The organism is Paenibacillus sp. Y930 (genome assembly GCF_056786375.1).
Map to the genome: position 1 here is coordinate 1 of NZ_JBXCIX010000001.1, position 57671 is coordinate 57671.

Genomic DNA, 57671 nt, shown 5'->3' on the forward strand with positions numbered 1-57671 from the left:
TATCTGAGATATTTGAACATACTATCGGAATCCGTGAAACTGTATAACATCAATATTTTTACTTGCTTCACTAACGGGGAACGATAGTTCAATGCCATCAAGGCAGCCTTTTCTCAACTAACAGACCAAAAAATGAAGCACTAGGAGAGTGACGAAAAATGAACAGTAAAGAACGTTTTTCGGACCGGGTCGATTCATATGTAATGTACCGCCCGAGCTATCCGAAAGAGGCTATTAATTATTTGTACGACATCATCGGTTTGCGTTCGAACAGTAAAATAGCAGACATCGGTTCCGGAACAGGGATCTTTTCAAAGCTACTTCTGGAACGCGGAAGCAATGTGATTGCGGTCGAGCCGAATCAGGCAATGCGGGTAGCAGCCGAGCAAATGTTAGGAAGCAATCCGAACTTTCAGACTATATCGGGTTCTGCAGAATCTACTGGATTACCTGATCAGTCGGTTGAGTTTATTGTCTGCGCACAAGCGTTTCACTGGTTTGATCGCTTAGCTGCCCAAACCGAGTTCCGTAGAATTCTACAGCCAGGTGGGAGAGTAATACTAATCTGGAATTCCCGTCTTACTAACGGTACGGCATTTCGCGAAGAATACGATCAGCTGCTTCATACATACGGAACTGACTACGAAAAAATCAATCATAAAAATATTTCACAGACGATGCTTCTCTCTTTTTTTAAGGAAGGTACGATGCAAGTAGGGAGATTCGGAATGAGTCAGGAGTTCGATTTCGAGGGCTTGAGAGGCCGTTTGCTATCCTCTTCCTACAGTCCTGTACCTGGGCATCCGAATTACGATCCGATGATGACGGAACTTCGAAATCTATTTGATAGGAATAAGCAGGATGGTATTGTTCTATTCGATTATGAAACTGAGATATTTTGGGGGAAAGTATAGCTCAAGCTTCGATTATAGAGAATCATTGTACTAACAGGGAACTATACCGCAATAATCAACATGGAATAAATATACAGATTTAACGTTTGGTTTATGCTTCCGAAGTAACTTTTTGTTTCACAGAAGTTATATCAGGTAGCTACAAAAAGTTTTTGGGAGGTCGTGAAATGGCGTTTCCGACACATATTGTATCGGCAGGCGGAATTGTAGAAGATGGAACTGGAAATATCCTATTAGTAAAAGTACATGACGATGGTTGGGTGTATCCTGGTGGGATAACTGAAGTTGGAGAAAACCTGATTGATGGCGTGATTCGTGAAATCAAAGAGGAAAGTGGAATAGACACCACTGTTAGCCATTTAATTAGTGTTGTTTCGAATACAGCGATCCATAAGTGGTACGACGGTGTGACTGATGTACCTACGAAGGTCATGTTTGATTTCGTGTGCAAAGTAGTAGGAGGAGAGTTAGCTACTTCTGATGAAACGAGCGAGTGCAGGTGGGTTCCAAAGGAAAATGTTCTCGATTTGATCACTTTACCCGCAATACGAATGCGTTATGAGGCTTATTTGAACTTTAACGGCTCTGTGAATTACATGGAGTACGTCACTGCGACAACGTCAGAATGTAATGTTAAGCTTCAAAGGCATGTTTAGTTGTATGGGGGCTCGTGTTTAAGAATCTTTGCACTAACGGGACATGCTAGCTAGAAACAAGTGGAGAAGTTTAACGGCTGAAAAGATATTTAATGGCATTAACTTATATGAAGTTCGATCAGCTGGAACAGAAGAGAATGATACGACTAGATATTCCAGATGAATATGAATACATGGATGAAGAACTAATTGATTTGTTACAATCAAGAGTGTCAGAATATATATAAAGGAATAGAGGGAAATCACTTGCCACATATTATAGGTAGCCGAATTATATTAAGAGAATATAGATCAGAAGATTTAGAATACATTAGAAGCTGGTGTAATAATCCAGCCATTACGAACTTCTTGTCGGATACCTTCTTATACCCACATACTGTCAACGGAACTGAATCATATCTTAATTCAATACTAGAAGGGAAAACCGGGCAGAAAGGATTTATTATTGCCGATAAAGACTCAGAACAATACATTGGTCAGATTGATTTGTCGCATATTGATTGGAAAAATAGAAGTACTGAAATGGGAATGGTAATTGGAGATACTCAATTTCACAATCAAGGGATTGGGACAGAAGCTATACAATTATTACAGCAATTTGTCTTTCAACAATTAAATTTACATAGATTACAACTTGAAGTATTTGATTATAATGAACGAGCGATTGCCTGCTATAAGAAATGTGGATTTAAAGAAGAAGGTAGACTGCGACAGAGGTATTTCTCTAAAGGCATTTATTCAGATGTAATAATTATGGGAATTCTGAAAAATGAATATTTAGACAATCTACTACCCACTTAATGCATAAAACGCAGAAGCAGCATACCAACTCAGACGCCCACCTAAGATAAAAGCTATCTAGAGTGGGCGTTTATCATATTCATTAGCCTTTATTAATACCTGCAAAAGGAGTAATAGTCATGATAAATGAGCTTAATAGGAAGTAGTATACGTCGACTAACAAATTAATAACAACAATAAAATACAATGAATTTTAAAGGAGCTAACGTAATGACTCTTTGTAAAAATCAACGAGGAGATATTTTTGAGACAGTTTTACCGATAACGGAGGAAGAAGCAGCTACGATTAAATTAGATTATCCGATAACACACGCACTCGTAGTAGCTAAAAATAGTGATGGATTTTTACTTATTCTTAATCACTGGAAACAGAATTGGGAATTAGTCGGAGGGATTAAAGAAGAAGGAGAAACTTTAAGAGAGTGTGCATTAAGAGAAATGGAAGAAGAATCCAATCAAAGACCAGCTACGATAAAGTTCATGGGATTGATGAAATTCAAATTACATAATGGAAAGACAGAATACGCTGGTTTATTCACGGCATGGATCCAGGAGACAAGACCATTTATTCCAAATACAGAAGCAGATAAGATTGTATTTTGGAATGGACAAGATGATTTAGGGCGAATTGATGAAATTGATCAATACCTGCTAAGTTATTATGAAGATTAAAAAGGAATGATTAATATAGACGCACAAACATTGGCTATTATGGCTTGCCAGAGATCAAAACAATACGTCGTTGAATTAATCTTCGCTTATCCGCTCGATACGAAGGAACGAGTACAAGACCACATGCTGGCGATTGATCTTGGTGTCGTCAATCTTGCAACCATCGTCACGACGACCGGAGCGAAACCGATCCTCGTGAAGGGCAAGATCGTGAAAGCGATCAATCAGTATTACAACAAGATGAAAACGTATTATACTAGCATTCTTCGTCAGGGTAAAGAACCTCGTGAGGGTGCGTATACAACGGCTCCATCTGAAACGCCATCGGAGGATCAAAGACTTGTTCCACAAGACAAGCTATCATATTGTTCGGTTAGCCGTGGAATACAATATCGGTACGATCGCCACTTTTACATAACGATGTATGGAAACAATCGCACGGAATCGGACGGCGAAACAATCAGTCCTTCCATCATATTCCCCATCACATGCTCATCAAGATGATCGAGTATAAGGTAGCTGAGCAGGGAATCATCGTGATCCTGACCGAAGAGGCGTATACTTCGAAAGCCAGTTTTGTGGATCAAGATCCGTTACCGAGTTATGGTGAAGAAGGGACATGGAACTTCTCAGGCAAACGGATGTCTCGTGGTCTGTATCAGAACACGAAGGGTTTGATTCATGCCGATGTCAACGGTGCAGCCAATATTATGCGAAAAGTATTCCCAAACGTATCTGTCAAAGGAGCGAATGGGATAGAGGGGTTGGATGGTAACCAGACCATCAACGAGTCAACTCCACTGGTGTTAAGCATCCTGAAATAAATGGGATGAACCATCAGAAACCCCCACTTCAATCGAAGCGACAGCTTTGGTAAGTGGCGGGAGTATTCATTAATATTCAAAAAAGTAAGGTAATTTCCTTTAACAACTAGGAGGTTGACGTTATTGCTGCAACAAATTGTACCAATTCTACGTATATTTGATATAACGAAAGCTCAAGAGTTTTATATCCATTACTTAGGATTCAAGTTAGATTGGGAACATCGCTTTGATTCGGATTTACCATTATATATGCAAGTCTCAAGGAACAATATTAAGATTCACTTAAGCGAACATCACGGGGATTGTAGCCCTGGAGCTGCCATTAGAATTGAAGTCGATGGAATTAAAGATTTCCATCGCGAGCTTATTAATAAAGACTATAACTATTCAAGACCTGGATTAGAATTAACCCCTTGGGGAAACGAAGAATGTTGTGTAACGGATCCTTTTGGTAATCGAATCATCTTTTATGCTGAACTAAACTCAGACAAGTAAAAGACATACAAATGATAGGGATACTGAATGGGAGGCCAATTTCTATGGGGTATTTATTTTTATTTGTAGTTTTTATCGTCGTTAATATCGTTATCTATATGAATGCTGGAATTGCAGGGTTTCTAATTTATAATTTTGCGGTTATTTCAATATTTTTAGTCATGATATATGACAAAATTGGTAAAAGGTCATATGATATCAATAGAATGAAAGAGATTTTTGAAGATCAAAAATTAAAGCAGCCAATACATGCATCTGAGGAAGGAAATACACCTTATCAAAAAGAAGATGTCTAAACAAGGACTCTTCGCACTCATTAAATATCAAATTCCATCATATTCGACAACAGAGAACCCTACCTAGAGAAAGCGAAAGCTGCAATAGGTAGGGTTCTGTCGTAATTAAATGTAAGGATGTTACAAATAATGAAAAAGATTTATTTTATAGGAGGCAATGTATGAGTAGAATTATAATGATAAGTGACATTCATGGATGTATAGATCAATTTGATCAATTAATCACTGCGTTGGAGTTAAGTTCAGCTTCGGATAAGTTAATATTACTTGGTGATTATGTCGACAGAGGCCCTAATAGTAAAGAGGTGGTTGATAAAGTCATATTGCTAGTTAAAGAATATGGCGCGATTGCATTACGAGGTAACCACGATCAACGATTAGTAGATTTAATTAGAAAACCAGATAAAACTATTGAGTCGAAATTCATCGAGCACGGTGGTATTGAAACGATGAATAGTTATTGTGGCTATAAGTTTGGAAATTCAGATATAGACTTGAATACCGCGATCTCTATCATTAAGGATAATTACAGTCATCATATTGAATTTCTTAGTAAACTAGCTCTATATTACGAAGACGATCATCATCTCTATGTGCATGCAGGCATTAACCCTAATTATAGTAATTGGAAGGAACAATCCGATTATGATTTTATGTATATTAAGGATGAATTTATCTCGCAACCAACAGTCATAGATAAGAAGGTAGTATTCGGTCATACGAAGGTTATTGATATACATGGCAAAGCAGATGTTTGGTTTGGTGAAGATAAGATAGGGATTGATGGTGGATGTGCATACGGTCTACAGTTAAACGGTTTAATCTTTCAGGATGGGCAATACAACACTATCACGATATCTAGTGGTACTAATCGTATGGAAAGGTTGAACAAATAACGAATGATCTTATCAGTGATACGAAGTACACTCGCGATGAACTAGAAATATTCGAAGCCATCGCTTGCCTAAGATTTATTTTACTCAGTAGAATAGCAGCAGTTCCAAAAAGAGCTAATACGATCTCGAAAGTCAAAAAAATTTTAATGAGTAACAAATACTTGAATGAAGCATTACTTTATTAGATGAATTCCGCAATTATGTTAACTAAATTTCAAATCCGATTGAAGGAAGGTCTATGCTCAACCACTAATCTAAACTAGGAGTGAAATCTAGTGAAAAGATACAAATCTAGCGAAGGGCAGCATCTTATCTACGAATCCTATAATAGATTATTGGTACAATGGGATGTCATATACGAAGAGAAAGACATTGTGACATCGTATGGAAGTACACATCTTATTCTAGCAGGTGCACCAACTAATCCTCCTTTAATACTGTTACATGGGACGGCAGACAACTCGGCGATGATGTGGATCTATAATATACAACAGCTATCTGAACGATTTTATGTTATTGCTGTAGATGCGATTGGAGGGTCTGGTAAGAGTGAACCAATTGATAACTATTATCAAAATTTTGACCAGACAATTTGGCTTGATGAACTACTAGAATCATTGAGTATAGAAACAACGCATATTGCTGGTGTGTCCTATGGTGCCTACCTAGCTTATCATTATGCAATCATGAGACCTTCTAAAGTTACTAAAATTGTTTGTATGGCAGGGAGAATCGCAAGTAGCCAGTTTGAAGTGATGAGCAAAATGATGAAAGCATTTCTTCCAGAAGCATTATTTCCTACAGAGAAAAATTGTAAAAAATTACTGAGAAAGCTAAGTGGATCGAATTACTCCGTATTTGAAAATAATGGTGAGTTGATGAACCATTGGTTTTATCTACTTAAATATTTCAATAATAAGTCGATGATGCAGCATAAAATAACTATATTTACTACTGAGCAAATTAGATTAGTTAGAGAAAAATCATTATTTCTAATCGGCGATAAAGATATGCTAAGTAACTATCCAAAAGCAATAAAAAGGCTTAATGAGAATCAATTCAACTATAAGATCATTCAAAATGCGGGCCATGCGATCAATCACGAGCAAGCAGAGCAAATTAATGCAGAAATCATTAATTATCTTTCCGATTCGTTACATAGATCTGATTAACTATAATTCATTTTGAATAGGAGTACATTATGCCGTTTACATTATCACATGCAATGTTCGCAGTACCCTTAAAGTATATTAAGCCAAAGTATTTCAGTACGACAGGATTGATATTAGGAAGTATGTCTCCTGACTTTGAATATTTCATTAGGCTAGAGCCATTTAGAAGTATTGGCCATTCATTAGCAGGCTTATTTCTTCAAGCTATACCTATTTCAATGATAATTGCTTATCTCGTTCATCATCTAATAAAAATGCCATTGTCTCTTCATGTAACGTCACATTATAATCTTAGTTCAAGACTCTATCAATTTTTACATCAGGAGAACTTAAATACAGTGAGATCATGGTTAGTACTCATCATGTCAATAATAATAGGATTTGGAACTCATATTATTATTGATGGTTTTACTCATGCACATGGTTTTTTCGTCGACTTACTGCCTGCATTGAATGAGGTGCTTATTATGAATATACCAACGTATAAAGCACTACAATATACATCATCTATTGTAGGACTTGTATTTATTGTATGTATGGTTGGCTATTACCTGTTCAGTAGTCATCCTTCTCAAAAAGCAGGAACAGCTGTTACGAAAAAACAGAAAAGAATATATTGGCTGATCGTTCTTGTAACCGCGTTCGTTGTCACAATATCGAAATTATTGCTATCAGCAAGTCATAACGTCCTTGGAATAATGTTTGTTGCACCAATTAGTGGAACTTTTCTTGGCGTGATAGTAGCTTCAATCATTTGGAAAATACGAATGAGTATGATTAAAATCGAGGACAAGGGGAGGAATCATTCATCATGAATATTCGTGAATTTGTAGAGAGTAAAGACTTTGATAATTGTATTACTCTCTTTTTGAACGTATTTAATCGTGAACCATGGAATGACAATTGGTCGATCGAAGGTGCTGCGCAGTATTTAACAGACTATGTATGTACTCCTGGGTTTAAAGGATATATTGCGGAGGAAGACGGAGTTGTCCAAGGATTTATATTGGGATTTCGAAAAAGATGGTGGGAAGGCGATGAATTTTACATTAATGAAATGTGTGTTCAAGTTGATGGGCAAAGAAGAGGCATAGGAACACAATTAATGAAACATGTAGAGCAAAATTTAATATCTAATGGTATACGAAATATAACGTTATTGACAAACAGGGGGATTCCAGCAGAAAAATTTTATACAAAGAACGGATTTCAAGTGATTGAAAGACTTATTTTTCTGCATAAGCGAATTGAGTAGTGACTATTAATAACTCGAGAATTTAATTTGTTTATAGATCATCCGAATATTGTTGATCATTTAATAGATAGGATGTGCTGATATGATAGAATGCCCTTGGTGTCAAAATGAGATAGAAATCAAGAACGGTAAATGTCCAGAATGTCATCGTAAGTTACACGACGTATCTGAGCGTGATTTTGCTATATCAGATTCATCAGACTCAGAACCTTTACATTATTCAGATGAAGAATATGGATATGATCTTTCTATAGAAGATTTGATCAGAGGCAATTTTAAGTGTGCAAAGTGTAAATGCGATGATTGTCGAGTGAAGGAAGTTGCGATGACGGGTAATGGGTTAAGTAAATTATTTGATATTCAGCATAATCATTTCCTATTTGTTTCATGTAACAACTGTGGCTACGTTGAAATCTATGATCCTAGTGTCTTGAATGGAAAGAAGGCAGGAACACTAGGTTCTGTCATGGATATTCTCTTTGGATAACATTTAAAATGGAGGTCACCATCGTGTTTATCGTAATCGTTTTGTTGGTTATAATTCTTATCTGTGTAGTTAGTATCGAATTAACATTGAAAAGCCAATTGAGTTATTCTAAAGAAATCGATAAATCTCTGAAGCAATTAATTTCTTTACAGAGAAAACAATCGTCATCTCAGCAGACAGATCATTCAACTTGGGTATAGTTAGTCTTATAAAGATAGAAAGCATTTATTATTAACATCAGGGGGATTCATTCATGAAACCATGGGAAATAGCTCTCGAACAGTTTTTAGCAACTTGGGAGCATAACGAAGATGTCGTTGGCGCATTGGTTTGCGGTAGCTATATTACCGGCGAACCATCTAATAGATCAGATATCGATGTTCATATTATATTGTCAGATGAAGTTGAGTGGAGGGAAAGAGGGAATTGCATCATTAACGGATTGTTAATCGAGTATTTCGCTAATCCACCTCAACAAATCCGAAGCTACTTCCAGGAAGATTATAATGAACATCGTACGATGGCGATGGTTCAATTTATTACTGGCAAAGTTATCTTTGATCATACTGGAGTTATCGAGCTGCTAAAGCAGGAAGCGCTAAGCTGGAAATCCAAAAGCTACGAGAGCCTGCCCGCTTCACTGATTGAAGTGAAGAAATACACTTTATGGGATGCATACGATAATCTACTGGATTGTTATGAGCAAAAACGATCTGATTTCAAATTTGTTTATTATAACTCCATGTGTCAATTGTTCGATACATATTGCTCTATACTTCACATAGAGCAAATTCCTCATTATCAGATTAGTCGTTACTTAACGGAAGCAGCCTACTTGAAGATGTATATGAAACAAGCCTTTCCAGACCAACTATTCAGTAATATGTACATCGAAGCAATGATAGTAGAAACTGCAGATCAGATGCTTCAATACTACAGCAGGCTGACAGAATATGTGTTACAAGAAGCGGGTGGCTTTCATATCGATGGATGGAAATTACGGAGTAATCTACAATTAAGCTAGATGCTCATATACTCATCGTTCATCATGAGAGAATAAATGGGATGCGAAGCTATTACAGGAAATTCAGCAATATTCAAAGACAACGATATCGATGGAACAGTTTGAACTAGAGTCTAGTCCTCTTCTTGGCGTTGATGATGCGAGTGTACTAATTATTACAGATCGTTCATTAGAGAAGCTGCAGGAGCTTTATGGCAAACGAATTGATCATCGAAGATTTAGAGCGAATTTCTATATTACACTTGAAGAAGATATTAATGAAGTTGATCTTATTGGTCGACGCCTTATGATCGGAAATAGTAAGCTTACGATTAAGTATCCTTGTGAGCGCTGTGCAATGATTACAATCGATCCAGATACGTTAGAGAAGGATGTTAGTCTGCTTAAACTCATAAAAGTTGGAACGGTAAAGACAAATGATCCTATCTACGTAGTTCAGGAATAACATTTACAAAATATATTATTACATCATTAGTTAGGAGGTTTTATCTAATGAACTATAGACACATCATTCAGCAAGCAGAGCTTTATGTGAGAGATGAACTTGAAAATGATACAACAGGGCATGACTGGTGGCATATTGAAAGAGTTCGAAGAATGGCGCTCACTCTTGCTGCTTCTGAAGAGAACGCTGATTTATTTATATGTGAACTAGCAGCTTTATTGCATGATGTCGCTGACGAAAAATTGAATGAAAGTAAGCTTGCTGGAATGAGTAAAGTAGACAACTGGCTTCGCCATCATATTGATGATGAAACGATTATTAATCATTTACTAGAAATCATTTCTACAATGTCTTATAACGGCGGCTCGAATCCACCTATGAACACATTAGAGGGGGAAATTGTACAAGATGCTGATCGTTTAGATGCTTTAGGAGCAATTGGAATAGCACGAACATTTATTTATTCAGGTCGCAAAGGACAATTGCTGCATGATCCTGACCAAGTTATTAGTAGTTCAGATTATAGGTCATCAAACAAGACAGCTATCATGCATTTTTATGATAAATTGTTACTTGTGAAAGATTTGATGAATACAACATATGCAAAGCAACTTGCTGAAGAAAGACATCAGTTTATAGAAAACTTTTTACAACAATTTTATGATGAGTGGAATTTCAATAGTGAAGAGACGGCCAAATATTTAATCAATTGAGCATTGGGAGGATAATATGATCAACACACAATCATTACGAGAAGAAATTGTTACCTATGTAACAGAACAACATAATCATTCACAATTTTATGGTAGTATTCTAGCTGCGAATAGCGATGGGATTATTGTTAATGAATCATTTGGATTCTCCAACATCGAGATGAATGTTCCTAATCATTCTCGAACGAAATATAGAATAGGTTCACTAACGAAAGCCTTTACTGCTGTTGCAATTCTTCAACTTATTAGTCAGCATAAAACAACATTAGACTGTACGCTTGATAAATACATAGGTGATTTCCAAGACGGCAATGAAATTACTATTCATCATCTGTTATCACACACTTCTGGTATTTACAATTTTTCTAACCGTGAAGATGTCATGGAGTGGTATAAGGGTAATTCAAGTCTGACAGCTACGATAGATACTTTTAAAAATAAGCCACTTCAATTCAAACCCGGTGAGCGCTTTGAATACTCAAATTCCAATTACATATTACTCACTTATATAATTGAACAGCTCGCTGATACTAGCTATGAACAATACTTACAAGAAAATATTTTTGAGCCACTTGAGATGAACGATACAGGTTACGATCACAATACCCATATTATTACAAATAGAGCTGCTGGTTATTTTTTCGACAATGAAGTTATTAGAAATGTTCCCTATATTAACATGGACATTCCACAAGGTGCTGGGGGACTATATTCTACTGTTGAAGATATGTATAAATGGGATAGGGGATTACGTAGTAATAAACTGCTAGATGCTGACTTGATGAAAAAGATGTTTACACCTAATCTTGAACACTACGGTTATGGTTGGATTATTCAACAATTTGATGGTCGTGAAGTCGTATTCCATACTGGTGGTATCCATGGTTTTAACTCAGTTATGTGTAGACTAATAGAAGAAGAAGTTTGTGTCATCGCATTATGTAACTACTCGATAGATGTTGGGGCTATTGCAGTGCATGTTTCGAAAATGCTGATAGATTAAATATTCTTTATATAAAAATGATCAGTATAGAGGGACGGCCTAATGAAGACAAAACAGCGAGTAAGAGATGTAATCTATATAAATGGTCGGGAATTAGATAATAAATGCTTTTACTCATATGGAATAGAATTTTATGAGTTTATGTCGTGCGTTGAACAAAGACCAGAGAATCTAATTCTATTGAAACATAATTTTGATAACGCACAATTGAACCTAGACTCAAGATTCGAATATGTAACCTCTCAGGAAATTGATGAGTTAATTGCTGATGATGTATACGGATATGGAGATTTTTGTTGGGTAGATTTCAATAAAGAAGACGATCTCGATAATTTGACGGCACTTCAAATCGCTGAGCTACTTTACTTTGGACATCTTGCTAAACCATTACATGTTATTCCCAAACGCAGATTTGCATATTATGCACATGATGATGGTTGGTTTAATAAGCTTTATGTCCGTGAGCTAGAAGACTATGAATTGATATTATCCAGAGCTATTACGTTCAAATTAAGAAAATTCACAAGAAAACAAATAACAAATATACCTAGTGACATTTCAAAAATACTGTTGAACGCGACAAAGGAAGGTTTGTTTATTGATTTTTCAAAGATGCAAACAACCAAACTTGAAATTAGAATACCAATAACTGCGGTAGGACATTACATGGATATGAATGCCGTTTACGAGCTGAAAGATGAAATTACCGAGTACAAAATCTGGTTAGTTCATCGGAATAGAGAATGGAGGGTAATCAATGAATAAAAGAATATTGATAGAATCTATAATTTTCGCAATATTATTAATGGCATTAATTATTGGCTGGCAAGTTTTACAAGGTTATTTGAACACTCAAAACCTATCCAGCGAGTTTCCTAGTGAGTTATCTACTGAAATAACTGTAGACACTGCTTTTCTCAATCATTCTAACGGCACGGTTCACATTGCATATTGGACTAGTCCATCAATATTATTTGGCGTTGATCATCCATTTGGACTAGATGATTTACTAGAATTAGTGGGTGTATTTCTAATATTTTCCGCACCTTATTACTTCATACGGATGTATGTTAATAAACGTAAAACCGCTAGAAACAAATAACGAAATAAATTTAATACGTATGTAAGTACGTGAAAAATGAGAGGGAATATGATATGGAACCTAATAGAGAAGAAAAAATCATAAACTATAGTGCACTGGGAGTATCAGGTTTAGGAGGATGGTTAATTTTAGTTCAAATAGGACTATACATTACGATTATTAGTTTACTCGTGCAGCTTGTTCAGTACTCTTTGCCATCACTAGATCCTGAAGTTTGGTCACAATTCACTTCCATAGATTCAGTATTTTTTCATCCTTTGTGGAGTACTATTATAATCTTTGAAGTCGTTTGGAATATAAGTTTATTAATCTTTTGTTGTTTCTCCTTAATTAATTTATATCTCAAAAAATCTATTTTCCCTAAACTTATGATTATTTTGTATGGTTCAAGTTTATTAGTCGGGATCATTGACGCAGCACTTCTTGCACAAATACCGTTAGTTCAAGAACTTGAGGATGGTAGTACAATCACTGATATTATTCGTTCAGCAATTACTTGCGCGATATGGATACCTTACTTTATAAGATCAGAGCGAGTTGCAAATACATTTGTTAAGTAGTGCTAGCTCCTAGCATATCAATACCTGCTTTGGCAACTTATCTAAGCGTATAACTGCAAATACGTTGTCAAAGTTATATTCTAATGAGGTGATAGATTTGAAAATTAATTTTGGAAAAGTATCTAATGATTATGCTAAGTATCGTGATCGATTACCAGAGGTGTTATTTGAACAACTCGAGGAAAAAGGTATTACTATCAAGAATAGAGAAATCATTGAATTAGGTGCTGGTACAGGGATCGTGAGTAGGCATTTGGTTGAATATGGTGCGAACGTGATTGGGATTGAACCTTCCATTGAATTGATCGAAGAAGCTGTTCAGATGGATCAACAATTAGAAGTTACTAACATAAAGTATATTTTGTCAACAGCAGAGGATTTTGAATATGCACAAGTAGTTCCCATAATAATTGCTGTTCGTGCATGGCATTGGTTCGATCGTTCTGAAGTTTTACGCAACATTGAAAAACATTTAGACAATGACGGTTATTTAATTGTAATCAACTCAATATTCAAACCTGATTCTGAGATTGCTAGAATGACCTTTGAAGTTCTAACGAACAATCAGATTGTCCTCAAACCAGCAGGGTCTAACGCTGATGCTGTTGAACGTAAAATGGGGTTCCCACTTAATTGGTTCGATGAATGGGAGAGTCATTCCTTGCAACTGATTGATGTGTGGCAACAAGACTATATGCTTGAATTCACCCATGAAGAGTGGTGCGGAAAGATTAGATCTGTATCTTGGTTGACTAACGAAAGTGATCAATCCAAAACGATAATAACAAATGAACTAATGGATAGAATATCAACTTTTGACGCTGTCCTCAAAATCCCTCATCAATATTCTATTGCCATATTAAGACATTCGAAGTTATAATAGTCTGAATATTCTAAGTTCATTATAATAAATAGAAGAGGTGCATCAGTGGATTATCAAATAATAAACGATGCAAGACAGTTATGTGAATCTATCATTATTCAAGCTGGCAATATAGCAAAAAGTAAATTCGATAACTTCAAAGGTTTAGAATTGAAAGATGAGTTCGGAGATATAGTAACTGAAGTAGATCATTTGACGGAGCAATTAATTGTCAATGCGATTTTAACGACATTTCCAGACCACCACGTTCATAGTGAGGAAATAGGGGATCTAGGAGTAGAAAGTGACTGGCTTTGGTTAATCGACCCGCTTGACGGAACTAATAATTTCGCGATTGGTCTACCCGTATTTTCTACTTCTATTACACTGATGTATCAGTCTGAACCTGTTCTTGGCGTCATCTATGAGCCGATGACAGAACGTTTATTTATTGCCGAGAAAGGTAATGGCGCGACATGTAATGGATTACCTATGTTAGTCAAAAGTAATACGAATCTATTCAAAGGTAATCTAGGTTGGATTCAAGGCCATAAAGTACAAAACCACACGATTGCGGTAGGATTGAGACAACATATTGATTTGAAATTTAAGAGAATGATGAGACTTTGGGCTCCGACACTGCAATGGTGTATGTTAGCCAAGGGTGATATCGATGGGATTATATTATATAACTCCGAGGGCGACGATCTTTATTCTGGTATTTTAATGGTAAAAGAAGCTGGCGGGATTGTCATCGACTTTGAAGGCAATGAATTTATTGGGATGAATGATGAACCTTACCTAATTGCATGTCATCCTGACCATAAAAACGAACTATTAAGAGTTGTTAGAGAAGGCATGCACTAGAGATTGGCAATGTCACAACTAAACTAGAATGAGGGATCCTATATGCAGCAGACATATCCATTCGATGCTTTTGAAGAGAATCTAAAACGCACTGAAATAGAAAGACTAACTAAAAATGTTGATATTCATTCAAAAACGATTACAGATATATTCCTTAACCATGGTCTTATACATTCAAGTAAAGTGCTTGATGTTGGTTGTGGAACGGGTGCGATGCTAAATTTATTTGCTAATATGCTTCCACAGACCGAATTTATAGGAATAGATAGTAGTCAAGATATATTAAGAAGCTTACAATCCGAACAGTTGAATAACGTTACTGTACTACAAGCTGAAGCGACTAGACTTCCATTCGATGATAATACATTCGACTTTGTATATACTCGCTTAGTACTTATGCATAATCAATATCCTGAAGATATTATTCAGGAGATGAAGCGTGTATGTAAACCTAAAGGAACCATTGTCTGCGTTGATGTTGATGACGAGACAATGATCTTCTACCCCTTTGCCGATGAGTTTTCAGAGCTAATTCGAGCTAATGTACGATATGCAAAGACCAATGGTACAGATCGATTAATTGGTAGGAAGTTATTTTTTCTATATAAATCTGTTGGCATAGACGATGTTAAAGTCATTACCGACACTAGTGATTTCACAGGTTTTTATGATGAAATACCTTTCCCTTTACGATTAGCAATGGGCAGAGAACAAGCTAGACATCTCGTTCAAGCACAATTAATTTCGGAAGAACAGCGAATTGACTTCGTCGAGAAGGTAGAAACATTCTGCCAAGACCCTAATAGATTTTATTCAGGCTCATTCTTTTATTGTATTGGTACCAAATAAATGACTCAATAATTAAGGAGGCTCGCTCGGTATGAAACTAATCATCATATTTGGCCCACAGGCTGTAGGGAAGATGACGGTAGGACAACACCTTGCTGAGATTACTAATCTGAAGCTTTTCCATAATCATATGACGATTGATTTGGTATCTAATTTCTTTGATTACGGAAGTTCATCTGGCAAACGGTTGGTCGGATTATTCAGACAAGAAATATTTGAAGAAGTAGCCAAAAGCGAACTTGAAGGCTTAATCTTCACCTTCGTATGGGGCTTAGATCTTGCTGACGATTGGGAATATGTTAAGAATATTAGTTCTATCTTTGAAAATGAGAATGGAACGGTTTATTTGGTAGAGCTTGAAGCCGACCTCGAAGAGCGACTTGAAAGAAACAAAAGTGACAATAGACTATTACATAAACCAACCAAACGAAATATCGCCAGATCCGAACATGATCTACTAGAGACATTAAAACATCATAGATTGAATTCCCATCCTAATGAGATACAATCAGATAACTACGTGAAGATTAACAATACAAACTTAACACCAATCGAGGTAGCAGCTATAATCCGCGATACATTTAAGTTGTAAAGTATCGCCACTTTGGAAAACTCCCGATGAGCATATCTTTTGGAGAGATGAGGTGACAGTCTAATGAGTTCCGCAGTTACTGTTTATCATTATGATGCCTTTTCCAATCTTGCTAATAAAGGAAATCCAGCAGGTGTAGTCATAGTTGAAGAACATTTAAGCGAAGAACAAATGCAAAAAGTAGCGTACAATGTGGGCTTTAATGAAACAGTATTTATTATCAAATCAGACATAGCAGATGTGAAATTGAAATTTTTCACTCCTGGACATGAAATCAATCTGTGTGGACACGCAACAATGGCATCACTATATTGTCTAAAGACTAGAGGGTTGTTAGAGGGAAAAGATCATATTTCGATTGAAACGAATGTCGGAATACTAGATATTCATTTTTCCACAAAAAATAAGCAGATATATATTGAAATGAATCAAAGCGAACCTATTTTCAGACCTTTTAATGGTGATGTTCATAAATTAGCACAGTCGATAGGATTATCTGTCAGCGATATAGATCATTCCAAACCAATTGTATTCGGAAGTACAGGGACGTGGACATTATTGATTCCTATAGTTCAACTAGATTCCTTCAAAAAAATGATTCCATTCAATAAAGACTTTCCTCAAGTATTATTAGAGAACCCAAGAGCTTCAATACATCCATTTTGTCTGGAAACTGTACATGCTGATGCCTTTATGCATGCAAGACATTTCTCTTCTCCTTATTCGGGTACAATAGAAGATCCAGTAACAGGCACAGCCTCTGGAGTAATGGGGGCTTACTATTTAACCTACATTAACAAAGAGATTAATGAAACTACATTTATCGTTGAACAAGGGCAGGACATCGGAAGAGATGGTAGAGTAATCGTTAATGCTAGCAGAAGCAACGATAAAATAAATGTTTCAATTACTGGTACTGCTGTGTTTGTGAAAGAGATGTATATTCAACTTCAATAGTTAACATGGTTAATTAATTTGGAAGGACTGAACATATGAATTGTCTTGGCTGTGAATTAGCTAATGGCATTACTGACGTACACATCGTTTATGAAAATGAATTCATTACTTGTATTCTAGATATAGCTCCGCTTCATAATGGTCATACACTCATATTACCTAAAAAGCACTATCGCGAACTTGACGAGATAGACGATCTAACACTGCAAGCAATTATGCAAGCTTCGGTTTATATTTCAAAAGCATTAAAGCAAATATACCAACCTAGCGGTATATCTGTTATGCAAAATGGCGGATCTTTTAATGATTTAGATCATTATCATATGCATCTCTTTCCACGATACATTGGAGATGGCTTTGGGTGGCTTGAACCTACCAATGTATCAGTTGATAAATTAGAAATAGTAAAGCAACTAATAATTGATCATTTAAAATGTATATGGTGAAGTCATTGAACGATTCCGAGATATGTTTACTTGAATAATAGTTCAAAAAAGAGAGGTGGAACTTCTAATGAATTCTATTATTAATTATTACAATAAGTTTGATGAATGGGGTCGACTTGATCGTGAACCAATAGAGTTTATGATCAACATGCATCATATACGAGCTCATTTACCGCTGTCAGGCCGAATCCTTGATAATGGAGCAGGACCTGGTAAGTATTCAATTGAATTAGCGAAGCAAGGATATCAAATTACATTAACTGACTTAACCCCTCGACTAGTTGAGATCGCACAACACAAAGTAAAAGAATTCGAACTTCAAGATCACTTTGATGGATTTCATGTTATGGATGCATGCGACTTAGATTCATTTCCAGATGAGCAATTCGATGCCACAATTATGCTTGGTCCAATGTATCATTTACAAAGTGAAGAAGCTAGAATACGGGCTATTCAAGAATTATATCGAGTAACCAAATCAGGCGGTGTTGTCTTCGTTGCATTTATGTCGAGAACAAAGTTTTTACAAACATCTTTACACCATCCACAATTTTGGAAACCTAATCATACTTCGCAAGGGATAACTACATTTCTAGAAACAGGAGTATTCAACCATAGTGATGAAGGAAGATTTACAGAAGCCTACTACTATCCTATTGATGAAATATCTCCGTTTATGGAATCTCAAGGTTTTCAGACGATTAAACTCATTGGCTCTAGTAGTGTAGCAACCAATCTGTCAAAGGAGCAATGGGATTATTGGAAAGATAGAGGAGAGGTAGAATTCAATCAGATCATGAACCTCGTATTAGAACAGTCAGAAAATCCATATATTTTAGGAAGTTCTTCACATATCATGTACATCGGTAGCAAACAATAGATATAGAAGGTGAACCCGGTGAAATTACGATCAGAAATAATACGATCAAAGATAAACATTCACTACTTAGATTCACATGAAGATGCTGATCCGTCGTTAATTCCACTACTAATATGTCCTGGACTATCTGAGACTGCGGAAGAATACGAAGAGCTGCTCCATGAAATATGGCCTAGACGAGGCATTGTATTGTCCTTTAGAGGCAGAGGGCTCAGTGATTCACCAGTTGTTGGCTACAACCTAGAAGATCATGTCAAGGATATTATTAGCGTTGTACAACATGGAGCAATATAGAATATTATTCGCTCATATAGATGAAGTTCAATTTATGCATTCAGGACATGATATTCGAAATACGGAGAAACAAAAGTTGTATGAAACTATTCGCAGTTATATTCATACTTAATCATTACACTTCCTATTCTCGTGGATAGTAAATGTGAACCATTATTATGCATTTATGATATAATTTATAGGTATAAATTAAGAGGATGTAACTCTTTCTTGTATTAGCAAAGTTAAAGAAGCAACTTATTACATTATTGCGAAGGATGATGCAGTGATGGTTATAGGAATACATCATGTACAAATTACTATTCCCCAAAATGCGGAACTAGCAGCTAAAGCTTTTTATTGCGATGTATTGAATTTACCGGAAATAGATAAACCCGCTTCGTTACAGGGTAGAGGTGGGTTTTGGATACAAGTTGGAGATCGCGAGGTGCATATCGGAACGGAAGATGGTGTCCAGCGTAATCTTACCAAAGCACATATCGGCTATGAAGTTAGCGACTTATCAGCAATGCGCAATATAATCATCGAACAAGGTATTTCGATAGTTGAATGTGTGCCTATACCTGGTTATGAACGCTTTGAGTTCCGAGATCCATTCGATAATCGAGTAGAATGCATACAACGAATGACAAAGGAGTTAATCGATTGAAAGAAGATCAGTTAAAAAACATCATGATGACTAAAGATGGTTTGCTCGACGACTTACAATATATTAAGGAATTAGCTCTCCCGCAATGCTATATCGCTGCGGGATACATTCGCAATTACTGTTGGGATTATTTATCTAATTATCAACATCATTTACCGTTAAATGATGTTGATATTATCTTTTACGATGCTCAAAATCTAGCTTTTGACCAAGAAGTAGAAGCAGAGCAGCAATTGAATAAGTGGAAGCCCCAATACAGTTGGTCAGTGAAAAATCAAGCACGAATGCATCTCACGAATGGCACTTTACCCTACACAAGCACACTTGATGCAATGCGATATTGGCCAGAAACTGCTACTGCTGTTGGTATGAGGCTAGATGACACCGGGCGTATTGAAATTATCGCGCCATATGGATTAGACGATCTATTACATATGAAGCTTCGTAAAACAGATTTGTTTACTAATTTAGATTATTATTATACGAGACACCAATCAAAAGGCTGGTTGGATAGATGGCCTAAACTGCGCTTAGTAGACATTCGCTAGACCGATTTATACATCATGATTATTACACAATAATTCCGATTAACTAACGATATGTTACGATTTGGAGGCGTGATCATGAAAAATTTCGCATTACGTTTAATCCCTGCTACTGTGCACTGTATTGCAACTTTGATATGTTTAAGCTTACTACTCAAAGCCGATCATTCGAATCTTTCTGCAGTGCTAACTACTGCTATTATCATGCTAATCTTAACTTCCGCAGTGAGTACATCACTCATTTGCAAAGGCTCTTGGAAAGTGATGCGTACTTCAGTTACATTGTATACTTTGTTTGCTCTTATATTTGGCGGAGCAACAGTGATGAAATTAGAAATTGCACTGGAAACATTGTTTATGCCTAGCTTTGTATTTTGTCTGCTTGTATTATCCTACTCCTTACTTACACTCGTCATTGGAACAATAATCGGTATGATAGCTTATCGAATTACAACTACAATAATTCATAACAGAAGTTCATCACAACCAAACATCGAAATACAGGAGGGAATGTAATGGCTAATATTATAGAAGAAAGATTAATGTCATTAAATATCGAATTACCTATAGCTAGTAATCCAGCAGGAACATATACGAATTTCGTTATTGTCAATGGATTGATGTTCGTCTCAGGGAAAGGCCCCAGCGGTAATCCAAAAGGTAAATTAGGTAGTACATATACGACGGAGGAGGGTTATCAATTTGCGCGTAATACTGGCATCGAGATATTAGCTGTAGTGAAGGATGCGTTAGGTAGCTTGGACAAAGTGAAAAGAGTTGTGAAGATACAAGGGTTTGTTAATGCTGAACCTCATTTTGAAGAGCATCCTAAAGTGCTTGACGGTATTTCTGATCTTCTCTATGATGTTTTCGGCGCGAAGGGCGTACATGCTAGATCCGTATTTGGCGCTGCGAGTGTTCGGGCCAATTTACCGATTATTGTTGATTCAATCTTCGAAGTGGAATAAATAGACTAGGATGTAGATGATGAAAAACAAATCTTTTTTCTTACTATTAATAGCTTATACAGGCTTGCTTATTTACTGGATGCTCTTCGGGTTTGGCAGAAGTCCTCAACTACATTATCAATACAATATAATACCTTTAGCTACTATTATTGAAATGTTTCAGCATTATTCATTGTTCAGTAGAACGCTACTTATCAACATTGTAGGTAATATTATCGTATTTGTGCCGTTCGGCATTTTGCTACCAGCTATCATTCGTAAGAAGCTAATCTTCCTGCTGGCCGTCTTTCTTAGCGGTATTACGATAATGGAGCTCTCACAATTATTATTGCGCAGAGGAAGCTTTGATGTTGATGATTATATACTTAATAGTATTGGTTTTATAATAGGTTACATTATTTATCGTTGTATTTATAAATGGACAAATAGAGCCAGTTAAGTAAGCGAGGTATTGAAATGATTATTTGGATTAATGGAGCATTTGGTGCTGGTAAAACGCAAACCGCACATGAATTGCAAAGAAGAATCGACAACTCTTTTATTTATGATCCTGAAAACGTTGGTTATTTCATTCGTAAGAACATTCCACAAAATATGAAAACGAATGATTTTCAAGATTATCCCTTGTGGCGTGAGTTCAACTATTCCATGCTTCGTAATATGATAGAGCAGTATAAAGGTACCATCATCGTTCCAATGACCATTGTTAATTCACAATACTTTACTGAGATTGTAGAACGACTTCGAGAGGATGGATTCCTTATTCATCACTTTACACTTGGAGCTTCTCGTGAAACGTTACTGAAAAGGCTTGGAAAACGTGGAGAAGGATCACACTCTTGGCCGGCTCAACAAATCGATAGGTGTGTGAAAACCCTCTCAGATCCTATATTTCAAACTTACTTACATACAGATTCGAAAACTATTGATCAAGTTGTAGAGGAGATTGCTACTCAACTTCATCTAACATTACTTCCTGATAACAGAAATAAGCTAAAGAAGAGCTATGATCGTGTTATTACTCAAATTAAACAATTATCTTATTTTCAGTAATATATAAGTTCTAATCTATTGATAAAGGTAGGTATAATAATGAATAGAATTAATCTAATTACACTTATAGTGGATACTTCTCCGATCCAAATGGTTTCTATTGGGAGGTAGCTTATTCTGAGCATTGGAAGTTCGATGAACAGCATATGCAAATTATTGAATAAATCTCATTAAAGAGGTGGACGACTATGCAATTCATCGTTATTTTATTATTGCTTATCATTATTGTGCTGCTGCTCGACATAAGCAGTCGAATTCCAAAACGTGATTATGTAAAGGAAGCTATGCAGCGAGATGAGGATCAAAGGGAACAGCTTAAGAAAAAGTGAGGAGAAACGATCATGCCCGCTTCTATGATATCAAGCTCCTTACTAATGCCTTTATTAATATGATCAGTGCGCCTATTTTCTATCTGTTGTTTCTTTTGGAGGTACAACTGAAGTCCAAGGCGATGATTATACTGTTGGCTTTATAATTATCGTGCAGGTAGCATGCACATTATTTTGTCTCATTAGCGGCACGATATTGGCTGTATGGATTCGAATAATAAGATCAACATAATATAATCTTAATATTTTTCTTCTCGCAATTAACTGTATACTATTGTAAATTTGTATGATGTATTCTATTTCTGTTCAATGCGACGAAGCTGATAGACAGCAGTATAATATCTTTATGTGATCAATTTAAATGCGAAAATTATACTATTAGGAGAGTACCTATGGTTTATATCATTATCATACTTATGTTATTAATCATTATTATCATTGGTATAGGTTGCTGGAACGTATTGAAACTACAGCTTACTCATACCAAGGACCTTGAACTAGCCATTTATCGACTTATCGAGATTACAAAGGAGCAGAAGCATTTATGAAAGAACACCAACTTCCTGACGGACTATCCCAACCTGCCCTTAGAGCATTATTGAGTGCAAATATTTATACACTTGAAGAGGTTAGCCGACATAGTATTACAGAATTATTGAAATTACATGGGTTAGGCCCAAAAACGATTCGAACTCTCGAACCAGCGCTTAAAGCAAAAGGATTGGATTTTGTCTCATCAAATAGGGTTGAGAATAAAGATTGTTGACATTGAAATAGGAGAAATTATTATATGTGGGAAATAGCCATAAGTTTATTAACTTGGTTGGTTGGAATATCCTTAGTTATTATATTAGTTTACTGGATCGTCACGAGTGCACTTGAATCATCAAAGCTAGCTACGGAAGTCAGTGAATTAAAACAGCTTGTCCAGCAATTAATCAATGATAGAGAAAATCCTGCCAGCAACGAAGCTTCTACTAGAAAACTGCAAAGTGAAGTAAATAGAGGTCATTGTCCTGCATGCGGAGCTGATCTCGCACTAGAGATATCGAATTGCCCAGGTTGCGATCTAGCCTTTCTTAATGCGTAAGGTTGATCTGCTAGATAGAGTCGAATATAATGAGTCAGTAATGATTTACCTCTAATACATAATTTATTTTACAGTCAAAGGAGAGTAGATATGGACCGATTGAATTCGTTTCGATTTCTTACATATAGTGCAATCGTAGTAACGATCATTTGCTTTATTTGTTCTGCAATTACTTTTCAAGAAAATAGTACTATGATTGCATTAGGCTTTCTAATCCTTGGGATTGTATTGACCGTTATTAGTACACTATTACTGCTAGATCTGTTCAGTACAAGCAGAACGACAATTCAAGCTGAAGTTATCTCACTTTATAGTAGAGATATGAGAATCAAAATGAGCAACAACAAAGAGCTGACGATTCGTCTAGCTAAGCGAGAATATAAGCTATACAATGTGGATGATTTACTTACAGTAGTGCTCACTCCACGGACGAAACAAGTTATTTTGTTAACGAAAGTAAACTAACTGCACCGATATCTACTTACCTATAAATGGAGAGCGTAATTATTATGAATTTTATTTTTGATTTGGATGGAACGATCTGCTTTAAGGGACAACCTTTATCGGAAGTGATCGTACGTGCGCTACAATCACTTGAACAATATGGGCATTCTATTATATTTGCTTCAGCTAGACCGATTCGTGATTTGCTTCCGATTTTACCTCAATCGATGCAGCATTATCCGATGATCGGAGGCAATGGAGCATTTGTCGCTGTTGACCCGCTACACATTAAGACGACTTTTTTCAAACAAGAGATAGCGCAGTCTATACTACAGCTGATTAAGAAATATAATGCGGATTATTTGATAGATAGTAGCTGGGATTATGCTTATTACGCTAGGAAAGATTACGCGATTCGTAGAAATCTAGATCCGCAGCAAAGAGCATATAACCGACCGGTAGATAGCTTACCTGGCTTTGTTAAAGTAGTCATTTTAGACAGTGACGATAATGAAGCGATGCTAGAGGAGCTTACAAAATTGCCTGTCGTCATTTCGAAGCATGGCAATGAGGATATTATCGATATAAGCCCGCAAAATATTGATAAATGGGCTGGAATTCAAGCGTTAAGTATAGCGCCATATGACTATATAGCATTTGGGAATGATGCAAATGACCTCTCGATGTTTACCTTTGCGAATTACTCGGTATGTGTAGGTAATCATCTTCAGCTTATGCAACTGGCTAATGAAGTTATTGAAAGTGATGAGGAGCTCGTTGCAAGGAAAATTGGAGAAGTAGCAACTAACGAATCTTTGTATACAGTTGAACAAATATAATCGCTACAAACAAAGGACGTTATCCACTAATACATCAATTAAAGGGATAACGTCCTATTCATTACCTACACAATGAATAAGATACTTTTTTGCAAAGGGGTTAACTAGTGGAACTGAAAAAGAGCAATATTACATTAGTTTTGGCAGGCTTATTGCTTGCTATATTCATGTCAGCCATTGACAATACGATTGTTGCAACGGCAATGGGAACGATTGTGTCGCAACTTGGTGGCGTAGAAAAATTTGTCTGGGTAACATCAGCTTATATGGTTACAACGATGGCCGGCATGCCGATTTTCGGTAAATTATCAGATATGTACGGACGGAAAAGATTTTTCGTGTTTGGATTAACGGTATTTCTCATCGGTTCAGCTCTTTGTGGCTTAGCTCAAACGATAGAACAGCTAAGCATTTACCGTGCGATCCAAGGTATTGGTGGCGGTGCGTTAATGCCAATAGCATTTACGATCATTTTCGATATCTTCCCACCGGAGAGACGAGGGAAGATGGTTGGCCTGCTAGGAGCCGTGTTCGGTTTGGCAAGTCTAGTGGGACCTTTACTTGGTGCTTATATTACAGACTCTATCGGCTGGGAGTGGGTATTTTACATCAATGTTCCGCTCGGTATCATTGCATTAATCCTTATTTTGAAAAATTATATCGAAACCCCGATTCATACGAAGCAAAAGATCGATTGGTGGGGGGCATCAACACTTGTTATCGCGGTAGTCAGTCTCATGTTTGCCTTAGAGCTAGGCGGTAATAAATACGACTGGAATTCAACACCGATTATTGCTTTATTTGCGAGCTTTGCGCTCTTCTTTATTGTATTTTTCTTTGTAGAATTACGAGCAGAAGAACCAATTTTACCATTCTTCTTATTTAAGCGTCGTTTATTTGCTTCATCGCAAATATTGGCATTCTTATACGGCGGTACATTTATTATATTGACCGTCTATATTCCGATCTTTATTCAAGCAGTGTTCGGTGGTTCGGCAACGAGTGCTGGACTGTTTCTAACGCCGATGATGCTAGGCTCTGTTGTAGGTAGCTCGATAGGTGGTATATTCTCTACGAAAACAAGCTATCGTAACTTAATGATTCTATCTGTAGTATCTTACCTGGCGGGAATGTCGCTGCTTAGCACGCTTACACCAGACACATCAAGAATGTTATTAACGCTATTTATGGTTATCGTCGGGTTCGGCATGGGCTTCTCCTTCTCATTACTACCAACTGCTTCACAGCATAATTTGGAGCCTCGCTATCGGGGAACGGCCAACTCTACGAATGCTTTCCTTCGTACACTTGGGATGACGATGGGAATTACGATCTTTGGTACGATTCAAAACAAAGTATTCACGAAGCAGCTAACAGAGGGTTTCCAAGATATGGGCGGTAATGCTGATGCAGCAATGTCCAATATTGGTGACACAAGACAAATTTTCGAGCCGAGTGTACGCGAAACGATACCCGCACCTATTCTCGAAAAGATTGTCGATGCGATGTCCAGCTCGATTGCACATATTTTCTTACTCGCTATCATCCCAATCGCCGCAGCAGTTATATTCGTCTTTATGATGGGGAATTCACGTGTCGTTATTACGAAAAAGCAAGATAGCCCACAATAAGAAGTTTTATGAATAGCTAATTGACCAAGCTACAGCCTCTACACTAGTAGAGGTTGTATTTATTTTTCAGTTAATGCGTTATTATTAAATAAGAAATTATTATCAAAGTGACTTGGAGTGCTTAGACTAAACATTAACAAAAACTCCAATCATTAACGATCGACTTATTGGCATAAAGGGAAATTATTTTATCTTTGAACATGCCGTTATCAATATGAGAAAGTTTTCAGGTTATAAAGTGAGCATTACAATAGAAGATACTGTTATACAGTAGATAGGAGTTTTCAATTATGGCAAAGCAAAAATATTATGTCGTGTGGAGCGGGAAAAAGCCTGGAATATATATGAGTTGGCCAGAATGTCAGCAGCAAGTCCTTAAAGTGTACGGTGCGAAATATAAAGCATATGATTCAAAGGATGCGGCAACCAAAGCATTCAAAGACGGGTGGGAGATGCATTGGGGGCAAGGAAGTGCCAATCCAAGTACGAAAGCAACTGCCAAGACCAGTTCACTTAGTCCAAGCGCCGGTGAAATTGATTACGATGCGATTTCTGTAGATGTTGGCACAAGTGGAAATCCAGGCCCAGTCGAGTACAAAGGAGTCGATACACGTAATAGTGAAATTATTTTCTCGGTTGGTCCGATATCGAAAGGTACGAACAATCTTGGTGAGTTTCTTGCAATTGTCCATGCGCTTGCTTATCTTAAAAAGATCGGAAGCTCAAGAAATATATATAGCGACTCGGTTAATGCAATTAATTGGGTGAAGAAAAAAAACGTTTCGTCTACATTAGTTCGAGATGCTTCTACACAAGAAATATGGGAATTAGTTGATCGTGCCATAGCTTGGTTGCAGAATAATAAGTATGACACCAAAGTGATGAAATGGAATACGAAAGAATGGGGTCAGATTAAAGCTGATTACGGCCGGAAATAACTCACTCACAATGAATCGGAGGGCATGATGATGAGTCGTAGTAAATTACAGGACAGACTCAGATTAGGAAATGTTGAAACTAAACATGGGGAGCAATTTAACGATTTATTACGCTATGTGTTTCAAGTAACCAATCGTGATTTACAAACCTTTGGTTGGGAAAATAGAGAAATTACTCAAGCCAAATTAGCAGTGCTCAAGCATGCAGAAGTATTAGGTTGGTTCGATAGAGATAAATTAATTTCTCAGTTAGCCATTTACCCATTTCAAGTAAATATTTTCGGACATATTTATGAGATGGCGGGGATTACTGGTGTTGGTACTTATCCTGAATATGCGAATCTGGGCTTAATGAATAAACTGATGCTTCATGCTTTAACAAAAATGAAGGAACATAAGCAATCGATTTCATTTCTTTATCCATACTCCATTCCTTATTACAGGAGAAAAGGCTGGGAAATCATTACTGATAAAATATCTTTTGAAGTTCCTGATACTCAGTTACCCAAGACGAAATACGTTCCAGGAAGCGTAGAAAGGGTTACGATTGACCATCCAGATATTAAATTGATATATGAACAGTTTGCTTTATCACACCATGGAGCAATGCTTCGCAACAATTTAGCTTGGGAAGAATATTTACGTTGGGATTTAGATGATATGACGGTAGCCATCTATTATGATGATAATAATTTACCTGTGGGCTATTTGTTATATTGGGTAGCTGAAGAAATATTTTATATTAAAGAAATGGTATACATTATAGAAGAGGCGCGTACTGGGTTATGGAATTTTATTAGTGCTCATTTTTCTATGATAAAACTAGTCAAAGGTGATATCTACAAAAATGAACCTTTATCCTTTATTTTAGATGACGGGGATATTAAGGAAAAGATAGCTCCTTACTATATGGCTCGGATTGTAGACGTCAAATTATTTGTTGAACAATACCCTTTTCGGAGTCTTAATCAAGTATACGAGCTAACATTCACTTTGCACGACCCTATGTTGGAATGGAATCAAGGCACCTTTACTTTGACAGTAGATACTACTGGTAAGGGTAGCCTACATGAAGGAGGCGTGAATCCTTCATTCATTATTGATGTTCCCACATTAACTACGATGATGATGGGCTATAAACGTCCAACTTACTTAGCGCGAATTGGACGAATTAAAGCGGATGAAGCTTCGATCGAAATACTTGAAAAATTGATTAGACAAGAGCATCCATATTTTTCGGATTATTTTTGAGTTATTAAACGACATGAGAGGTGTAGCATGACAAGTTTACAAATAAAAAATCAGTCTATAAACGAAGACATTTATGCTTTTAAGGCTACTATTGAAGATATGAACGCGATTCGCGTTTTGATTGAACATACAGTAAACTGGTTGAAAAGTATAGGCTCAACACAATGGAATAGTCTGCCTAATGAGCAAGATGACCAATATCTGGCCAACGCAATAGCCAATGGCGAAGTGATTGTTTTTCGAAAAGCAGGAGAGCATGCTTTAGCTGGTTCAGTCATTTTGCAACATCATCCAAGTGAATGGGATCGGAAACTTTGGGGAGAAATAGCTACAAGTAAGAACGATGCCGTATACTTGCATCGCTTTATCGTCAATCGCGAGTACTCTAGTAAAGGATTAGGTTCACATATATTGTCGTGGATCGATCATGGCATCCATTTTACTGGAAGGGATCGAATTAAACTAGATTGCATTGCCCATAATGAAAAGCTTAATAACTTTTATAAGCAATGTGGTTATAACTACATGGGTGAAACAGATGGTTTCATTATTTATGAAAAGCTACTCCCCAATTTAACATAATCTTATTTGCTTATTTCGCACGATAAGGTATGAGCAACCATTATTTATCTTTCATAGAGATGTTGAGTCATTATGATGTTGAATATGATGACAATGCCGACGAACTTGATTAGCATACGTATCGTTTAAATTAAGCGATTACTGGAAAAAATGCTATTATGTTTTGTTGAATCAACTAGTAATATCGAGAAAGAGCTCTCCAATACGAGAGTTCTTTTTTGTTGCTTGCTTTATATAGTATAGGGGGACTATAGTATATTATAATGCAATCTAAAGGAGTGAGCGGTTTATGGAAAATGTAACTCATGAGCACGAATCATGTTCATCAGATGATCGGAAAAGTCATCACTCTGATAAAACAAAAAAGAACTTAATAAGCCGACTCAATAGAATTGAAGGTCAAGTAAGAGGACTGAAAGGGTTAATCGAAAAAGACACGTATTGCGATAATGTGCTCAATCAAATCGCTTCTGTCCAATCTGCTTTGAACGGCGTAGGTAAGCTGCTACTAGAGCATCATATGAAAAGCTGTGTTATAGAACGCATTCAAGAAGGCGAAGACGAAGTTATTGATGAGCTATTAGTTACGATCCAAAAATTAATTAAATAATGAATAAAGAGGATTCAACATTGAATCCTTTTTTGCTTTAATTATATTGACTAATATAGGGTAGGGGGGTATACTAATATTATCGAGAGAGTTTACATATCGTATTCCATGTAAATAATGGTTACGAATGAAATTTACAATAAGAGGAGAAATGAGTTATGAAAAATATAGTATTAAACGTAGAGGGTATGTCTTGTGGTCACTGTGTTAAATCAATTGAAGGTGCCCTGCAAGAGCTAGGAGCAACCGGAACTGTCGATCTTAGTGCTAAAACTGTTACAATACAATTTGATGAAAACAAGCTTACTTTAGATAACATCAAAGAAGCAATTGAAGAACAAGGATACGATATCTAAAAGAAGTGAGGTGTTCATATCATGACAACTACTGGAGCGGGAAAAGAACAAACCTCCTTACAAATTACAGGGATGACCTGTGCCGCTTGTGCTAACCGTATTGAAAAAGGATTGAACAAACTCGAAGGTGTAACTGAAGCTAACGTAAACTTTGCAATAGAAAGAGCAACAATCACTTTCGACCCAACTAAAGTAGACGTGAGTAAAATGGAAGATAGTATTCAGAAGCTTGGTTATAGTACTGCTAAAGAAACGATTGAATTACAACTAGAAGGTATGACCTGTGCGGCTTGCGCTTTGAAAATCGAGAAAACTTTGAACAAGCTGCCAGGTATAACAACGGCTAATGTTAACTTTGCTATGGAAACCGCCCATGTCGAATATAATCCTATTGACATCTCGGTTACTGATATGCAGCAACGAGTTGAAAAGCTTGGATACAAAGCCGTTCTCAAGCAAGAACAAGGAGATCCTTCGCAGCGAAGAGCGAAAGAATTATCTAAACAAAAACGAAGACTATTAGTTTCTGCGTTATTATCCTTTCCGTTGCTATGGGCGATGGTCAGTCACTTTTCATTCACCACTTGGATATGGCTGCCCGATCTCTTTATGAATCCATGGTTCCAATTGGTATTGGCAACTCCAGTTCAGTTTTATATAGGTAGACAATTTTACATCGGAGCGTATAAAGCACTTCGTAACGGTAGTGCCAACATGGATGTTTTAGTTGCGCTTGGTACATCTGCAGCCTATTTTTACAGTCTATATCTTACGATTGCTTGGGCAGTCGAGGGCGGCAACATTCACCACGGTCCAGCGATGTATTATGAGACGAGTGCGGTACTTATTACATTAGTATTAATGGGTAAATTATTTGAATCGTTAGCAAAAGGTAGAACGTCTGAAGCGATCAAATCATTGATGGGTTTACAAGCGAAGACCGCATTAGTAGTTCGTGACGGTCAAGAAATAACGATTTCTGTCGAAGAAGTTATCGCTGGCGATATTGTACTCGTTCGACCAGGTAATAAAGTGCCTGTCGACGGTGAAGTATTAGAAGGCATGTCTTCCGTAGATGAATCTATGCTGACGGGCGAAAGTCTTCCTGTTGAGAAGAAAGCTGGAGATTCCGTTATTGGCGCGACAATTAATAAAAACGGTATGCTTCGTATTAGAGCAACGAAGGTAGGTAAAGAAACTGCCCTTGCACAAATTATTAAAGTTGTGGAAGAAGCCCAAGGCTCTAAAGCTCCAATACAAAGGGTAGCCGACGTTATCTCGGGGATTTTCGTTCCTATCGTTGTCGCAATTGCCGTCATTGCATTCTTAGTATGGTACTTCGTTGTCACACCTGGTGATTTCGCAGGAGCATTGGAAAAAGCAATTGCAATTCTAGTTATTGCTTGTCCATGTGCGTTAGGTCTAGCGACACCAACATCTATTATGGCAGGTTCTGGACGTGCTGCAGAGCTAGGCATTCTATTTAAAGGCGGCGAGCATTTAGAACAAACGCATAAAATTGATGTGATTATTCTAGATAAAACAGGCACAGTAACTAAAGGTAAGCCTGAGCTTACCGACGTAATAGTTGAAGGTAACGAAACCGAGTTTCTTCAACTTGTAGGTGCAGCCGAGAAAAACTCAGAGCATCCTCTTGCAGAAGCTATTGTGGCAGGCATTATGGAAAGAAATATTGAACTTCCAAAAACAGAATCCTTTGAAGCCATTCCAGGATACGGGATTAAAGCTACAGTCGAAGGTAAAGAGTTGCTTATCGGTACAAGAAGACTATTGGAAAAATTCGCTGTCGACGCAAAGCATGCTTATAACACAATGTCTACATTAGAAGAATCCGGAAAAACAGCGATGCTTGTTGCTATCGATAACAAATATATGGGTATGGTAGCAGTAGCAGATACGATTAAAGAGACTTCACAGGCTGCTGTTAGCCGTTTGAAGGAAATGGGTATTCAAGTCATCATGATTACGGGTGATAACCAGCGGACGGCTAAGGCAATTGCCGCTCAAGTTGGGATCGATCATGTACTGGCTGAAGTTCTGCCTGAAGGTAAAGCGGAAGAAGTGAAGAAATTACAAGCTCAAGGTAAAAAGGTGGCAATGGTCGGAGATGGCATTAACGATGCACCAGCATTAGCAACAGCTGACATCGGAATGGCGATCGGTACAGGTACAGACGTCGCAATGGAAGCTGCCGATGTTACATTAATGCGTGGTGATCTTGCGAGCATACCCGATGCAATCTATATGAGTCGTAAAACGATGGCTAATATTAAGCAAAATCTTTTCTGGGCACTCGGTTACAACACACTTGGTATTCCAATTGCAGCAATCGGTCTATTGGCGCCATGGGTAGCAGGTGCAGCGATGGCATTAAGTTCAGTTTCTGTTGTTCTTAATGCGCTTCGTCTACAGCGTGTGAAAATACGCAGTTAATTTGTAGGGATACTTCCCCCTAACAAGCAGTTAGTGAAAGAAGTAAGTGACAAGGAAATTGAGCTATCTCTAAGTAGTACTAAGTCGAAGGAATACGTATCGTTAACATTCACCTTCTTAGATGCTACAACTAAGACGGCGATCGACAACTTAGAACAATATTTAGGTGATGTCGGTCATGTCGTTATCCTTTCCGCAGGATGGAGAAGTGTTTACCGTTCCCTTCGTTGTTGATGTGAAATAGTATATGTCTTTCAACTAGAGGAGAACTGCGATGTTAGAAACGATAAAAGTAGCAATAAGTCCACCAATCCAGGTCGGTGGAAGTCTTTTTACAGCAGAGCAGCTTACGACAATTGGTGCTGTAGTAGGTGCAAATTCAAGTATTGAGATGACGCCTTTTGGGCAACTTTATGTGGAGCTTCCCTTAGACGAGCGAGAACTCATTACTGAAAAGCTGGAACAGGCAGGCTTAGAATTATATCCCGCAGGATTTGTAACCAAAAGCTTAATCGCTTGTAATTTTTGTAAGGGCGCTGAGGAAGCTGGCCTTGACGTAGCAAAAACATTAAATGCATCGATCGCAGGTATTATAACGCCGATGCCGATTAAAATAGGTTATGCTGGCTGTGCACTTGGAACGAGTGAGCCTTTATTGAAAGATATTAGCGTCGTGAAAATGCGTAATACGTATGAAATTTTCGTAGGTGGCGAACCGAAAGGACTCAAAGCCTCGCTTGCTCAATCACTTATATCAGGATTGCGGGAAGAGCAGCTTGTTCCCATTGTTATGGCACTTATTCATTATTATAGTGAGCACGCCAAAGGGAAAGAGAAGTTTAAGAAATTCATTCAACGCGTTTCACTAGAGCATTTACAGCAGCTAATCGCGAAGTAAGTAAAGTGAATATATTGATCTTCCAAAATAAGTATGATATGATATTTTCAAATTAGTGATTGGGGTTGAAAAGAAGCATGTACAATTTCTTGTAGAAATATAAATTAATAAAACTATGAATGCTTATTTTCGTATGTTTTATTTTTATATGCAAGAAAGTTGCTACATCTTTTCACTCAAACAATATATCCTACTCTAACTCTATTTTGGGTTAGTTTAACTGTATTTATTTGAGCTACAAGAGAGCTAACTTTCTTGTAGCTCTTTTATTTTTATACAGGAGGATTAGTTTATGTCATTAATTAATGTTACAAACTTAACGTTTGCCTATGAAGGTAGCTATGATAATATATTTGAGAATGTAAGCTTTCAAATCGATACGGATTGGAAATTAGGGTTTACAGGTAGGAACGGGCGAGGTAAAACAACATTTCTCGGTCTGCTGCAAGGACTATATGAGTATAGTGGAACGATTTCGGCACAGGTTGACTTTCAATATTTCCCATTCCCAGTTGATAACAAGCAAAATGATACAATCGACGTTATTAACGATATCTTTCCTGACTATGTGCATTGGAAATTAATGCGTGAGCTTTCTTTGCTACAAGTTGCTGAAGATGTTCTGTATCGACCATTTGCTTCATTATCTAATGGTGAGCAGACGAAAATATTATTGGCTACTTTATTTATTAAGGAAAATAGCTTCCTATTAATCGATGAACCAACGAATCATCTTGATATGAATGCGAGAAAGCTCGTTAGTCATTATCTCAATACAAAACGCGGATATATATTAGTGTCACACGATCGATCGTTTCTTGATAACTGCGTAGACCATATCCTTTCAATCAATAAAACAAATATCGAAATTCAAAAAGGTAATTTTTCAAGTTGGTGGGAAAATAAGTCGAGACAAGATAACTTCGAGCTCGCAGAGAATGAAAAGCTTAGAAGAGATATTAACCGCTTATCCCAATCAGCGAAACGAACGGGCGATTGGTCACACGAGGTAGAGAAAACCAAAAACGGCACAAGAAATTCGGGCTTAAAAGTAGATAAAGGCTATGTTGGTCACAAAGCTGCGAAAATGATGAAACGCTCCAAATCAATCGAGCAAAGACAGCATTCTGCGATCGGAGAAAAGTCCAAACTGCTAAAAAATATTGAGAACTCTGAAAGTCTTGAACTATCGCATCTTACATTTCATAAACACCGGCTTGCCGAACTTGATCACGTTTCAATTTATTATGATGAGAAGATGGTATGCTCCGATATTAGTTTTACGATTGAGCAAGGTGAGCGAATTGCACTTTCGGGTATTAATGGTTCGGGAAAATCAAGTATTATCAAGCTTATTTGCGGTGAGGGCATTCACTATACTGGTAGCTTCAAGACAGATAATCAGTTGAAAATATCGTACGTATCACAGGACACATCCCATCTTAAAGGGAATTTATCTAACTTTGCTGCAGACAACGGCATCGATGAAAGTATCTTCAAAGCGATGCTAAGAAAGCTGGATTTTTCGAGAGTTCAATTTGAAAAAGATATTTCCACATTTAGCGGGGGACAGAAGAAGAAAGTGCTCATTGCCAAAAGTATTAGCGAGCAGGCTCATTTGCTGGTATGGGATGAACCACTTAATTTCATTGATGTTATTTCACGTATGCAAATCGAATCGTTACTGCTAGAATATGCACCAACGATTCTGTTTGTCGAGCATGATAGAGAGTTTTGTGAGAATGTGGCTACGAAGATCCTTGCTCTTTGATGATATTTGGTCATTGCTAGTTAATTAAGTCGATAGGTAGGTCATAGTTTAATGTAATGATCTACCTTGACACTTCAGCGATGGTAAGGATATTATGGATACAATAAGTCTTTGATTGAGGTGACCTGATGAAATTTACAAAAGCGACAAATTACGCACTACACACGATGCTATTACTCGTTGACGATTCTCCAGTTAAGCTAGTAGGTGTCCAGCAATTAGCTGAAACACAAGGTGTTTCACCAACTTATCTGTCCAAAATATTAACGAGACTCGTGAAAGCAGGAATGATCGAATCGGTTTCTGGAGCTAATGGCGGCTACCGATTATTACGTAAAAAAGACGATATTACATTTTTGGATATTATCCACGCGATAGAAGGTACAGCATCCTTATTTGAATGTAACTTTGTTCATAGCGACGAATGTTCGATTCAAGCCGTTATGAAGGAAGCGGAGATGAAGATGGAGCTGCATCTCAAAACTACTAAATTAACAGACTTGGCGCCAATGAATACAAATCAGTAGATGTAAAATCATATATGTTCCACTTCGAATCATCGAAGGCCACCTTTAGCGGTGGTCTTTTTGTTACTTCAAATACATGATAACCATCATGGTAGACCGAGATTGTAGAAGGTTTGAAGGATAAAAGTGCAACAATATTTGATGATTTTCGTCTATACAGTTAAGGAAAATTATGGAGGCGAATTGTGAACGATCAAATATTTCAACGAGATTGGGAATTGTCTCAAGCAATCACAAGTTTAGCACGTACATATTTGAAGGAAGAATTAGCGGTAGAAGAAGTTATGACTAAAGTATTGAGCTCACAACTGTATAAGGACTGGAGTAGTGAAACGCGTACCTTCGGCATTGCATGTGAGCAACGAGATTATTATGAAGATTTACTAGGAAGTATTCAAGCTGAGGATTATTCGAATCTCATTCGTTCCTATAGCGATCAATACTTTACAGCAGAAAACCCCGAGCTACCGACAAACTCTATGCAATATGATCATATTTTTGAGCAGCTAGGCATGAACGTAACGGTTGAACAATTAGGATTTGAAATTGCACAGCTTTCCAAATTAATTGGAACACGATCTCCTTTGTATTATGAGACGCTACTTAACCTTTTCACAGGAACTGCTCTTTTGGACTTAGAGGAAGATCACTTACAATGCATATTCGCAAATGAAGTAGTAGTAGTTAACTTTATTGAGCAATTTTTTCAAACTTACAAAATAGATACTACTGAGGTCGAGTCGCAATAAAAACTTGATAAGGAGGCAACAATGGCGAACTTTCGATTGATCATGCTAGTTATAGCATTCGAAGTGCTTACTACAGCCTTTGTCGTACTTGGCATCTATTTCGGTTTTACTGCATTTCCGGTCTTTGAAGCAACAATATCGTCGGTAGAACATGCCGTACAATCAAGCGGTTTTAATGCAACAATCCCATTATATATGCCGACGCTCTCAGACTTGAAAGTTCCATATACACATCTGCAGCCTGGAGCAGTATCATGGGGAGTGCTATCCTTTCTTATGTGTGCAGTGATGATTGTCATGCAAAGCTTTGTCCGCGGCATGTATCTTGGCGGTCTAAAAGCAGCGGTAATGCAAGAAACCTCTGTTCCTTTGTTCGCATGTGGACGTAAGTTTTTCAAAGGAATGCTGGCATGGTCACTGTTTCATTTACTGATGGGAATCATAACATTTTTTCTAGCTATCATGTTTTTTCCGCTAGGAGTTATTTTAATCATTGCATTAATGTTTTACTCGCTCACGCCTTATTTGATCGTACTGCAGCACATATCATTCGGTGAAGCACTATCCAAAGCACCACGAGTGTTCCGCCGTTCTTTTGGAAAATTGCTACCGTTAGCAATTTTGGCGTTGATCTGCACATTGTTTATAAGCTTAACGAAATCATTAACTTCATCGTTTGGTTATGTGATCCCGCTAGTAGCTTTCGCCATAATAGGCACTATGCTACTCAGAGGGCTGATGGGAATACTTATTACGAAGCTGCAGGAAAATAATGAGCAGGTACCGCAGTTGCCATTTCACGAAGTCAAAAGTAGTCGATTATCTACATTTATTTCCGTACTGCTCGTACCAGTAATAATTACGGTAGGGGTTGTTGTGTCCTCAGGCCAACTTCTAGTAGCTTTTGATTGGGGGAGTAAAAATCGATTTTCAGGTGTTTCCTTTTTCACGAATTTTTCTGAAGTTTTTCATTTGTCACAGCAGCAGTATACAGTTTACGAGTGGCAATCAGGGGATTATCACATTGATATTCAGCTTCCAAACTTGTCTAGCGATCAAAAACCAGTGCAATTACGTGGTATAGCGAACATAACTTGGAATGTGATGGAAGAAGTTCGAACTGTAGATGGGTATTCAACGCATATAGATGTTCAGCCCTTTACCCGAGAAAGTAAGCTCATGTATCGACTTGTTCGTGAAACTGCACAAGACGGTACGACTTACTACTCCAGCATGAATGGGTTCGCTTCAATTATGCAAGGCAGTGAACATGCTCGGGAACCCTTATCCATCCAACTAATGGTAAGCGGAGATGGTAGTAATATATTTGTACTCCAATACCCAACGAGGTTCAGTGTACAAAAAGTATTCCGTGTTTCCGATAATGGAGAGTACTTAATTCCGAGATCAAGCGAAGTCAATCCAATGTATTTCCATACTTACTGGTTCAACGAGGAACATAATGCAGAAGAAATTTTTGATTTCCTTGCCATCAAAAATCAACTGAATTATTTACCCACGCTTAATAGAGCTTATATAGCGCTTGTTGTAGCATTGCAAGAGGCCGATGGGCAAAAGGTTGTTGAAATATTGGAGTTGATGAAGCTGAAGGATATAGACGTCAAGGCGCCAGATTGGAATGAACTCGAATGGACGAATTACTTACGAAAGCAGTACGATGGAGCGAGCTTAGAGCAAATGCTAGAGCTGATGAAAAATGCTGGCATTCAGTTTGGCTATGAAAGTAAGGAAATAGCCGAAACTAGTTCTGAGACATTCGATTACTACGAATTAGAGGTCCCATTCCCGAAGGATACGATCACGATAAAATATGGACGTTCCAAAGAAGATGGTAGTCTTCTTTCACTCTCCGTACTCGACTAACTAATCCTTATAATACCTTCTTGCCAGAGATGACAATCTTCATCAAACAAGAACATTCGGGTTAGATGAAACTTTTAATATTCGGAATTTAATTAGAAATATGAGATATACGATAACTAGAAAAGCTCCAGGGGGAATTTTATTATGAGTGAAATACAGTATAATTTACAATTCGAAAAATTGTGTACTTCCCTAGAATTGGGTGAGATAGCTGGTATGCCTGAACAGATATCAGGTGGACTCTTACATAGAATGTATGCAGTTGAAACGACAGTCGGAAAGTACGCAATTAAAGCATTAAACCCTCAAATAATGGTTAGACCTGCCGCTAGGCTGAACTATTACAATGCTGAAAGTATTTCAAACATAGCAGCTAAGAAAATTAAAGCACTCCCTGCGTTAGTAATACATGGGAAATTCATTCACGAAATAGAGGGTCAATTTTATCTTCTGTTTCAATGGATAGAGGGTAGAAGTTTGAAACTCCATGAGATCAATAAAGATCATTGTGAGCAGATCGGTTCCATTCTTGCCGAAATTCATATGGCAGATTACTCTAAATTAGATCTTGTTAATGATTATCCAGATAATGTTGAGCAAATAGCTTGGAAATACTTTCTACAAAAAGGACAGGAGCATAACTCAGAGTGGGTGAACCTGCTACTTGTGATCATTGAGGATCTTGATAAGTGGAATGAACGGGCAAATAATACAGCAAAGCTTCTTGCAAATGATTGTATTCTAAGTCATAGAGATCTAGATCCCAAAAATATTATGTGGGATAACAACTGCCCTACGATTATTGATTGGGAAGCAGCAGGATTCATTCATCCAATGGTAGAGCTGACGGAAACTGCAATTTACTGGTCTGAAAATGAAGAGGGAACCATTGATAAAGAAAAATTTGTAGCATTTATAGAAGGCTATAAAAGTATATATGGAACTGTAGAAGCCAATTGGAAAGACATCTTTGATAATGGTTTTCTAGGAAAATTAGGATGGCTTGAATATAATTTTAAACGTTCACTATGGATCGAGTGTACAGACGAAGTCGAACAACGGTTGGGTACTGCACAAGTAATAGAAACGATAAACGTCATCAGACAATATGCAGATAGGATTCCTGAATTAGAACAATGGATAACTGAGGAAAGAGAATGATTCAACATTGGTAAAGTTAAACATACACAGGATGTCCGTATAGATCTAAGCTAGATTGCGTATTCTAAATTGTATGCGTAACAGGAAAGGAGTTTTACAATATGTCAGATGAGAAGAACTATGTTCATAACGATCATGAACTTACTGATAATAATGATCAAAGACAGAATAAAGTTCATGGCGGTGAGTACCGAAATGGACGGCTTAGTCAAATTAAAAACAATAATCCAGATGGTGAAGAAGTACCGAATGAATTTATAAGCAAAAATAAATAATTCTGCAAAAAGTGAGGAGCGAGATCGGCTAGCTAGTACAAGACCGATTTCGCTCCTCATTTATTTATTTATTTATTTATTTCCATTCTGCCATTCGTTGTAGAATCATAATAAATAATCCTACATGTGTTAACAGTCAATTGATATTGCTAATCGATTTTAAGAAGACGTATTATTTCACCGTCAATAACTTCTTCACTAACTTTTAGAAACCCCACAGATTCATACAACTTTCCAGCAATTAGATTTTCTGGTCGATGTCCAATCATTATTCTATTGCATTTTGAAATAATCATAAACTCAATCAACTTTTCCAATGCTGCCTTGCCATAACCTTTTCCTTGATGCTTTTCATCAATCATCATGGCAGGAATCCAATAGTGGTCATCTTTGTCTGGTTTCATACAAAATACGATAAATCCGACTAAAACCTCAGCCAAATAAATAGCCCGTAATTCAAAATCATCAACATATTTTGATTCTGCAATCCAATAAACAACTGGTGCAGGAAAGACATTAAGCTGTTCTGGTTTAACTTTAAGCAATGTACACTCATACCAATTTTCAATAGACACTGGCTTTAATGCAATTAATATACGAAATCCCCTCCAAATTTTACTTCGCAGAGGAATTTATCCTCTACGAATATTTCATAACCCTTCTTAAAACCACTGAGATTTGAATATTTTTCATCATGCATCACTCCTCTCGGAAATAGTACTCTAAGTAGCTTATTCGATAGCTTAATTATATATCCTTTTTTTAACATGCTTATTGTTGGATTCATAATTGACATGTTCCTATTATCATTGCTATTATAGATATGTTATATCCGTAATAGGTCAAATATTCTGATATACTTTATTAATCATTCATTCTTAAGTACTGGGATGTCATGACAAGAAGGAGAATGAGTCATTCAATGAATAGCAAACAATCAATTCATAATTCCATTGTGGGTTTAAATAATTATGAACTAGATTTCATTACTTCTATCGGAGCAGATATTATGTCCTTACTTCAGCCAAAAAAAGGGGAACAAATTTTAGATTTGGGCTGTGGTAATGGGAATTTAACAGCTCAAATCGCAGCGAGTGGTGCGATCCCTACTGGAATTGATATGTCGCAAGACACAATCAAGCGAGCGAAAGAAAAATATCCAGAACTTAATCTACAAGTACACGATGCCTCTCAATATGTTACTGATACTAACTTTGACGCTGTTTTCTCCAACGCTACTATACACTGGATTCAAAATGCCCCCGCAGTTGCTCAATCCATTTGGCTTGCACTTCGAGGAGGAGGACGCTTTGTAGCAGAATTCGCTGGCAGTGGTAATGTAGCCGTAATAACTTCAGCTATTAAGGAGGAGTTGGAGGTACATGGTTATGAATGGGAAGGAAGGAATCCATGGTATTTACCCACTATTGGTCAATACACTAGCCTGTTGGAGCAGACCGGTTTCAGAGTTATGTTCGCTCAGCACTTCGATAAGCCAACTCCACTCAAGAGTGAATTGGGTATTAGAAAATGGCTAGATGGGTTTGCCAATTACTTCTTCAACGATGTCTCCGCTGCAGACAAAGAATTGATATACCGTGCTATTGAAGCAAAGGTTGTGCCTCAACTCGTTCGCGATGGTCAATTGCTGATCGATACATCTCGATTGCGGGTTATAGCGATTAAAGAGCTAACAAAGTAACATTGAGATTATTTTAATGACTATTAGAAGAAACAGACCTGTACTCAGCAGTATTGCTGAGTACAGGTCTGTTCAAGATTTAATAATAAGTATCTGGTTGGTTTCTAAATTGATTTTTCGCCCACCTCAATCACAAGCGTGAATAGTACAAATCTTCTTTATTTTCCCATTCCAAATCTCCAAGATAATTCTATGTACATTCGTCCATTCCAATGAACTTTTAACCTCATACGTTATAAGAATGGAGGTGACATGAGTTGATAAATAACTTTATAAAAAAAAGAAAGATATCATCAAGCCATCGTGTAACAAAAAAATCTAAATTATCCAAAACCCAAAAATTCAAATTCAAGCATCAGAAAACCGTAAAAAAACGAAAGAAAAAACTTACCGCTTATCATCGAAAGAGTCAAAGAAAAAAAACATGTATCTATTGGACCCAATATTGTACTTGTAAATGGTATAAGAGCGGAAATAAATGCTCTATAAAGATAAAGAAAGGTAAACGAGGACCTCGGGGGTATACTGGGAAAAAAGGGGCAAGAGGAGCAACAGGGGCTACTGGAGATTTTGGCACTAGTCAAACAATATTAGTTGTTGAAGGTCCTACAGGTGATACGGTACCAGTACTATTAGGGCAGACACTATCATTTGAATCTACTACACTAGATATAAATGTTACACAAGGTTCTGCTATCGTTAGTATCGAGTTACCTTCAACTCCAATTGGACCTACCGGAGTCACAGGAAGCACTGGTGCTACAGGAGCTACTGGAGAAACCGGTACTACAGGTGAAGTTGGACCTACAGGAAGCACTGGAGTTAATGGAATTACAGGTGATGTTGGGTCAACGGGTTCCACAGGCATTACTGGTGCTACGGGTGATACAGGAGTCACTGGTTCTATTGGAATTACCGGAGCCACAGGCTATGTTGGATCAACGGGCGCTAATGGCGCTACCGGAGAAACCGGAGCTACTGGAGTCACTGGTGCAACTGGAATTACAGGAGCTACTGGCGATGTTGGATCTACGGGTGCAACAGGGGCTACTGGAGAAGCTGGCGCAACAGGAGATAACGGCAGTACTGGTGTTACTGGAGAAACCGGAAGTACCGGAGTTACTGGTGTTACAGGTGATGTTGGGCAAACGGGTTCCACAGGCATTACTGGCGCAATAGGAAATACCGGAGCTATGGGAGTCACTGGTGCTACTGGAGATACTGGAGATACTGGAGCTACCGGCAGTACTGGTGTTACCGGAGCTACGGGCGCTACCGGAGAAACCGGAGCTACTGGTGATGTTGGATCAACAGGTGCCACAGGGGCTACCGGAGATACTGGAATTACCGGAAGCACTGGTTCTATTGGAGAAACAGGCACTACCGGAGAAACAGGAAATACCGGCAGTACTGGTGTTAGTGGTGCCACTGGAATTACCGGAGCTACTGGTGATGTTGGAGTAACCGGAGTTACTGGTGTTACAGGTGATGTTGGGCCAACGGGCGCTACTGGAGAAACTGGAGCTACGGGTTCCACAGGCATTACCGGAGCTACTGGCGATGTTGGATCTACAGGCGCAACTGGCGCTACCGGAGTTACTGGTGTTACAGGTGATGTTGGGCCAACTGGAGCTACGGGTTCCACAGGCATTACTGGAGCTACAGGTACTACTGGCGCAACTGGAAATACCGGTAGTACTGGAAGTACTGGCGTTACTGGAGCAACAGGAAATACCGGAGCTACTGGCGATGTTGGATCTACGGGCGCTACTGGCGTTACCGGCACAACAGGCACTACCGGAGCTACAGGCATTACTGGCGCAACAGGAGATACCGGTATCACTGGTGCAACTGGAATTACCGGAGCTACTGGCGATGTTGGATCTACAGGCGCAACAGGCGCTACCGGTGAAACCGGAGCCACAGGCATTACTGGCGCAACAGGAAATACCGGCAGTACTGGAAGTGCTGGTGTAACTGGTGCCACTGGAATTACCGGAGCTACTGGCGATGTTGGATCTACGGGCGCAACGGGTGCTACCGGTGAAACCGGAGCTACAGGAGTCATTGGTGTTACAGGCAATGTTGGGCCAACGGGCGCAACAGGAGATATCGGCAGTACTGGAAGTACTGGTGCTACTGGTGCTACTGGTGTTACCGGAGCTACTGGCGATATTGGATCTACGGGTGCCACAGGGGCTACCGGAGAAACCGGCAGTACCGGAGTTACTGGTGTTACAGGTGATGTTGGGCCAACGGGCGCTACTGGAGAAACTGGAGCTACGGGTTCCACAGGCATTACTGGAGCTACAGGTATTACTGGCGCAATAGGAGATACCGGTAGTACTGGAAGTACTGGAGCTACTGGTGATATTGGAGTAACCGGAGTTACTGGAGTTACAGGTGTTACAGGTGATGTTGGGTCAACTGGAGCTACGGGTTCCAACGGCATTACTGGAGCTACAGGAAGCACTGGTTCTACTGGAGAAACTGGCAGTACTGGCGTTACCGGAGCTACAGGAAGTACCGGAGCTACTGGCGATGTTGGAACTACGGGTGCAACGGGTGTAACAGGGGCTACTGGAGAAACTGGCGATATCGGTGCCACAGGCATTACTGGCGCAACAGGCACTACCGGAGATACTGGAAGTACTGGTGTTACTGGTGCCAATGGAATTACCGGAGTTACTGGTGATGTTGGGCCAGCTGGAGCTACGGGTTCCACAGGCATTACTGGAGCTACTGGAGAAACCGGAAGTACTGGTGTTACTGGAATTACTGGAGAAACCGGAAGTACTGGTGTTACTGGAATTACTGGAGCTACTGGCGATGTTGGATCTACGGGCGCAACTGGCGCTACCGGTGAAACCGGAGCTACAGGAGTCACTGGTGTTACAGGTGATGTTGGATCTACAGGCGCAACTGGCGCTACCGGAACCACAGGTATCACTGGCGCAACAGGAATTACCGGAGTTACTGGCGATGTTGGATCTACGGGTGCAACTGGCGCTACCGGTGAAACCGGAGCCACAGGTATCACTGGCGCAACAGGTAATACCGGTAGTACTGGAAGTGCTGGTGTAACTGGTGCCACTGGAATTACCGGAGCTACTGGTGATGTTGGATCAACGGGCGCAACAGGCACTACCGGTGAAACAGGAAATACCGGCAGTACTGGAAGTACTGGTGTTACTGGTGCCACTGGAATTACCGGAGTTACTGGCAATGTTGGATCAACAGGTGCAACAGGGGCTACCGGAGAAACCGGCAGTACCGGAGTTACTGGTGTTACAGGTGATGTTGGGCCAACGGGCGCTACTGGAGATACGGGTTCCACAGGCATTACTGGAGCTACAGGTATTACTGGCGCAATAGGAGATACCGGTAGTACTGGAAGTACTGGCGCAATAGGAGATACCGGTAGTACTGGAAGTACTGGAGTTACTGGTGCAACTGGAATTACCGGAGCTACTGGCGATGTTGGATCTACAGGCGCTACCGGAGAAACCGGAGCTACTGGTGATATTGGAGTAACCGGAGTTACTGGAGTTACAGGTGTTACAGGTGATGTTGGGTCAACTGGAGCTACGGGTTCCAACGGCATTACTGGAGCTACAGGAAGCACTGGTTCTACTGGAGAAACTGGCAGTACTGGCGTTACCGGAGCTACAGGAAGTACTGGTGATGTTGGATCTACGGGTGCAACGGGTGTAACAGGCGCTACTGGAGAAACTGGCGATATCGGTGCCACAGGCATTACTGGAGCTACTGGAGAAACCGGAAGTACTGGAGTCACAGGCGATGTTGGATCTACAGGCGCAACAGGAGATACCGGAAGTACTGGTGTTACTGGAATTACAGGAGCTACTGGCGATGTTGGATCTACAGGCGCAACTGGCGCTACCGGAGAAACCGGAGTTACTGGAGTTACTGGAGTTACAGGTGATGTTGGGCCAACTGGAGCTACGGGTTCCACAGGCATTACTGGAGCTACAGGTACTACTGGCGCAACTGGAAATACCGGTAGTACTGGAAGTACTGGTGTTACTGGAGCAACAGGAAATACCGGAGCTACTGGCGATGTTGGATCTACGGGCGCTACTGGCGCTACCGGAGCAACAGGTAATACCGGTAGTACTGGAGTTACTGGTGCAACTGGAATTACCGGAGCTACTGGCGATGTTGGATCTACGGGCGCTACTGGCGTTACCGGCACAACAGGCACTACCGGAGCTACAGGCATTACTGGAGCTACAGGTATTACTGGCGCAACAGGAGATACCGGTATTACTGGTGCAACTGGAATTACCGGAGCTACTGGCGATGTTGGATCTACAGGCGCAACAGGCGCTACCGGTGAAACCGGAGCCACAGGCATTACTGGCGCAATAGGAAATACCGGCAGTACTGGAAGTGCTGGTGTAACTGGTGCCACTGGAATTACCGGAGCTACTGGCGATGTTGGATCTACGGGCGCAACGGGTGCTACCGGAGAAACCGGAGCTACAGGAGTCATTGGTGTTACAGGCGATGTTGGGCCAACGGGCGCAACAGGAGATACCGGAGCAACAGGAGATATCGGCAGTACTGGAAGTACTGGTGTTACCGGAGCTACTGGCGATATTGGATCTACGGGTGCAACAGGGGCTACCGGAGAAACCGGCAGTACCGGAGTTACTGGTGTTACAGGTGATGTTGGACCAACGGGCGCTACTGGAGAAACTGGCGATATCGGTGCTACAGGTATTACAGGTATTACAGGAAGTACTGGTGTTACAGGAGCAACTGGAATTACCGGAGCTACAGGAGTTACAGGAGTCGCTGGTGTTACAGGCGCAACTGGAATTACAGGAGTCACTGGAGCAACTGGAATTACCGGAGCTACAGGAGTTACCGGAGTTACAGGAGCTACAGGAAATACTGGTGCAACTGGTGATGTTGGATCAACGGGTGCAACAGGCACTACCGGAGAAACCGGCAGTACCGGAGTTACTGGAGTCACAGGTGTTACAGGTGATGTTGGGCCAACGGGCGCTACTGGAGAAACTGGAGCTACGGGTTCCACAGGCATTACTGGAGCTACAGGTATTACTGGCGCAATAGGAGATACCGGTAGTACTGGAAGTACTGGAGCTACTGGTGATATTGGAGTTACCGGAGTTACTGGAGTTACAGGTGTTACAGGTGATGTTGGGTCTACTGGAGCTACAGGAAGCACTGGTTCTACTGGAGCAACTGGCAGTACTGGCGTTACCGGAGCTACAGGAAGTACCGGAGCTACTGGCGATGTTGGAACTACGGGTGCAACGGGTGTAACAGGCACTACCGGAGATACTGGAAGTACTGGTGTTACTGGTGATGTTGGATCTACAGGCGCAACTGGCGCTACCGGAACCACAGGTATCACTGGCGCAACAGGTAATACCGGTAGTACTGGAAGTGCTGGTGTAACTGGTGCCAATGGAATTACCGGAGCTACTGGCGATGTTGGATCTACGGGTGCAACGGGTGCAACAGGGGCTACTGGAGAAACCGGAAGTACTGGAGTTACTGGAGCAACTGGGATTACCGGAGCCACAGGCGATGTTGGATCAACAGGTCCAACTGGGGCTAATGGAGAAACCGGTAGTACCGGAGTTACTGGAGTTACTGGTGTTACAGGCGATGTTGGGCCAACGGGTTCCACAGGCATTACTGGTGCTACGGGTGCTGCTGGAGTCACTGGTTCTACTGGAATTACCGGAGCCACAGGCGATGTTGGGCCAACTGGCGCTACAGGAATTACCGGAGTTACTGGCGATGTTGGATCAACAGGGGCTACTGGAGAAACCGGTAGTACCGGAGTTACTGGTGTTACTGGTGTTACAGGTGATGTTGGACCAACGGGCGCTACTGGAGAAACTGGCGATATCGGTGCCACAGGCATTACTGGCGCAACCGGCACTACCGGAGCTACTGGTGATGTTGGATCTACAGGCACAACTGGCGCTACCGGAGCTACTGGTGATATTGGAGTAACCGGAGTATCCGGAGTTACTGGTGTTACAGGTGATGTTGGGTCAACTGGAGCTACGGGTTCCACAGGCATTACTGGAGCTACAGGAAGCACTGGTTCTACTGGAGAAACCGGAAGTACCGGAGCTACTGGCGATGTTGGATCTACGGGTGCAACGGGTGTAACAGGGGCTACTGGAGAAACTGGCGCAACAGGAAATACCGGAAGTACTGGTGTTACTGGAATTACTGGAATTACAGGAGCTACTGGCGATGTTGGATCTACGGGCGCAACTGGCGCTACGGGCTCCACAGGTATTACTGGTTTTACTGGAGCAACTGGGATTACCGGAGCCACAGGCGATGTTGGATCAACAGGTCCAACTGGGGCTAATGGAGAAACCGGAAGTACCGGAAGTACTGGTATCACTGGTGTTACAGGTGATGTTGGGCCAACGGGTTCCACAGGCATTACTGGTGCTACGGGTGCTGCTGGAGTCACTGGTTCTACTGGAATTACCGGAGCCACAGGTGATGTTGGATCAACAGGGGCAACAGGGGCTACTGGAGAAACCGGTAGTACCGGAGCTACTGGAATTACTGGAACTACTGGCGATGTTGGATCTACAGGCGCAACTGGTGCTACTGGCGTTACCGGAGTTACAGGAGTTACAGGAGCTACAGGAAATACTGGTGCAACTGGAGCCACAGGTGATGTTGGATCAACGGGTGCAACAGGCACTACCGGAGAAACCGGCAGTACCGGAGTTACTGGTGTTGCAGGTGATGTTGGGCCAACGGGCGCTACTGGAGAAACTGGCGATATCGGTGCCACAGGCATTACTGGCGCAACCGGAAGTACCGGAGCTACTGGCGATGTTGGATCTACAGGCGCAACAGGAGATAGCGGCAGTACTGGAAGTACTGGTGCTACTGGCGTTACCGGAGCTACTGGCGATATTGGATCTACGGGTGCCACAGGTATTACAGGAAGTACTGGTGTTACAGGAGCAACTGGAATTACTGGATTTACTGGAGCAACTGGAATTACCGGAGTTACAGGAGTCACTGGTGTTACTGGCGCAACTGGAATTACCGGAGTTACAGGAGTCACTGGTGTTACAGGCGCAACTGGAATTACCGGAGTTACAGGAGTCACTGGTTTTACTGGAGCAACTGGAATTACCGGAGCTACAGGAGTTACTGGTGCTACGGGCGCAACAGGAAGCACAGGTGCTACTGGATTATTCCAACAATTTCAAGTATCTGAAAACAGCCCCAATACAACAGGTAGTTCTGCAAACTTAATAACTGCTGTCTCGTCTACACTAAAAATGATCACAATTACAGGAGTTACTGCTGGAAGTCGTATTTGGTTAACTGGAATTGTTGGTTGGCAAGATACTTCTGGGAGTTCAATAATCCAGTTTCAAATACTCCGCGGGGCTACTATTATTTTTAGCATCAATGCACATGGGAGTGGGAATAACAGATTTGCAACTACTAGTCTTAACCATGTCGATCTTACACCTGGGACTGGAAATGTAACCTATTCGTTAAATGCATTAGCACTTGCTGGTACAGCAACTGCTGTCGGTGGTATTACTTTTACAGGTGCTTTACTTTTACCATAGTAAACACCAGAATCAATATTAAGTTTAAAACTAGGCTGTCGATAAAATCTCGACATCCATTTTCACATTCATATATTAAACTTCTTTATATCTCTAGGATAGATTGCATATTCTAAGCTGTATACGTAACAGAAAGGGAGTTGTGCAATATGTCAGATGCGGAGAACTATGTTCATAACGATCATGAACTTACTGATAATAATGATCAGAGACAGAATAAAGTTAATGTCGGCGAGTTCCGAAATGGAAGACTTAGTAAAATTAAAAATAATAATCCTGATGGTGAAGAAGTACCGAATGAATTTATAAGTAAAAAAGAGTAAAAGCATCATGATGTCATAAGAGCTAGGTGGCTAATTTAGATACAGCTAACCTAGCTCTTTTTTCAATTAATCTGGCCTGTGGAAATGGTGAGTTAACAACTCTGATCGTATCTTCAGGAGCTAAAGTCACGTGGTTATAAAATCGGCGCATACATTTAATACATAAATGTAAACTATTGACTTAATTGTGTGTTAAGCGCATAATACATTAAAAGTGTATGAACCACTTAATACATACACTTTATTAAGAATGCGAGGTTACCTTATGAAATATGATAGCGAATGGACAGGAGTTATCTTTAATCATCGTGATCCGCTCTATTTACAGGTTATTCGGCATTTTAAGGAGCTGATTGCGATGGGAAAGCTTCAAGCAGATCAAATCATTCCATCTAGAAGAGAATTGGGAGCATTATTAAAGATAAATCCAAATACCGCTCAACGTGCGTATAAGGAAATGGAGGAACAGAGGTTGATTGTAACAGAAGGAAATTCTCCAAGTCGAATGACAAGCGATGAACAGATATTACGTTCTATTCGGACTGAGCTACTTACTGAATCTGTTGACCTATTTTTATTATCTGTACAAAACATCAATGTACCGCTGGATGAACTGTTGGAGCTAGTAAGTCGTAAGTATACGCATTTGCGAAAGGAGGATCAGTAAAGAGATGCAAAATAATAATAGCAGCATCGAGGTTGTCGACCTTCGAAAACGTTACTTCAGAAAAACGGTACTAGACGGAATATCCTTCACTGCTGAGAAAAGTAAGATTACTTGCCTTATTGGTTTGAATGGAGCAGGGAAATCTACGATTCTAAAGGCAATTATGGGCTTAACTCCTGTACAAAGTGGAAGTATCTTAATAGACGGTGCTCCATTTACGAAAGAAAGCTATGAGAAGGTTGCTTTTGTTCCCGATCATCTTACGATGCCTTTAGGAATGACCATGGATGCAGGGATACAGTGGATGGAGCAGTTTTATAGCAACTGGAATATGAAGCGAGCTGTGGAGCTACTATCCTTTTTCAAGCTGAATGCAGCAGATCGTATTGGTAATCTATCAAAGGGAACCGCTGCAAAATATAATTTATTACTTGGCTTAAGTCAGTCCACAGAGTATATCATTATGGATGAGCCATTTTCTGGGATTGATTTACTAGCGCGCGAACAAATTGCTGAGGTGTTTTCCAGTGAGTTGATTGAGGATCGCGGTGTTTTAATAACAACCCATGAAATTCAGGAGATGGAGTATTTAATCGATCGAGCTGTGCTGCTTAAAAATGGCGTGATTAATCAAGCCTTCGATTGTGAGGACATGCGAAGCTTACATAGTAAGTCAGTTACAGACGTCATGAGGGAGGTGTACCAATCTTGAAGCATTACTTGAAGCTTGTTCATTTTGAAATTATTCGCTTTCGTTATATTTTATTAGCGTTGATGGCTCTAACCGCGGTTTTGGAAATTGGGTCGGTTATTTATTATACTAATGATGCATTAGCAGTCAGTTATAACCGCTATGAATTCATATCATTTTCAATGATTTTGGCAAATGGTCAGTTTTGGTTCAAGCTTTCCATGCTAATTAGTATCGTTATCATAGGTGCTTACATATTAGTAATCTGGTATCGAGACTGGTTCGGTCGCTCGACCTTCATATATCGCTTACTTATGCTGCCAACAGCAAGATTTCATATTTATTTAGCAAAGGCTACAGCGATACTGACATTTATTTTCAGCTTATTGTCGTTTCAAATTGTTTTGTTTTGGATACAAAAGCTAATCTTTAACAGCATTGTTCCCTCACATATCATCAAGGCTTCCTACTTCACCGAGTATTTTTTGTCCATTCGATTTTTCCCTACTATTTTACCGCATCAATTTGAGCAATTTATTACTTCCTACGGACTAGGCACGATTATTATGTTAACGATCTTTACCGCGATTTTGTTAGAACGAAGCTTTCGCAAAATAGGTTTGCTATACGCCGCTGTCTATATAACAATTTGCAGTGTCATTATATTTTTACCGCATGTCATCGCAGCGTTTGATCATGAAATGATTTCCTTCGTTTATCCTAATGAGCTTTTTGTTATCCAGCTTTGCTGCTGCGTTATCGTATTACTGGCTAATATATGGATAGGGCATTACCTTATTAATAGAAAGATTACAGTATAAAGGGGGGAGTTCATTGCGACGTTATTTATTTTCAATCATTCTAGCAATTTTTGCGATTGGTAGCATTAGCTTTAGTTATTTATATGGGGCAGTCAATCATTTGCCAGATTATAAGCTAGTTACCGTAGCAGGAGATGAACAAAATGCAACTAATATAGAGTTGTCTGGCGCATATTATTTGGGTGAGTACTTCGCACATTTATCCGTCAATGACAAGGGGAGTCAATATGGTATTGAAAATAGTTCATTCAGACAGCAGACTCTAAATGATCGGGTTTGGCATTTCAGTCATGCTGGCATTAATGAACTTGTTGAAAACTATAAAGGTTTTATGAGGGGTAAATCTAATACTGTTGGTTTGTACGTAGATGATGAGTGGATCATTTATGTCGATTCAGAAAATAGGCAAGGAAGTAATGGTTTATTTAATGTCAATTTGTATGTAACTACATTGAATAAAAAAACAGAGCTTGTTCAGGAGTATGATTATCAATTAAATAGCAGAGATTTTTTCTCCATTCGTGATGTCCAGCTTGTAGATGATCGTATCAACATTATTGCAGATGAAAAAGTAAGAAATGACAAGTCTTATCTCTATCATTATATTATTGATTTGCAGCTTGGATCACTTGATAGCTTTGACCAATTAATTGTAGGAGAGCCACAAATAGTCGATGAACATAATATGCAGGCGATGCAAGTACAAGTATCAGCAATTGCCGATGCTACTCTAACTGTTCCTAGTGATTATATTGTGCTTTCTGAGGTGAAAACAGAGACTTTAGAACAAAGCGAACAGAATCAGGATAGCCCTACACAAACCTCCTATTATGGCTATTCTTATCGAACAGAAGAAGTGTTTGAATTACCTGTCGAACCTAATAATAATTCGTTAAGTCTATTACAAGGCAATGTATTCACTTATGTTGAGTACGATGAGGAGCAAATTATAGTATCTCGATATGAATTAGACACGAGGGAATTCAAGCCACAGTACATAGCTTTTACAGCTGAAGAGCTAGGTTTAGCGAAAATTACACGTACAATGAAGCTAGAAGGTAATTATTTATATATATTTGATCGAAATATGCAGGAACCAACCGTTGTAGCCATTGATTTGTCAAAGGGTGAACTAACTTATAAAGGTCAGGTCATTTATGATGGGGATGAGCAAGAAGCCGAGAAGCAATTGGCGAAGCTGCATCTCATTAATATCAATATTAAGCTGGAATAGCCGAACGATTGGGCGAGCTTGTTATCCTTATGAAGTTTCACACCTATATTCCAAATTGTCAAAGACCACCTCGCGGTGGTCTTTTCTACTATTTCATATGCTCTCGTTAATATATTAAGTTTCTGTAAAGTGGCTATATCTTTACCGACGGTAAGCTTACAATGTAAGCATCTTACAAAGTCACTGTACAGAGTTGACAATTTTCACTCTAGCAAGCGTAGTGATGGATAAAAGGAGCTAGGCATCGGCATGGGAGCGCAACAAACAGTAGCGATACAGAGTGATAAGAAAAGTAAGCTTTCTACACTAATTGAAGTTTTTAGCGTATCAACAAAACTCGGATTCACCTCTTTTGGAGGGCCAATTGCACATTTGGGATATTTCCATAATGAGTACATACGTCGTCGGAAATGGATGGATGAACAAAGTTATGCGGATCTCGTTGCGCTTTGTCAGTTTCTGCCGGGACCAGCTAGTAGTCAAGTCGGAATAGGTATAGGAATCTTAAGAGCAGGATTATTGGGCGGTTTTGTCGCTTGGTTAGGCTTTACATTACCCTCGATCATTGCTTTAGTGCTCTTTGCTTACTTACTACAAGGCTATGATATAGGAAGCTCAGGTTGGATACATGGATTGAAGATTGTAGCTGTCGCAATCGTTGCTCAGGCAGTTCTTGGGATGGGGCAAAAACTTACCCCTGACCGTGAGAGAGTAACGATTGCAGTGATCGCTGCAGTAGTTTCGTTATATTGGCAGACAGCATTTAGTCAAGTACTGATCATTGTAGTTGCAGGCCTTATCGGGCTATCGTATTATCGCAACAAGGAAGAACATGTTGTGAATAATTTACATGTTACAATAAGTCGTTCTGTAGCAATCGTCTGTCTATCCTTATTTTTTATTCTGCTTATTGCACTGCCACTTTTAAGTCAGTGGGGAGGGATCGAATGGCTTACGATGTTCGACAGCTTTTACCGTACAGGTTCTTTGGTCTTTGGTGGTGGGCATGTTGTATTACCGCTTTTAGAAAGCGAAGTCATTGCTAATGAATGGGTAAGCCAGGCAGATTTCCTTGCAGGATATGGTGCTACTCAGTCTGTTCCAGGACCATTATTTACTTTTGCAAGTTATCTCGGCACGATGGCTGGAGGCTTATCTGGAGCATTGATTGCAACAACTGCTATATTTTTGCCAGCATTTCTTCTTGTTGCGGGTGCACTGCCTTTTTGGAACACTCTAAGGACTAACCCGAAAATCAAGGGAGCTTTGGTAGGGATTAATGCAGCTGTCGTTGGTATATTACTAGCCTCACTGTATGACCCGTTATGGACTACTGCTATTTTGGAACCTAGTGATTTTGCTCTTGCAGTTATTTTATTTATTATGCTTATATTTTGGAAGCTTCCTCCATGGATCATAGTTATTACAGGCGCTGCAGGAGGAATGTTGCTTAGTATCATCTAAATATTACAAAACTAAAGTAGTGGATAGTCAACTATGGTCACAAATAGCAAACTGATCTGCACCTTGACTCAGGTGCGGATTTTTTTTCCTAATTTCCCCATAACTACTTTATCTGTCGTAGTAATTATGAGTATGTTCAGCAATGTCTATCGTATCTTGAAACGCCAAAATGTTTCGTAAGTATACAACTAATAAGCCAAACTAAACAGCCTGCGTCCATTGAAATAGTTGGAAGAGGCTATTTAGACGACCTTCTGCTTTTGAAGGTCGTTTTTTTATACTCTATATTTGGTAGTTGTACTCCATTATGGCTTATACACTGTTTTTAAGTGATGGATATTCCAACATTGTATGTTTCCATCAGCTTTAATAAGCTCCATAATTTGGCTGTCTGCCTTCTGAAGTAAGCCTATTTTATTGGGATTATCTCCGAAATCAAAAACTACTAAACTTCCTTCAAGTTTTTTACACTGCTCGGCAAATGTTCGCGATAAAGTGATATTAACAAGAGGTAGGGGTTGATTATTCAGAGAATATGGCGTGGCATTGTTACTATAAGGAATCAACCATTTCAGATGATTCATGGAAACAAACACGGCTTTATAGATAGGAGAGTAGAATACGAAGTAGTCATTCATAATACTAGTTAAATAGCCATGGATAGATTTATTTCCTCCAATATAAATCTCTACAAAACTACCTTTTGCATGTTGTAATATTTTCCGAAAAGAAAGGTTGTCTGTTTGATTATCAATAGGAACTTCAGGAGGATTGTCTGCTTCATTATTAGATGTTGAACCTTTAATATTTTGGATATGGACTAAGGGGATATAAAAGAATCGGTTTTCAGAAAAGAGCACAATTAAATCAGTTCCAATGTCGATTAATGTTCCTGTATAAAAGATATTTCCGGAGATCTCTACTTCCACTTGTTGATTAATAAATTGGTGAAGAGCATTCATATCTAAAACCTCCTAGTTTAATTATCATCATCAAAATAACCATGATACCCAGTATGACAAAATGACTAATGTGAAAATTACTGTGATCGGAATAACGATTGAAGTAACTTTTAAATACTCCCCCCAACTTATTTTCACTTTACCTTTCTTAAGAATGTGCATCCACATCAACGTAGCAAGTGTTCCGATTGGCAAAAGAAGCGAACCGATGTCACTACCAATTACACTTGCTAAGTAGGAAATTTTTAGAGTAAGGGGATCAAGATCCATGTTCGTTAACGTAAGGGTGCCAACCATCAAAGCAGGATGATTATTGAATACATTGGAAAGGAAGGATACAAGGATTCCCATCATGACACTAGCATGAAGTAAATCTCCAGATATTATCGGTTGAAAGAAACTTATGAGTAGCTCTGTTAAGCCGATATTATGCAACCCATAAATAATGACATACATACTGAAGGCAAAGAGAAGGATGTACCACGGGGTTTTCTTCAACATATCCGTAGGAGGGATTTTCAAATAAACCCAACGCCAAGTTAGTAAAAAGATAGAACCGATAACTGCCATTACAGGGACTGGAAAGTTGATGTAGGAAGCTACAAAGAGACTTATTCGTACTAGAAATACAAAGATTAATATATTGAGCATAAACTTGGTTTGTTTCTCTTTCGGTATGAGAGGTATGTCTTCTTTTAAGGGATGGTACCCTTTTTCTAAAGCATAATTCGAGAATCTCCTGGCCTCAGGTATTTTACGAGGAATTATGCGGTAAAAGTAGGCATATAGCAAGAGCGAAAGGAGAACAAGCCCTAGAGTGGCGGGAACGAACATCATCGCTGTGTGCATATAAAGATCCATATCAACAATTTTCAACGCAATCAAGTTGACAATATTGCTAACTCCGATTGGTGCACTTGAAGCCGTTGCAATTAAAGCACCCGACAATAAATAAGGGATTTTCTGATGGTTTTTAAGTCCTATATTATGAAGCAGCATCAATAAAATCGGTGTCGTAATTAATATGCTACCATCATTGTTAACGAAGAGCGTCATTAGAAAACAAAGAAGGGTGGTATACCAAAATAATCGGATACCTGAACCTTTTGCTTTTACTAACAGCTTGTCAGCAGCCCAATGAAAGAAACCAAAGCTTTCGATTACGATGGCCATGACAATCGTTGCGATGATGGTTATAGCGGCACCTCCTATCGTTTCGGTTATTACTCGTAAATCAGTTAATGAAACGCTACCGCTAAGTAGAACGAAAATAGCACCAATAGTTGCTGGTATAGCCTCATTCACATTGGGACGCCAGAAAATGAAACATATCGTACACAAGAAGGTAATAATAGTAAGGGCTATCATAGCATTGTGCATTAACTTCAACCTCTATTCGCATAGAATTCATCTCTTTCTCTCTAGTAATTAATGTTTTCTCATCCTCCATTTTTGATTGACTTGTGTATTCATTTGCATTATATGTACACGTCCCCTTGCAGGAACTAAGTGGATTACCTATTTCTATCATTATCAACTAACGTCAATAGTTGATAGATGTCATTGGTAGATACTTACCGTGGATGTCTATATGTCTTTAATATTCCTCATTTCCCATAGAACAGTAATATTATGGTATATTAATTATAAAGAAAAACTTTAAGGAGACACGAAATATGAGAGATATACAGAATAGAAGGGTTAGATAATCATGAAATCATTGTTCAATGCTCTACTCATAATAGTTGTAGTTATGTTATCTGGTTGTAATTCATCTGAACAAATAAAGCCGATAAAAGCAGAAACTATTGATTTCGACATCGAAACTGCAATAGAAATGGTTGAAAAGAAAGAAAAACTTATCCTTGATGTAGCTTTAAGAGAGAGTCTTTCAAAAATGGATTACGATCAAGCAGAGAAAGCTTTAACCGAAGAGTTTGGAGATCGTGGCAAAGAAATTTTACCGATGTTCATTATAAATGATATGGACTCCATATCGGATACGTATGTAATGTCAGATACATTTTATCCTACTGTCTTTCATGAAGGAATAACTATAACGCAGGCTGTCATTGATAAGGTTTATTACGAGTATGAATCATTAAATAAGATT

General features: G+C 39.0%; 67 protein-coding genes and 3 pseudogenes (1 of these 70 running past the window's edge). 67 read left to right on the forward strand and 3 right to left on the reverse strand.

Going from position 1 to position 57671, the window contains the following annotated elements; genetic code table 11:
• The first annotated feature begins 158 nt into the window (after positions 1-158).
• The 58 genes and pseudogenes from AC1TO5_RS00005 (at position 159) to AC1TO5_RS00290 (ending at position 40066) form a co-directional block, all read left to right on the forward strand.
• The gene (locus tag AC1TO5_RS00005; protein WP_482060742.1) at positions 159-914 is read left to right on the forward strand and encodes a class I SAM-dependent methyltransferase; all 756 of its coding nucleotides are present in this window, start codon (positions 159-161) and stop codon (positions 912-914) included.
• A gap of 167 nt (positions 915-1081) precedes the next feature.
• Entirely contained in the window at positions 1082-1570 is a 489-nt protein-coding gene (locus AC1TO5_RS00010; protein ID WP_482060743.1) for an NUDIX hydrolase, read from the forward strand.
• Between the two features lie 43 nt (positions 1571-1613).
• Positions 1614-1797: pseudogene (locus tag AC1TO5_RS00015) on the forward strand (hypothetical protein).
• 19 nt (positions 1798-1816) lie between these two features.
• A complete protein-coding gene (locus AC1TO5_RS00020) occupies positions 1817-2371 on the forward strand; it encodes a GNAT family N-acetyltransferase (RefSeq protein ID WP_482060744.1) in 555 nt (184 codons plus the stop codon).
• A gap of 210 nt (positions 2372-2581) precedes the next feature.
• The gene (locus AC1TO5_RS00025) at positions 2582-3043 is read left to right on the forward strand and encodes an NUDIX domain-containing protein (RefSeq protein ID WP_482060745.1); all 462 of its coding nucleotides are present in this window, start codon (positions 2582-2584) and stop codon (positions 3041-3043) included.
• A gap of 6 nt (positions 3044-3049) precedes the next feature.
• Positions 3050-3547, forward strand: a complete 498-nt coding sequence (locus AC1TO5_RS00030; protein WP_482060746.1) for a hypothetical protein — start codon at positions 3050-3052, stop codon at positions 3545-3547.
• Complete coding sequence (locus AC1TO5_RS00035) at positions 3520-3867, forward strand: zinc ribbon domain-containing protein (RefSeq protein WP_482061782.1); 348 nt, start codon at positions 3520-3522, stop codon at positions 3865-3867. Before AC1TO5_RS00030 ends, AC1TO5_RS00035 begins: the two co-directional genes overlap by 28 nt.
• Before the next feature lie 126 nt (positions 3868-3993).
• On the forward strand, positions 3994-4362 hold the full coding sequence (locus AC1TO5_RS00040) for a glyoxalase superfamily protein (RefSeq protein WP_482061783.1): 369 nt from the start codon (positions 3994-3996) through the stop codon (positions 4360-4362).
• 44 nt (positions 4363-4406) lie between these two features.
• Positions 4407-4658 (forward strand): hypothetical protein, encoded by a 252-nt coding sequence (locus AC1TO5_RS00045; RefSeq protein ID WP_482060747.1) that lies wholly within the window; start codon positions 4407-4409, stop codon positions 4656-4658.
• A 161-nt stretch (positions 4659-4819) separates the two neighbouring features.
• Positions 4820-5554, forward strand: a complete 735-nt coding sequence (locus tag AC1TO5_RS00050; RefSeq protein ID WP_482060748.1) for a metallophosphoesterase family protein — start codon at positions 4820-4822, stop codon at positions 5552-5554.
• A 275-nt stretch (positions 5555-5829) separates the two neighbouring features.
• A complete protein-coding gene (locus tag AC1TO5_RS00055; protein ID WP_482060749.1) occupies positions 5830-6726 on the forward strand; it encodes an alpha/beta fold hydrolase in 897 nt (298 codons plus the stop codon).
• A 29-nt stretch (positions 6727-6755) separates the two neighbouring features.
• Complete coding sequence (locus AC1TO5_RS00060; RefSeq protein ID WP_482060750.1) at positions 6756-7541, forward strand: DUF4184 family protein; 786 nt, start codon at positions 6756-6758, stop codon at positions 7539-7541.
• Positions 7538-7981 (forward strand): GNAT family N-acetyltransferase, encoded by a 444-nt coding sequence (locus AC1TO5_RS00065; RefSeq protein WP_482060751.1) that lies wholly within the window; start codon positions 7538-7540, stop codon positions 7979-7981. The genes AC1TO5_RS00060 and AC1TO5_RS00065 overlap by 4 nt, the downstream gene beginning before the upstream one ends.
• An 82-nt stretch (positions 7982-8063) precedes the next feature.
• Entirely contained in the window at positions 8064-8468 is a 405-nt protein-coding gene (locus AC1TO5_RS00070; protein ID WP_482060752.1) for a zinc ribbon domain-containing protein, read from the forward strand.
• A 253-nt stretch (positions 8469-8721) separates the two neighbouring features.
• Positions 8722-9492: a nucleotidyltransferase domain-containing protein gene (locus tag AC1TO5_RS00075; protein WP_482060753.1), complete on the forward strand. Its 771-nt coding sequence runs from the start codon at positions 8722-8724 to the stop codon at positions 9490-9492.
• Between the two features lie 91 nt (positions 9493-9583).
• A complete protein-coding gene (locus AC1TO5_RS00080) occupies positions 9584-9937 on the forward strand; it encodes an MOSC domain-containing protein (protein ID WP_482060754.1) in 354 nt (117 codons plus the stop codon).
• A 47-nt stretch (positions 9938-9984) separates the two neighbouring features.
• Positions 9985-10650, forward strand: a complete 666-nt coding sequence (locus AC1TO5_RS00085; protein WP_482060755.1) for an HD domain-containing protein — start codon at positions 9985-9987, stop codon at positions 10648-10650.
• Positions 10651-10666: 16 nt separating this feature from the next.
• On the forward strand, positions 10667-11653 hold the full coding sequence (locus AC1TO5_RS00090) for a serine hydrolase domain-containing protein (protein ID WP_482060756.1): 987 nt from the start codon (positions 10667-10669) through the stop codon (positions 11651-11653).
• 42 nt (positions 11654-11695) lie between these two features.
• Positions 11696-12418, forward strand: coding sequence for a hypothetical protein (locus tag AC1TO5_RS00095; protein WP_482060757.1), 723 nt, complete (start codon positions 11696-11698; stop codon positions 12416-12418).
• On the forward strand, positions 12411-12755 hold the full coding sequence (locus AC1TO5_RS00100) for a hypothetical protein (RefSeq protein WP_482060758.1): 345 nt from the start codon (positions 12411-12413) through the stop codon (positions 12753-12755). Before AC1TO5_RS00095 ends, AC1TO5_RS00100 begins: the two co-directional genes overlap by 8 nt.
• Before the next feature lie 53 nt (positions 12756-12808).
• The gene (locus AC1TO5_RS00105; protein ID WP_482060759.1) at positions 12809-13315 is read left to right on the forward strand and encodes a DUF2569 domain-containing protein; all 507 of its coding nucleotides are present in this window, start codon (positions 12809-12811) and stop codon (positions 13313-13315) included.
• 97 nt (positions 13316-13412) lie between these two features.
• Positions 13413-14195 (forward strand): class I SAM-dependent methyltransferase, encoded by a 783-nt coding sequence (locus tag AC1TO5_RS00110; protein WP_482060760.1) that lies wholly within the window; start codon positions 13413-13415, stop codon positions 14193-14195.
• Between the two features lie 48 nt (positions 14196-14243).
• Complete coding sequence (locus AC1TO5_RS00115) at positions 14244-15044, forward strand: inositol monophosphatase family protein (protein ID WP_482060761.1); 801 nt, start codon at positions 14244-14246, stop codon at positions 15042-15044.
• 42 nt (positions 15045-15086) lie between these two features.
• Positions 15087-15893: a class I SAM-dependent methyltransferase gene (locus AC1TO5_RS00120; protein WP_482060762.1), complete on the forward strand. Its 807-nt coding sequence runs from the start codon at positions 15087-15089 to the stop codon at positions 15891-15893.
• Between the two features lie 31 nt (positions 15894-15924).
• Entirely contained in the window at positions 15925-16485 is a 561-nt protein-coding gene (locus AC1TO5_RS00125; protein ID WP_482060763.1) for an AAA family ATPase, read from the forward strand.
• Between the two features lie 63 nt (positions 16486-16548).
• Positions 16549-17442: a PhzF family phenazine biosynthesis isomerase gene (locus AC1TO5_RS00130; protein WP_482060764.1), complete on the forward strand. Its 894-nt coding sequence runs from the start codon at positions 16549-16551 to the stop codon at positions 17440-17442.
• 35 nt (positions 17443-17477) lie between these two features.
• Entirely contained in the window at positions 17478-17888 is a 411-nt protein-coding gene (locus AC1TO5_RS00135; protein WP_482060765.1) for an HIT family protein, read from the forward strand.
• A 67-nt stretch (positions 17889-17955) separates the two neighbouring features.
• Entirely contained in the window at positions 17956-18768 is an 813-nt protein-coding gene (locus tag AC1TO5_RS00140) for a class I SAM-dependent methyltransferase (protein ID WP_482060766.1), read from the forward strand.
• A gap of 18 nt (positions 18769-18786) precedes the next feature.
• Complete coding sequence (locus AC1TO5_RS00145; RefSeq protein ID WP_482060767.1) at positions 18787-19062, forward strand: alpha/beta fold hydrolase; 276 nt, start codon at positions 18787-18789, stop codon at positions 19060-19062.
• Between the two features lie 268 nt (positions 19063-19330).
• Positions 19331-19711: a VOC family protein gene (locus tag AC1TO5_RS00150; protein ID WP_482060768.1), complete on the forward strand. Its 381-nt coding sequence runs from the start codon at positions 19331-19333 to the stop codon at positions 19709-19711.
• Entirely contained in the window at positions 19708-20259 is a 552-nt protein-coding gene (locus AC1TO5_RS00155; RefSeq protein ID WP_482060769.1) for a nucleotidyltransferase family protein, read from the forward strand. Before AC1TO5_RS00150 ends, AC1TO5_RS00155 begins: the two co-directional genes overlap by 4 nt.
• 75 nt (positions 20260-20334) lie before the next feature.
• Positions 20335-20772: a hypothetical protein gene (locus AC1TO5_RS00160; RefSeq protein ID WP_482060770.1), complete on the forward strand. Its 438-nt coding sequence runs from the start codon at positions 20335-20337 to the stop codon at positions 20770-20772.
• Positions 20772-21224 (forward strand): RidA family protein, encoded by a 453-nt coding sequence (locus AC1TO5_RS00165; RefSeq protein WP_482060771.1) that lies wholly within the window; start codon positions 20772-20774, stop codon positions 21222-21224. Before AC1TO5_RS00160 ends, AC1TO5_RS00165 begins: the two co-directional genes overlap by 1 nt.
• A 16-nt stretch (positions 21225-21240) precedes the next feature.
• Complete coding sequence (locus AC1TO5_RS00170) at positions 21241-21663, forward strand: VanZ family protein (protein WP_482060772.1); 423 nt, start codon at positions 21241-21243, stop codon at positions 21661-21663.
• Between the two features lie 17 nt (positions 21664-21680).
• On the forward strand, positions 21681-22277 hold the full coding sequence (locus AC1TO5_RS00175) for an AAA family ATPase (RefSeq protein WP_482060773.1): 597 nt from the start codon (positions 21681-21683) through the stop codon (positions 22275-22277).
• Positions 22278-22342: 65 nt separating this feature from the next.
• A pseudogene (locus AC1TO5_RS00180) lies at positions 22343-22441 on the forward strand (VOC family protein); the annotation flags it as partial.
• 24 nt (positions 22442-22465) lie between these two features.
• Positions 22466-22606: a hypothetical protein gene (locus tag AC1TO5_RS00185; RefSeq protein WP_482060774.1), complete on the forward strand. Its 141-nt coding sequence runs from the start codon at positions 22466-22468 to the stop codon at positions 22604-22606.
• A 392-nt stretch (positions 22607-22998) separates the two neighbouring features.
• Positions 22999-23154, forward strand: a complete 156-nt coding sequence (locus AC1TO5_RS00190; RefSeq protein ID WP_482060775.1) for a hypothetical protein — start codon at positions 22999-23001, stop codon at positions 23152-23154.
• The gene (locus tag AC1TO5_RS00195; RefSeq protein ID WP_482060776.1) at positions 23151-23372 is read left to right on the forward strand and encodes a helix-hairpin-helix domain-containing protein; all 222 of its coding nucleotides are present in this window, start codon (positions 23151-23153) and stop codon (positions 23370-23372) included. Before AC1TO5_RS00190 ends, AC1TO5_RS00195 begins: the two co-directional genes overlap by 4 nt.
• A 24-nt stretch (positions 23373-23396) precedes the next feature.
• Positions 23397-23696 carry a hypothetical protein gene (locus tag AC1TO5_RS00200; RefSeq protein ID WP_482060777.1) on the forward strand — a complete coding sequence of 100 codons (300 nt, stop codon included), beginning with the start codon at positions 23397-23399 and terminating at the stop codon, positions 23694-23696.
• A gap of 90 nt (positions 23697-23786) precedes the next feature.
• Complete coding sequence (locus AC1TO5_RS00205; RefSeq protein WP_482060778.1) at positions 23787-24161, forward strand: hypothetical protein; 375 nt, start codon at positions 23787-23789, stop codon at positions 24159-24161.
• 44 nt (positions 24162-24205) lie between these two features.
• Positions 24206-24979: an HAD-IIB family hydrolase gene (locus AC1TO5_RS00210; protein WP_482060779.1), complete on the forward strand. Its 774-nt coding sequence runs from the start codon at positions 24206-24208 to the stop codon at positions 24977-24979.
• Positions 24980-25086: 107 nt separating this feature from the next.
• Entirely contained in the window at positions 25087-26610 is a 1524-nt protein-coding gene (locus AC1TO5_RS00215; protein WP_482060780.1) for an MDR family MFS transporter, read from the forward strand.
• Between the two features lie 145 nt (positions 26611-26755).
• Positions 26756-26884: pseudogene (locus tag AC1TO5_RS00220) on the forward strand (DUF2797 domain-containing protein); the annotation flags it as partial.
• A 16-nt stretch (positions 26885-26900) separates the two neighbouring features.
• The gene (gene rnhA / locus AC1TO5_RS00225; RefSeq protein WP_482060781.1) at positions 26901-27548 is read left to right on the forward strand and encodes a ribonuclease H; all 648 of its coding nucleotides are present in this window, start codon (positions 26901-26903) and stop codon (positions 27546-27548) included.
• A gap of 30 nt (positions 27549-27578) precedes the next feature.
• Positions 27579-28799, forward strand: coding sequence for a GNAT family N-acetyltransferase (locus AC1TO5_RS00230; RefSeq protein WP_482061784.1), 1221 nt, complete (start codon positions 27579-27581; stop codon positions 28797-28799).
• A 27-nt stretch (positions 28800-28826) separates the two neighbouring features.
• Complete coding sequence (locus AC1TO5_RS00235) at positions 28827-29381, forward strand: GNAT family N-acetyltransferase (RefSeq protein WP_482060782.1); 555 nt, start codon at positions 28827-28829, stop codon at positions 29379-29381.
• Between the two features lie 289 nt (positions 29382-29670).
• Complete coding sequence (locus tag AC1TO5_RS00240; protein WP_482060783.1) at positions 29671-29991, forward strand: metal-sensitive transcriptional regulator; 321 nt, start codon at positions 29671-29673, stop codon at positions 29989-29991.
• Positions 29992-30149: 158 nt separating this feature from the next.
• A complete protein-coding gene (locus AC1TO5_RS00245; RefSeq protein WP_482060784.1) occupies positions 30150-30347 on the forward strand; it encodes a copper ion binding protein in 198 nt (65 codons plus the stop codon).
• A 21-nt stretch (positions 30348-30368) separates the two neighbouring features.
• On the forward strand, positions 30369-32801 hold the full coding sequence (locus AC1TO5_RS00250; protein WP_482060785.1) for a heavy metal translocating P-type ATPase: 2433 nt from the start codon (positions 30369-30371) through the stop codon (positions 32799-32801).
• Between the two features lie 33 nt (positions 32802-32834).
• The gene (locus AC1TO5_RS00255; RefSeq protein WP_482060786.1) at positions 32835-33035 is read left to right on the forward strand and encodes a hypothetical protein; all 201 of its coding nucleotides are present in this window, start codon (positions 32835-32837) and stop codon (positions 33033-33035) included.
• Positions 33036-33075: 40 nt separating this feature from the next.
• Positions 33076-33699 (forward strand): nitrite reductase, encoded by a 624-nt coding sequence (locus AC1TO5_RS00260; protein WP_482060787.1) that lies wholly within the window; start codon positions 33076-33078, stop codon positions 33697-33699.
• Positions 33700-33991: 292 nt separating this feature from the next.
• Positions 33992-35470 (forward strand): Lsa family ABC-F type ribosomal protection protein, encoded by a 1479-nt coding sequence (locus tag AC1TO5_RS00265; RefSeq protein WP_482060788.1) that lies wholly within the window; start codon positions 33992-33994, stop codon positions 35468-35470.
• Positions 35471-35598: 128 nt separating this feature from the next.
• On the forward strand, positions 35599-35997 hold the full coding sequence (locus AC1TO5_RS00270) for an Rrf2 family transcriptional regulator (protein WP_482060789.1): 399 nt from the start codon (positions 35599-35601) through the stop codon (positions 35995-35997).
• 185 nt (positions 35998-36182) lie between these two features.
• Complete coding sequence (locus AC1TO5_RS00275; protein WP_482060790.1) at positions 36183-36746, forward strand: hypothetical protein; 564 nt, start codon at positions 36183-36185, stop codon at positions 36744-36746.
• Positions 36747-36767: 21 nt separating this feature from the next.
• Positions 36768-38630, forward strand: coding sequence for a hypothetical protein (locus tag AC1TO5_RS00280; protein WP_482060791.1), 1863 nt, complete (start codon positions 36768-36770; stop codon positions 38628-38630).
• A 144-nt stretch (positions 38631-38774) separates the two neighbouring features.
• The gene (locus AC1TO5_RS00285; RefSeq protein ID WP_482060792.1) at positions 38775-39791 is read left to right on the forward strand and encodes a phosphotransferase; all 1017 of its coding nucleotides are present in this window, start codon (positions 38775-38777) and stop codon (positions 39789-39791) included.
• A gap of 101 nt (positions 39792-39892) precedes the next feature.
• The gene (locus tag AC1TO5_RS00290; protein WP_482060793.1) at positions 39893-40066 is read left to right on the forward strand and encodes a hypothetical protein; all 174 of its coding nucleotides are present in this window, start codon (positions 39893-39895) and stop codon (positions 40064-40066) included.
• A gap of 149 nt (positions 40067-40215) precedes the next feature.
• Here the strand turns inward: AC1TO5_RS00290 and AC1TO5_RS00295 are convergent, their stop codons facing one another.
• Positions 40216-40611 (reverse strand): GNAT family N-acetyltransferase, encoded by a 396-nt coding sequence (locus AC1TO5_RS00295; RefSeq protein ID WP_482060794.1) that lies wholly within the window; start codon positions 40609-40611, stop codon positions 40216-40218.
• Between the two features lie 377 nt (positions 40612-40988).
• Here AC1TO5_RS00295 and AC1TO5_RS00300 point away from each other — a divergent pair, with 377 nt between their 5' ends.
• The 8 genes from AC1TO5_RS00300 (at position 40989) to AC1TO5_RS00335 (ending at position 54596) form a co-directional block, all read left to right on the forward strand.
• Positions 40989-41768: a class I SAM-dependent methyltransferase gene (locus AC1TO5_RS00300; RefSeq protein WP_482060795.1), complete on the forward strand. Its 780-nt coding sequence runs from the start codon at positions 40989-40991 to the stop codon at positions 41766-41768.
• 257 nt (positions 41769-42025) lie between these two features.
• On the forward strand, positions 42026-49396 hold the full coding sequence (locus AC1TO5_RS00305; protein ID WP_482060796.1) for a beta strand repeat-containing protein: 7371 nt from the start codon (positions 42026-42028) through the stop codon (positions 49394-49396).
• Positions 49397-49545: 149 nt separating this feature from the next.
• Complete coding sequence (locus tag AC1TO5_RS00310) at positions 49546-49719, forward strand: hypothetical protein (protein WP_482060797.1); 174 nt, start codon at positions 49546-49548, stop codon at positions 49717-49719.
• Between the two features lie 265 nt (positions 49720-49984).
• A complete protein-coding gene (locus AC1TO5_RS00315) occupies positions 49985-50386 on the forward strand; it encodes a GntR family transcriptional regulator (RefSeq protein WP_482060798.1) in 402 nt (133 codons plus the stop codon).
• Between the two features lie 4 nt (positions 50387-50390).
• Positions 50391-51098: an ATP-binding cassette domain-containing protein gene (locus AC1TO5_RS00320; RefSeq protein ID WP_482060799.1), complete on the forward strand. Its 708-nt coding sequence runs from the start codon at positions 50391-50393 to the stop codon at positions 51096-51098.
• A complete protein-coding gene (locus tag AC1TO5_RS00325) occupies positions 51095-51898 on the forward strand; it encodes a hypothetical protein (RefSeq protein WP_482060800.1) in 804 nt (267 codons plus the stop codon). The genes AC1TO5_RS00320 and AC1TO5_RS00325 overlap by 4 nt, the downstream gene beginning before the upstream one ends.
• A 13-nt stretch (positions 51899-51911) precedes the next feature.
• Positions 51912-53132, forward strand: a complete 1221-nt coding sequence (locus tag AC1TO5_RS00330; protein ID WP_482060801.1) for a hypothetical protein — start codon at positions 51912-51914, stop codon at positions 53130-53132.
• 249 nt (positions 53133-53381) lie between these two features.
• Positions 53382-54596 (forward strand): chromate transporter, encoded by a 1215-nt coding sequence (locus AC1TO5_RS00335; RefSeq protein WP_482060802.1) that lies wholly within the window; start codon positions 53382-53384, stop codon positions 54594-54596.
• A gap of 305 nt (positions 54597-54901) precedes the next feature.
• Here the strand turns inward: AC1TO5_RS00335 and AC1TO5_RS00340 are convergent, their stop codons facing one another.
• Together AC1TO5_RS00340 and AC1TO5_RS00345 are read right to left on the reverse strand one after the other, a co-directional pair.
• Positions 54902-55558 (reverse strand): DUF2642 domain-containing protein, encoded by a 657-nt coding sequence (locus AC1TO5_RS00340; RefSeq protein WP_482060803.1) that lies wholly within the window; start codon positions 55556-55558, stop codon positions 54902-54904.
• Between the two features lie 30 nt (positions 55559-55588).
• Positions 55589-56938 (reverse strand): arsenic transporter, encoded by a 1350-nt coding sequence (locus AC1TO5_RS00345; RefSeq protein WP_482060804.1) that lies wholly within the window; start codon positions 56936-56938, stop codon positions 55589-55591.
• Positions 56939-57269: 331 nt separating this feature from the next.
• Between AC1TO5_RS00345 and AC1TO5_RS00350 the strand changes: the two genes are divergently transcribed.
• On the forward strand, positions 57270-57671 hold the 5' portion of the coding sequence (locus tag AC1TO5_RS00350) for a hypothetical protein (protein WP_482060805.1). 174 nt of this gene lie beyond the right edge of the window; only the first 402 of its 576 coding nucleotides appear in the window; its start codon is at positions 57270-57272; its stop codon lies off the right edge, out of view.

Bases quoted from the DNA above. Each gene is read 5' to 3' on its own strand.
- AC1TO5_RS00005 (WP_482060742.1), top strand. From the start codon at position 159: ATGAACAGTAAAGAACGTTTTTCGGACCGGGTCGATTCATATGTAATG.
- AC1TO5_RS00010 (WP_482060743.1), top strand. From the start codon at position 1,082: ATGGCGTTTCCGACACATATTGTATCGGCAGGCGGAATTGTAGAAGAT.
- AC1TO5_RS00025 (WP_482060745.1), top strand. From the start codon at position 2,582: ATGACTCTTTGTAAAAATCAACGAGGAGATATTTTTGAGACAGTTTTA.
- AC1TO5_RS00030 (WP_482060746.1), top strand. From the start codon at position 3,050: ATGATTAATATAGACGCACAAACATTGGCTATTATGGCTTGCCAGAGA.
- AC1TO5_RS00045 (WP_482060747.1), top strand. From the start codon at position 4,407: ATGGGGTATTTATTTTTATTTGTAGTTTTTATCGTCGTTAATATCGTT.
- AC1TO5_RS00050 (WP_482060748.1), top strand. From the start codon at position 4,820: ATGAGTAGAATTATAATGATAAGTGACATTCATGGATGTATAGATCAA.
- AC1TO5_RS00060 (WP_482060750.1), top strand. From the start codon at position 6,756: ATGCCGTTTACATTATCACATGCAATGTTCGCAGTACCCTTAAAGTAT.
- AC1TO5_RS00065 (WP_482060751.1), top strand. From the start codon at position 7,538: ATGAATATTCGTGAATTTGTAGAGAGTAAAGACTTTGATAATTGTATT.
- AC1TO5_RS00070 (WP_482060752.1), top strand. From the start codon at position 8,064: ATGATAGAATGCCCTTGGTGTCAAAATGAGATAGAAATCAAGAACGGT.
- AC1TO5_RS00075 (WP_482060753.1), top strand. From the start codon at position 8,722: ATGAAACCATGGGAAATAGCTCTCGAACAGTTTTTAGCAACTTGGGAG.
- AC1TO5_RS00080 (WP_482060754.1), top strand. From the start codon at position 9,584: ATGGAACAGTTTGAACTAGAGTCTAGTCCTCTTCTTGGCGTTGATGAT.
- AC1TO5_RS00085 (WP_482060755.1), top strand. From the start codon at position 9,985: ATGAACTATAGACACATCATTCAGCAAGCAGAGCTTTATGTGAGAGAT.
- AC1TO5_RS00090 (WP_482060756.1), top strand. From the start codon at position 10,667: ATGATCAACACACAATCATTACGAGAAGAAATTGTTACCTATGTAACA.
- AC1TO5_RS00095 (WP_482060757.1), top strand. From the start codon at position 11,696: ATGAAGACAAAACAGCGAGTAAGAGATGTAATCTATATAAATGGTCGG.
- AC1TO5_RS00100 (WP_482060758.1), top strand. From the start codon at position 12,411: ATGAATAAAAGAATATTGATAGAATCTATAATTTTCGCAATATTATTA.
- AC1TO5_RS00105 (WP_482060759.1), top strand. From the start codon at position 12,809: ATGGAACCTAATAGAGAAGAAAAAATCATAAACTATAGTGCACTGGGA.
- AC1TO5_RS00120 (WP_482060762.1), top strand. From the start codon at position 15,087: ATGCAGCAGACATATCCATTCGATGCTTTTGAAGAGAATCTAAAACGC.
- AC1TO5_RS00125 (WP_482060763.1), top strand. From the start codon at position 15,925: ATGAAACTAATCATCATATTTGGCCCACAGGCTGTAGGGAAGATGACG.
- AC1TO5_RS00130 (WP_482060764.1), top strand. From the start codon at position 16,549: ATGAGTTCCGCAGTTACTGTTTATCATTATGATGCCTTTTCCAATCTT.
- AC1TO5_RS00135 (WP_482060765.1), top strand. From the start codon at position 17,478: ATGAATTGTCTTGGCTGTGAATTAGCTAATGGCATTACTGACGTACAC.
- AC1TO5_RS00140 (WP_482060766.1), top strand. From the start codon at position 17,956: ATGAATTCTATTATTAATTATTACAATAAGTTTGATGAATGGGGTCGA.
- AC1TO5_RS00150 (WP_482060768.1), top strand. From the start codon at position 19,331: ATGGTTATAGGAATACATCATGTACAAATTACTATTCCCCAAAATGCG.
- AC1TO5_RS00160 (WP_482060770.1), top strand. From the start codon at position 20,335: ATGAAAAATTTCGCATTACGTTTAATCCCTGCTACTGTGCACTGTATT.
- AC1TO5_RS00165 (WP_482060771.1), top strand. From the start codon at position 20,772: ATGGCTAATATTATAGAAGAAAGATTAATGTCATTAAATATCGAATTA.
- AC1TO5_RS00170 (WP_482060772.1), top strand. From the start codon at position 21,241: ATGATGAAAAACAAATCTTTTTTCTTACTATTAATAGCTTATACAGGC.
- AC1TO5_RS00175 (WP_482060773.1), top strand. From the start codon at position 21,681: ATGATTATTTGGATTAATGGAGCATTTGGTGCTGGTAAAACGCAAACC.
- AC1TO5_RS00185 (WP_482060774.1), top strand. From the start codon at position 22,466: ATGCAATTCATCGTTATTTTATTATTGCTTATCATTATTGTGCTGCTG.
- AC1TO5_RS00190 (WP_482060775.1), top strand. From the start codon at position 22,999: ATGGTTTATATCATTATCATACTTATGTTATTAATCATTATTATCATT.
- AC1TO5_RS00195 (WP_482060776.1), top strand. From the start codon at position 23,151: ATGAAAGAACACCAACTTCCTGACGGACTATCCCAACCTGCCCTTAGA.
- AC1TO5_RS00200 (WP_482060777.1), top strand. From the start codon at position 23,397: ATGTGGGAAATAGCCATAAGTTTATTAACTTGGTTGGTTGGAATATCC.
- AC1TO5_RS00205 (WP_482060778.1), top strand. From the start codon at position 23,787: ATGGACCGATTGAATTCGTTTCGATTTCTTACATATAGTGCAATCGTA.
- AC1TO5_RS00210 (WP_482060779.1), top strand. From the start codon at position 24,206: ATGAATTTTATTTTTGATTTGGATGGAACGATCTGCTTTAAGGGACAA.
- rnhA (WP_482060781.1), top strand. From the start codon at position 26,901: ATGGCAAAGCAAAAATATTATGTCGTGTGGAGCGGGAAAAAGCCTGGA.
- AC1TO5_RS00230 (WP_482061784.1), top strand. From the start codon at position 27,579: ATGAGTCGTAGTAAATTACAGGACAGACTCAGATTAGGAAATGTTGAA.
- AC1TO5_RS00235 (WP_482060782.1), top strand. From the start codon at position 28,827: ATGACAAGTTTACAAATAAAAAATCAGTCTATAAACGAAGACATTTAT.
- AC1TO5_RS00240 (WP_482060783.1), top strand. From the start codon at position 29,671: ATGGAAAATGTAACTCATGAGCACGAATCATGTTCATCAGATGATCGG.
- AC1TO5_RS00245 (WP_482060784.1), top strand. From the start codon at position 30,150: ATGAAAAATATAGTATTAAACGTAGAGGGTATGTCTTGTGGTCACTGT.
- AC1TO5_RS00250 (WP_482060785.1), top strand. From the start codon at position 30,369: ATGACAACTACTGGAGCGGGAAAAGAACAAACCTCCTTACAAATTACA.
- AC1TO5_RS00260 (WP_482060787.1), top strand. From the start codon at position 33,076: ATGTTAGAAACGATAAAAGTAGCAATAAGTCCACCAATCCAGGTCGGT.
- AC1TO5_RS00265 (WP_482060788.1), top strand. From the start codon at position 33,992: ATGTCATTAATTAATGTTACAAACTTAACGTTTGCCTATGAAGGTAGC.
- AC1TO5_RS00270 (WP_482060789.1), top strand. From the start codon at position 35,599: ATGAAATTTACAAAAGCGACAAATTACGCACTACACACGATGCTATTA.
- AC1TO5_RS00280 (WP_482060791.1), top strand. From the start codon at position 36,768: ATGGCGAACTTTCGATTGATCATGCTAGTTATAGCATTCGAAGTGCTT.
- AC1TO5_RS00285 (WP_482060792.1), top strand. From the start codon at position 38,775: ATGAGTGAAATACAGTATAATTTACAATTCGAAAAATTGTGTACTTCC.
- AC1TO5_RS00290 (WP_482060793.1), top strand. From the start codon at position 39,893: ATGTCAGATGAGAAGAACTATGTTCATAACGATCATGAACTTACTGAT.
- AC1TO5_RS00300 (WP_482060795.1), top strand. From the start codon at position 40,989: ATGAATAGCAAACAATCAATTCATAATTCCATTGTGGGTTTAAATAAT.
- AC1TO5_RS00310 (WP_482060797.1), top strand. From the start codon at position 49,546: ATGTCAGATGCGGAGAACTATGTTCATAACGATCATGAACTTACTGAT.
- AC1TO5_RS00315 (WP_482060798.1), top strand. From the start codon at position 49,985: ATGAAATATGATAGCGAATGGACAGGAGTTATCTTTAATCATCGTGAT.
- AC1TO5_RS00320 (WP_482060799.1), top strand. From the start codon at position 50,391: ATGCAAAATAATAATAGCAGCATCGAGGTTGTCGACCTTCGAAAACGT.
- AC1TO5_RS00335 (WP_482060802.1), top strand. From the start codon at position 53,382: ATGGGAGCGCAACAAACAGTAGCGATACAGAGTGATAAGAAAAGTAAG.
- AC1TO5_RS00340 (WP_482060803.1), bottom strand. From the start codon at position 55,558: ATGAATGCTCTTCACCAATTTATTAATCAACAAGTGGAAGTAGAGATC.
- AC1TO5_RS00345 (WP_482060804.1), bottom strand. From the start codon at position 56,938: ATGCACAATGCTATGATAGCCCTTACTATTATTACCTTCTTGTGTACG.